Raw genomic sequence first — 56,284 nt, 5'->3', positions numbered from 1 at the left:
TGCGGCACCAGCTGATCCAACACGTACCGGCTACACCTTCACCGGCTGGGATACAGCCTTCTCGACTGTGACAGCGAGTACTGTGGTGACTGCTGAATATGAGATTAATCAATACACAATCAGCTTCGATAGCAACGCTGGAAGCGCAGTAGCCGATGTTCAAGTGGATTACGGAACGAAGATCGCTGCTCCGACAGCGCCAACTCGAGTAGGTTACACATTCGATGGCTGGTACAAGGAAGCTGGCTTCACGAATGTATGGAACTTCAATATGGATACCGTGCCTGCAGCAGCAAGTACCCTATATGCGAAGTGGTCGATCCAGACGCATACAGTAACGTTTAAAGACTGGAACGGAGATACGTTGAAAACGGACATTGTTGATTACGGAAGTGGTGCTGCAGCACCTGTTGATCCAACACGTACCGGCTACACCTTCACCGGCTGGGATATAGCTTTCACGAATGTGACAGCGAGTACAGTGGTTACTGCTGAGTATGCGATTAATCAATACACAATCAGCTTCGATAGCAACGATGGAAGCGCAGTAGCCGAAGTTCAAGCTGACTACGGAACGAAAATCGCCGCTCCGACAGCGCCAACTCGAGTAGGTCACACATTCGATGACTGGTACAAGGAAGCTGGCCTCACGAATGTATGGAACTTCAGTGTGGACACGGTGCCAGTAGACGGTATTACACTGCATGCGAAGTGGACGATTAACACTAATATGGTGGTGTTTGAGGACTGGAATGGAGATTTACTGAAGCAGCAGACAGTTGATTACGGAAGCGATGCAGTGGCTCCAACTAATCCGACACGAAACGGTTATACGTTTACAGGCTGGGATACAGTATTTACGAATGTCACTGGCAATGTGACGGTAACAGCTGAGTATGAAGTGAACAAATATGAAGTAAGCTTCATTAGCAATGGAGGAAGCACGGTTAGTGCGGTTCAAGTGGACTTCGGAACGCAGGTCAGTGAACCAGCAACGCCGACACGACTCGGTTATACATTTGACGACTGGTACAAGGAATCCGGTCTCACGAATGTATGGAACTTCCATGTGGACACGGTGCCAGTAGACGGTATTACGCTGCATGCGAAATGGGTGATTAACACCAATGCTGTTGTGTTCAAGGACTGGAATGGAGATGTGTTGAATTCGCAGACGGTTGATTACGGAAGCGATGCAGTGGCTCCAACTAATCCGACACGAAACGGCTACACGTTTACAGGCTGGGATACAGCGTTTACGAATGTCACTGGCAATGTGACGCTAACAGCTGAGTATGAAGTGAACAAATATGAAGTAAGTTTCATTAGCAACGGAGGCAGTTCGGTAAGTACAGTTCAAGCGGACTTCGGTACGAAAATTACCGAAACAGCAGCACCAATGCGTGCAGGATATGCGTTCAAAGGCTGGTACACAGAAGCGGAACTTACGAATGCGTGGAATTTTGCTGTCAACACAGTGCCGGTTGATGGAATTACGCTGCATGCGAAGTGGGCTGCCACTTATACAATCACGTATAATGGCAACGGCAATGCTGAGGGTAGTGTTCCGAATGACAATATAGCTTACGAACAAGGTCAAACAGCTGTCGTATTGGGGAATTCAGGTTCGTTGACAAGGGCTGGCTACACGTTTGCAGGCTGGAATACAGAAGAGGACGGTAAAGGCACAGCATATGCGGCTGGAGCTGCTCTCGCGATTAACAAAACGAATGTGACCCTATACACACAATGGACGCTCACACCAACGTCGACGCCAACGCGACCAGCGTCTACTGGTTTCGAGGTGTACGTTAACGGCAAGGCAGAGAGTGCTGGAACCGTTACAACGGCTACAACTAACGGTCAAAAGGTGACTACGGTTGTGTTGGATGAAGTCCAGCTTACACAGCGCCTGAACAGTGAAGGTGACCGTCCTATCATAACGATTAAGCTGGGTGCTGGATCTGATGTAGTAGTCAGTGAGCTGAATGGCCGTATGGTGAAAAATATGGAATCTAAGCAAGCGATGATTGAAGTTCAAACGGATAAAGCGATATACACGCTTCTAATGAAGGAAATCAACATCGACGCGATCTCCGCCGAGCTTGGCACCAGCGTGAATCTAGCAGATATCAAGCTGCGTATTGAAATCGGATCTCCATTAGGAGAAACGATTCGTGTCGTCGACAATTCAGCATCGAACGGCGGCTTCACACTTGTTGTGGCGCCTTTGAATTTCACTATACATGCGGTATTTGGTGATAAAAAAGTTGCCATTGCGAAATTTAACACTTATGTGGAGCGTGCCTTCGCCATTCCAACTGGTGTTGACCCGAACAAGATTACAACAGGGCTTGTTGTGGAGCCTAATGGATCCGTTCGCCATGTACCAACAAAGGTTGTTAAGAACGAAAACAATTATTTTGCTAAAGTAAACAGCCTTACCAATAGTACTTACGCAATTGTGTGGCATCCGCTGGAATTCACCGATATGATGAACCATTGGGCTCGAAATGCGGTCAATAACATGGGATCACGTATGGTCATCGATGGTACAGGAAACGGAGCGTTCAGCCCCGATCGAGATATTACACGAGCTGAATTCGCAGCTATTCTCGTTCGCGGATTGGGACTTAAGCCGGAAGAAGGAGCTGCGCCATTCTCGGATGTAAAGGCCGCAGCTTGGTACAACAGTGCAATTCAAACGGCCTATGCGTATAATTTAATTAATGGATTCGAAGATGGAACCTTCCATCCTAATGACAAGATCACGCGTGAACAAGCGATGGTTATCATCTCCAAGGCGATGACGATTACGGGCTTGAAAGAAACGATCTCAAATCAATCAATTGAAGTGACGCTTCGTCCTTATTTGGATGCGGTACAAGCATCGACTTGGGCACAAGCTGGCATTGCAGACAGCGTCTTATCAGGTGTTGTATCCGGAAGAACGAGTAGTGAACTAGCTCCTAAAAAGTTCATCACTAGAGCTGAGGTCGCGGTAATCGTTGAGCGATTGCTGCAAAAGTCTGACCTTATTTAATAAGTTCAGTGAACCAAATGTAATAGCAAAGTATAGTGTAGAGGAGTTTACTTCCTTCAAAAAGACAAAAATGGCGGTACAGGATTGTTTTCTCCTGTACCGCCATTTTTAATTAATGCACCTGATCGACTTTCCCACTTAGCTTGCGCCCAATCCATTGCTCATAGGCTTGGCCCACGCTGGACATGTCGAGCGTGCCAAGTCCGAGCGCATCTCCCACTTGAAAGAGGCTTTTAGTGGCTTCAAGCAGCGGCGTAGGTACGTTAAGACTGTCTGATAGCGTAGAGGACAGCCTTAGATCCTTCAGCATAAGCTCCAGCGAGAACTGAACATCATAATCGGCTGCAAGTAGCTTAGGTCCCTTCATCTCGGCAGCTTTGCTGGCTGCGCCGCCCGATTGAACGAGCTCCAGGAAGGAATGTCCATCAATACCGCCGCTTGCAGCGATGGCCATCCCTTCTGCTAAGGCGGCTACGTTGATGCCGACGATTGTGTTATGCGCGAGCTTCGCAGTTGAGCCGCTGCCGCTTGGACCCATAGGGATAATCTTCCGTCCCATCGCCAGCAATATGTCTTCGACTTCAGTTAGCTTGTCTGCGCTTCCCCCGACCATAAACACCAGCGTTCCGCCTTCTGCAGCAGGCTTGCTGCCAGTGACGGGGGCATCTAGGAACGCAGCGCCGCGCGTTTCAGCTTCTGAAGCAAGCTCCTTGGCAAGAGTAGGAGAAATCGTGCTGCTATCGATTATGATAAGTCCGCTGCGCGCACTTGCGAGAATCCCGTTGACTCCGAAATAAACTTCACGTATGGCGGCATCATTGCTGATCATGGTAATCACGACATCGGATGCTTCCGCAACAGCCGCAGGCGTCACCAACTGCTTGGCACCAAGCGCGAGCAAGGCTTCTGCTTTGCCTGAGGTGCGGTTATAGACCGCTACTTCAAAACCCTTGCGCAATAAATTCGATGCCATTGCAACGCCCATAACGCCTAATCCGATAAATCCGACCTTTTTCATAAATAAATCCTCCGCTCCAGCATGTTTTTTATTTAATTATACAGATTCTTCATCAAGAATTCATGCTTTGTTGCTTGTTTTTATAAGGTAAATCCGATATTGTAGATGCTAAGTTGAAAAGCATGATCAAGGCTCTGTTTCACAACATTTTAGGAGGTTTACACTCACATGAGCAAAACAGTTCAATTTGACTACAGCAAAGCGCTGACTTTTATCGGCCAACACGAAATCGATTATTTGGCGGAATCCGTTCGCCTTGCACATGAGCAGCTACATAATGGGACAGGCACTGGTTCGGATTACTTGGGCTGGATCGACCTTCCGACTAACTATGATAAAGAAGAATTTGCACGCATTCAACAAGCTGCAGAGAAGATCAAGTCGGATTCAGAGGTACTGATCGTAATCGGTATCGGCGGTTCTTATCTAGGTGCACGCGCAGCGATTGAAGCGCTGTCTCACTCTTTCTATAATATTTTGCCGAAAGAACAACGCAAAACGCCGCAAGTTTTGTTCGCAGGTAACAATATCAGCTCCACATACGTGACACATCTTCTTCAGCTTGTTGAAGGACGTGACTGGTCGATCAACGTTATTTCCAAATCGGGAACAACGACAGAGCCGGCTATTGCATTCCGCGTATTCCGTGCCGCACTTGAGAAGCAATATGGCAAAGAAGAAGCACGCAAACGTATTTACGCAACAACGGACAGCGAGAAGGGCGCACTCAAGAAGCTTTCTTCGGAAGAAGGCTACGAATCGTTCATCATTCCGGACGATGTAGGAGGACGTTATTCCGTGCTTACAGCTGTAGGCTTGCTGCCAATCGCTGCTGCTGGTATTAACATTGAGCAAATCATGCAAGGCGCTGCCGATGCATCCAAAGAATACAGCAATCCTAACCTCGCAGAGAACGAAGCTTATCAATATGCTGCTGCCCGCAATGCGCTTTACCGCAAAGGCAAAGCGACTGAAATCCTCGTTAACTACGAGCCATCCCTGCACTTCGTATCGGAGTGGTGGAAGCAGCTCTTCGGCGAAAGCGAAGGCAAGGATTACAAAGGTATTTTCCCAGCAGCGGTAGATTTCTCGACAGACTTGCATTCGATGGGTCAGTTCATCCAAGAGGGTAACCGGAACATATTCGAAACGGTCATTCAAGTAAGAGAAGTATCCGAGCATATCTCGATCGAGCATGATGAGGCTGATCTGGACGGCTTGAACTTCCTTACAGGTAAAACGATGGACTTTGTTAACAAAAAAGCGTTCGAAGGCACACTTCTTGCCCATACAGATGGTCAAGTTCCGAACTTTATCGTGAACATTGCCGATATGACGCCTTATACTTTCGGATACCTTGTCTATTTCTTCGAGAAAGCATGCGGAATCAGCGGTTACCTGCTAGGTGTCAACCCGTTCGATCAACCAGGCGTAGAAGCTTACAAAAAGAACATGTTCGCGTTGCTTGGCAAACCGGGCTTCGAGAAAGAAAAAGCCGAATTGGAAGCAAGGCTTTAATAAGCCTCTTCAATCGGCATGCGGGAGTCATCGCCAATGCTGGAGAAATATAAGACGGTTAGGCAGCAAGCTAATGCCGAGATCGTCATTAAGAAATCACGATTCATCGGGCACGCTAAGCCGGTACAAACGGAAGAAGAAGCCGTGGCATTCATCAATGAGATCAAGCAGCAGCATAAGCAGGCGACGCATAACTGCTCGGCGTATATGGTGGGTGAACGTGATCAGTTCCAGAAGGCCTCTGATGATGGGGAGCCAAGCGGAACGGCGGGCAAGCCAATCCTTGAGGTCCTTAAGCACAAGGGGCTCAAAAATGTCGCCGTCGTTGTGACGCGTTATTTCGGCGGAATTATGCTGGGTGCTGGTGGGCTCGTCCGAGCCTATACGGACGGTGCTGTTGCCGGTATTGAGGCGGCGGATGAGATTGTGAACGTGCTTCACCGCGAGGTGTTCGTCGATGTGGACTATACGTGGTATGGGAAGCTGGAGAATGAACTGCATGGGAAGGGAACGCGCGTGGGCGGGACGGACTTCACAGACCGGGTTATCGTGCGCTGCCTGCCTGAAGTACCTGATGCCGAAGCGTTTATCACTTGGATAACGGATCTGACTCAGGGTCAAGCAGTCATTACACTTGGCGAAGATATGTATTATATTGAAGGTGAATAACAGGAAGAGGAGCATCAGCATAGGCTGATCTCCTCTTTTTTGGTATGTAGGTAAGCTCGATATGGAAATGCTATAAAGAAATACAATGAAAGCGATAAGCATTTCTAAATTTTTGATTGACTTAATCCCAGTTTGGATGCTACATTAATAATACCTAGTAACTTAATAGGAATTATGTTTTTATTTGTTTTGCTACACCTACGGCACGAGCCGATGGTCTGGAGGTTAAGTCACAGTGAATGCAATGTTCCGCGGGAAAGGGTGGAGCTTCGGCTTTCGGAGCGCCATTATGCTTTACTTTATTATTCTCATTGTTTTACCTATCGTCGGCATTTATACGCAATCCTTTTCGCTTGGATGGACGCCTTTCTGGGAAAGTGTTTCTGATCCGCTCGCGTGGAAAGCCGTGCTGCTGACAGTGAGGCTAGCTGTAATTGCTACGCTGCTAAACGTATTTCTGGGAACGATGATCGGCTGGGTTCTTATTCGCTACCGTTTCCCTGGACGACGCTTTCTGAACAGCTTGGTTGATTTGCCCTTTGCATTGCCGACTGCTGTTGGCGGGCTTATGATTCTGCTGCTGCTCGGTCCTAATAGCTTTGTTGGGGGCTTAGCGGAGAAGATCGGCATCGAGATCGTATTCCATGAGCCAGCCATTATCGTAGCGATGCTGTTTGTTACGTTTCCGTTCGTCATACGAGCCATTCAGCCTTTGCTGGAGGAAATGGACAAATCAGAGGAGGAAGCCGCGTATACGCTTGGCGCTAGCCGTGTCAAAACGTTTTTCAGCGTCATATTCCCTACGATGCTACCAGGTATTCTAAGTGGAGCCATGTTAGCTTTCTCACGCGGTATCGCGGAGTTTGGTGCAGTTGTGCTCGTTGCAGGCAATATACCAGGCAAGACGCTGATTGCATCGGTGTACATTTTCGGAGAAATTGAAAGCAGTAATCCGCAAGGAGCCGCCGCGGTTTCGGTCATGCTGCTAACGCTATCCTTCCTCATCCTTTGGACGGTTAACCTCATTCAAGGCAGGAGGGGCGGCCAATGATGAGACGACTATGGATTACGCTAACTTATATCGTATTTGGTTTATTGTTAATTGTACCGCTGATCAAAATTTTCACAGGCTCATGGGCAGATGGCTGGAGCGGTTTTATTGAAGGCATTACGAGACCACAGTCGCTGCACGCGTTGATGATGACAGGCATTATCGTCGTTGTCGTAACCGCTTTGAATACGATATTCGGCATTATGCTGGCTATGTATCTGGTCAGAGCCGAGTGGATTGGGAAGAGGATTAAGCGACTGCTGAACAGCTTGGTCGATTTGCCGTTCGCAGTTTCACCTGTTATCGGAGGCTTGATGATCGTTCTTATACTCGGTCCGAATACGATTATCGGCACCATGTTCGAGGACGCTGGTTTCAAAATTGTCTATGCGCTTCCGGGTATGATTCTGGCTACCTTGTTCGTAACGTTTCCTCTGATGGTACGTGAGGTTATGCCTGTGCTTCAGGAAATCGGTGCGCAGCAGGAGGAAGCTGCATCTACACTTGGTGCGTACTCCTGGTATACGTTCTGGAAGGTAACATGGCCGTCGATTAGATGGGGTGTCATCTACGGGGTTGTATTAACCGTAGCGCGCTCGCTAGGCGAATTCGGTGCTGTGCTCGTCGTATCGGGCAACATTATGAACAAAACGCAAACGGCTACAACGCTTGTTTATCAAGATGTCGAGAATTTCAATGTAGTTGCCGCCAATGGCGTGGCACTCGTGCTCGCGGCCTTTTCCGTAGGATTGCTGCTGTTAATGGAATGGGCGAAAAAACGAAAGGAAGTGCATTAAGCCATGCATATTGAAGTTCGGAATCTGAACAAAAACTTCGGTGATTTCCATGCAGTTAAGGACGTTAGTTTTGAGATCGAGAAAGGCCATCTGATTGGCTTGCTCGGACCGAGCGGCGGCGGCAAAACGTCGATCCTTCGTATGCTGGCGGGGCTTGAGTCCCCTTCCTCAGGCGATATTATTTTTCATGGCAAACGGGTAAACGATCTTCCGCCACAGGAGCGGGGAATCGGCTTCGTATTCCAGAACTATGCGCTGTTCAAGCATATGACCGTCTACGACAACATCGCTTTCGGTCTGAAGGTGAAGAAGCAGTCGAAGGAACAAATCCGTGAGCGCGTTATGTATTTAGTTGAACTGACGGGACTCAAAGGCTTCGAGCACCGCTATGCGCATCAGCTATCCGGAGGGCAACGCCAGCGGGTAGCCTTCGCTAGAGCACTGGCGCCTGAGCCGCAGCTGCTGCTGCTTGATGAGCCATTCGCGGCAATTGACGCTAAGATCCGAACGGAGCTTCGCACATGGTTGAAGGAAATGATCGAGCGCGTGGGCATCACTTCAATTTTTGTTACGCATGACCAAGAGGAAGCCATCGAGGTTGCGGATGAGATTATGATTATAAGCAAGGGCAAGCTTGAGCAGAAGGGCAGCCCATGGGATATTTACAAAAATCCGGAGACACCATTTGTTGCGAGCTTTATTGGTGAATCGACCATTGTCGACGATATTTCACAGCTTATAGGCTTCGAGGATGGAGCGAGTCGCCCAGGTACCAAAGCGCTTATTCGTCCTGAATATATCGAGATCGGCAAGCCTGGAGAAATTAAGCTGGCTTCTGCTACGCTTCCAGGCAAAGTGAAGCATCTGCACTTCCGCGGAAGCGAGTGGATGGTCGAACTGCTTGTCGGTGACACGAAGCTGATTACGTACCGTTCGCTTGAGAAGGATGTACTGCATCCTGGCGATGAAGTAAGCGTGCTTGTGCATCGTGCTTATTTGTTCAATGACAACGACAGCTGGATTGCGGAGAACACGTTGAAAGTCGATCCGATGCCAATTCATATTTAACCAATATGCGATGTAGAAAGAGTTGTATGCAGATATGAAAATCAACCTGGTAACAAGTCGGCGCATATTCGTGCTGCTGCTTGTCTCGGCCATGCTGCTTCTTGCAGCAGGCTGCGGCAAAGCGGAGCAAACGGATGACCATGTAGCCGAGTCTACCGTACAAGACGGCGATGTAACACTTGTAATCGGTGCTTATTCTGTAGTGAAAGATGCTTTTGCCGATCTGCTTCCTGCATTTGCTGCCTATTGGCTGAATGAAACGGGGCAGAAGGTCAGTTTCCAAGAATCGTATGAGGCTTCCGGAACACAGGCACGAGCCATTGCTGGAGGCTTTGAAGCAGATGTAGCTATTCTAGCTATGGAAGGCGATTTGAACAAAATTGCAGATGCCGGCTTTATTACGCATGATTGGAAAGCCTCACAGAGTGGCGGCATGATTACCAATTCCATCGTTGTACTCGGAACCCGAAGCGGCAATCCGCTTGGTATTAAGGATTGGGATGATCTGACGCGGAAGGGCGTTAAGGTGCTGTATCCGAATCCGAAAACCTCAGGTGGAGCACAGTGGGACATCAACGCTATATATGGCGCGGGTCTGAAGCAATCGGAGCAGAAGAGCGGCACGAAGGATGAGGCTTATGCCAAAAGCTTTCTAAAGGCTGTTCATGCCAATGTCGAGTCGCTCGATAAGAGCGGGCGCGCATCGATGGCTGCCTTTGAATATGGGGTTGGCGATGTCATTGTTACGTATGAGAACGAGCTGCTTGCCCGAATAAAGAAGGGCATTGATTACGACATTGTCGTGCCTGAGAGCACGATTCTTATCGAGAACCCGGCAGCAATCGTCGATAAGAATGCGGATAAGCATGGGTCTCGGAAGGTAGCAGAAGCTTTTATTGCTTATTTGCACACCGAGGAAGCCCAGCGGGTATTCGTTGAGCATGGCTTCCGTGCTGTAGATGAGAAGGTAGCCGCAGAAACGAAGGACCGTTATGTCGTTCCTGAAGGGCTGTTCGATATTACCTATTTGGGCGGTTGGTCCGAGGTTAGACAGAACCTCTATTCCAAAAAAGGCATTTGGTATCAAGTGCTGGCTGATTTGTAATATGCGCAAGTTTATACAGAAGCACCTCGGGCATCGACCTGGGGTGCTTTCTTCGTGATTAATGGCCTACTTCCTTATCATGTTGTAAGGATATATTCCGGTTCATGGGATGCTCATGCTAAAATAAGAAATGCTATCTACTTAGTAGAAGGAGTATGGAGCGAAAATGAATAACATAAACAAGCAGAAGCTGTTGAAGGCGTTTGCAGTATTTCAAGGACAAGAGGTTTATTTGCATAGTGAAGCGACATCGTTTATTTTTGTGAGAAATTTCAAAGTGTGGCTGGAAGAGGCCATGATTGCAGGAGAGGGTCCTTTCCGCGTTGCCCTGCGTTTCGATCAAGTGGGCTGGCTTAGGACGGAAGGACTGACCCATTATGAAGCAACTGCTGACGGGAAGCTTCTGCTGGCTGGTTATGATGATCGAGGACGAATGAATGTAGCATTGCAGCTAGGAAAGGAGCCGTTCCCGGAATGAGTGGAGATAGGATGAAATCGAAGCGTAAAATACTTGCCGTATTCGCGCATCCTGATGATGAATCATTTATTTGTGGAGGTACGCTTGCGAAGTATGCAGAGCTGGGTGCTGAGATTACGCTCATAAGTGCCACGCGCGGTGAAATGGGGCGGCGTATGGGGAATCCACCTTACGTGAATAGGGAGACGATGCCTAGTATTCGTGAGAATGAGCTTAGGAAGGCTTGTGATGCGCTAGGTATTCAGAAGCTGATCTTTTTCGATATTCGGGATAAAATGGTCGAGTTTTATGACTCGGAGCGTTTGATTGAACGGATTGGTGAGCTTATGGAGGAGCTGCGGCCAGATGTCGTGTTGACCTTTCATGAAATATGGGGAGGGCATCCTGATCACTGTGCGATAGGGAAAGCGGCATCCGAGGCGTTCCGACGCAAACGTCTTGAGGGAGCTCTCTATTACATCAGCTTCGGAAGCGCGATGGAAGCACCGGAGCGATTCGGCTATACGAAGCGTGATGTTGTCAAAGTTGATGTCCGCAAGCATTTGCCAGCGAAGCTTGCCGCTTTCCGAGCGCATCGTTGTCAGACCGAGATCGATGAATGGGTATGGCTGCCTGATAAAGAAGCGCTGGAAAGATTCGGCGGATACGAATATTTCTTAGCGCAGGATCGGGAACGCTTGCCTCTCGTGCTTAATGGTTTTTTCGATACTTGAATGGTTTTGCATAATCATTAACGTTATTCGTTTAGCGCGCTAGCCGCAAGTATCTGCAGTACCGTATTGTCCATCGGCGGATTGTGCAGGCCAGCCCTCACATCTCGGTAGTAGCGCTCAAGCGGCAAGCTTCTGGCTAAACTAGAGCCCCCTACAATGCGCATCGCGATATCCACTACTTTGATTGCGTTATTGGTAGCGACATATTTGGCCAAACCAAGCTCAGGTTTAAGCATGAAGCGATTATCTACGTCACGGTCCCAGCGTTCGGCTGCCTCATAGAGCACGGAGCGGGCTGTTCGTAGCTCGACTTCCATTTGTCCGAGTGACTGCTGTACGATTGGAAGCTCAGCAATCGGACCTTGTAGATGATTCGGACGATGGGATTGCGCGAAAGAGATTGCAAAATCGCGAGCAGCAAGTGCAATGCCGATGTAGCAGGCGGGAATATGCAACAGCCAGCCGCCTCCATCATCCGTGCCTTTGCCTATGAGGCGGTGTTCATCCGCTGCGAAGGCTGCGTCCATGATAACATCATGGCTGCCTGTTCCTCTCATGCCGATTGTATCCCATGTCTCATGAATCGTGGTGTTTTCGGTCTTGAATAGAAGAAACTCCGCTGTCGTTTCTTCTTCGGGGATAAAGGCGGTTACGACAAATCGATCGAGTATCGGTGACAGTGTGCTGAACGTTTTGCGTCCGGAGATGAGCCAGCCGCCTTCTGTTCGAATGGCTGTCGTTTCCGGTCTGCCGCCGCGGCTCGGACTGCCTGAGCCAACTTCGCTGGCAAAGGTATTAATCATGGCACCCTTCGAGACGACATCATGGCAGAGCTGTTCAAATAGCGCTTCCGGCCATTTCCGGCTTGTACGAAGATGGAGCATTTGGCCAAGATGCCAGCCCACGGCAAGCGCCGTTGATCCGTCACCGTAGGCGAGACGCTCCTGCAGTGAAACGAGCTCATATAGGGAAATCTCATCTCCACCGAATCGTGCAGGAACCGTGAGTTTCAAATAGCCAGCTTCCTGTAAATCAGCGAAATTTTGATGGGGGAAGCTGCCTGCCCGGTCATGAAATTCTGCTCTTTCGGCAAAGCGTGCTGCCAGCTTAGTCGTCCTATCAGTACGTTGTTGTTCTTCTGCACTGCGTATGTATTGGTCGATTAATCGTCCCATCTATATGCACTCCTTTATTTTACAATAAATGTTGATTTCTATTAGAATTAGACCAGAGCATGCGTATAGAAATAATTTTACCATAGCTATGGATATTGAAGGTAATTGACGTTGTGAGGTTCCCGGTAAGCTAGTTAAATATAGGGGAGAAACACCATGAAAAGCTTAGCAAGCTATTATTTTTTACTTTATTTAGGGATGTCGGTTGTGATGCCGTATACGAGTCTTTTCTTCAGCGAAAAAGGATTCAGTAACACGGTTGTTGGACTGATCTTATCATTATGGGCATTGATTAGCGTGGTATCGCAGCCAATCATGGGCATGCTGAACGACCGGCTCAGCAGCCCACGGCAAATTCTACTTGTGTCAGCGATAGCGGCACCGCTCATCGGATTAAGCTTTATGTACTTCGACAGACTCGGTGCGATTATCGTTATTTCTGTTTTTTTCGTGTGGTTCCAATCTGCTCTTGGGCCGCTTAGTGATTCCATAGCTGTAGATATCGGGAATAGAGAAGGCTTTTCATTCGGCAGTGTGCGGCTTTGGGGCGCATTAAGCTATGCAATCGGCGCGTTTGTAACGGGGTTTTTATATGAAAAATACGGCTACGAGCATATTTTCTGGTATTATTTGGCTGTGAATGCCGTTCTGATGCTATTCATATTCCTGCTTCCGAAAGCGAAGCCTGTATTCAAAAAGGCGACGATCCGCGAGCAGATTAAAGAGGTGAGTCGCAATAAGCCGTTCCTCATCTTTGTCGGAATCAGCATGCTGGCGTTCATGTCGGTTTCGATCAATTTTTCTTTTCTTCCGATTTATTTCAAAGAGCTTGGCTTCGATAAAAGCTTGCTCGGCAGTGCTTATGCAGTAGCAGCGATTATTGAGGTTCCGATGTTCTGGGTGTCGGCAAGGCTCAGCAGAAAAATCGGGCATTACCAGGTACTCTGTATGGCCGCAGCCATTTATTCGCTTAAATACCTTCTGTTGTTTACATTCGCTGATGTTTATTTAACGCTCGTCTTGCAGCTTTTGGACGGTATCGCATTTGCCTTCGTGGCGGGCACGGCTGTCGAAGTGGTAGAGAGCTATTCCGGTGAGCGTACACGGGCAACGCTGCAAACGGTATTTGCGGCGATTACATGGGGGCTAGGCGGTATTGTCGGCAATGCAGCAGGCGGGATTGTAGTGGATTATTTGGGCGTTCAGTCCCTATATCTTATTCTGGGTATTTTCTGCGCGACAGCTTCTATTCTTTATGCGGCAACCCGGAAGTTTGCACTAGGAATGAAGATGGGTACATGACGTAAAAGCCGTTCAAACAAAGGAGGATCGCTCCGCAGCATATTATATAGCTGCAGGGCGATCCTCCTTTGTTTTGCTTTTAGAACATCGGGAATACGTAACGAACAAGGAAGTATAATGCTCCGAAAAATATAATGATGTATGCTGCGTATTTAATGAATGTAGTTGCTACAAGGCTCGAATCGAATTTCCTCTCCACATGACGCTCCTCAATTTCCACATTACGATGTCCGTTTGCCATTTGAACCACTCCTTTAGTGATTTGGATAGTCTCCATTACCCGTGGAAGGGGATTATGAATCAGCAGGTTCTGTCATATGTCGATCATTTCTTGGGAAATAATCGTAATAAATATGTAGTAATAAGTGATGTTAGAGAGAAATTACGAAAAAATGGAACTATGGACTACGCACTCCGACGGATAGCGACAACATTCGACATTACTTGTCTGTTATTATCGGATTAGCCAATAATAGGGAGGATCTTTCCAAATAATACTCGATAAGATGTCCCATAAAAAAAAAGGGGAATAATTAGTATGCGAAAATGGTTTTTTTCAATATTAAGTGTTGTTATGCTTGTGTGTCTGACATTGCCATTCGTTCAGGCAGCAGAAGGAGAGACATTAGCTAGCGGATTTAAAGATGTGGAGAGTAAGCACTGGGCTAAGGCAGGAATCGATCAAGCGGTAAAGGCTGGATATGTCGGCGGTTATGAGGATGGCAATTTCAGGCCAAACCAACAGGTCACCTATGCTGAGTTTATGCGAATGATCGTATCCGCTGTTGGTTTAGAGGTAAGACCGAATAACGAGGGCAAATGGTATTTACCCTATTTTGCAGCAGCGAAAGAAGCCGGGATTTTCCGAAATGACTTTAAAGAAGCGGTATATAACAAACCGATTTCGCGTATTGAGATGTCAAGAATTGCGGTGCGTGCGGTACGTGAGAATTTGAAAACGGTGGAAACAAAGTATGTGCCGAATCGATTTTTATTCGAAGCTGCTCGGCAAGGCATTGTGAATGGATATGGGAAAGGTGAGATTCGACCAGAAGGAATGACGACTCGTGCCGAGAGTGTAGTCGTTATTGATCGGATATTGAAAATCCGTAGTGGAGCAAAGCTGAAAATGGACAAGTATGCTACGAATGCAGCTGAGGTTCTATGGCATCGAACCAATGCATTGACAATGCTCCCTAGGTACCTAGGGACTCCGGCTGTATTGAATTATCCGCATTACAAAGATTATTTCGATGCTAGTCAGTTGGAATTTATTGGTGATAACGGAAATCTTATTAATCGAACAGAGAAGCTGCTTGTCATTGATATGGACGATAAGAACGATCCGAACTATAAGCTGGTGCCAACGGATTTGATGTGGGATGTCCCACTGAGCGACGAACCTCTCCCAATTCCGCAGAAAGGTATCTACTTAGTGTTGGATTTTCAATATTTTGAAGTGAAAAAGGAATATAAAACCCATTACCAAACGTTTGGAACTACTATTGCTGGAATTGATCCAGGCTATAACCCCGTGAAAGGAAGTACGAAGTTAGAGACAATTGTTAATATTTTTTCTCCAAGTAATACGTTTAATAAATTTTTCCGAGATCCAGTAACCTATAAATATGATTATGATAGGTATAAGAAGCAGCGGTTTATAACGGGATATGCCTTCCCTAAAGGAAACCATAAAATACGTAACGATAATACGGCGTCTATTAAGTTCAAAGGGCCAACCAATTTTGGCGCAAAAGAACTTACCATTCTGTATGAATCATGGCTGGATGAGAGTATTACAAATTAGTAAGTGGTAAAAGCAGGCTGAAACTGAGTTTTACGGTTTCGGCCTATTTTCGATGATATGGTTCTTATCCTTGCCATTTTGCATATAGTAGTCAACGAAGCCCTATTGCTGCAGAACTTCACGTAGCTTTGCAAAAACATAGGATAGGGCAGCAGGAGGCCAATACGTTGATTGAGGAATGGAAACAGCTCAGCAGCAACAATGCGAAAAGTCATGGGAACGGTGAACTATGGTATGAGATTGAGCAGACGATTGAGGAGTTGGAGACCTATCTGGAAGCGAATTCGGAGGATGAAATTGCGTGGGTGCAGTACAAGCAGTTTCTGAATAAGCGGGAAAATATGAATCGGCTGCTGGCGGAGGCTTATGAGGGGTCTTCTCATCTGTTGCTGCAGGCGTAATCCAATAGATCAAAGCTGACGATAGGAAGGTTAGACAGTGCTGCTTCATGCTTCTTCGTGAATGAATGTGGAAGCAAGCTGTTTATTATTACTTGAATCAGTCTAAAAAATGCTAGGGAGCAGGCTGCTGCGCTCTGGCATTTTTTGTGTGTATTAATTGCTTGCAGAAATTGGAGTAGAAGCTCATGTGCTGAAAATATGTGCAGCCTGCGAATAGTGTGAATAGTAGATTCGTTACAGCTTGGAGGAAGCAGCATGAACAAAAAAAAGGAATTGTCGAAAAGAAGAAAAACGATAAAAATGTTATTCATATTGGCTCTGGCACTTATGCTCGTAATGATACTGGGCGGATGGACCACAGTCCGGCTCATGATTGATGCGCAGGACATTGAGAGGCTCGATGTGCCGCTGTCCGCAGCAACTGTCGTATATGACGAGAATGGTCAAGAAGCGAGCCGCATTGCATTCAATAAGATTGAAGAAATTGAGTATTCTGCTATTCCAAAACATATGATTGATGCTGTTGTTGCGGTGGAGGATAAGCGTTTTTTCGAGCATGACGGAATGGATGTACGCGCGATAAGCCGTGCTTTTGTGACTAACCTTACCTCAGGTGGAACCGTTCAAGGTGGGAGCACGATTACCCAGCAGCTAGCCAAAAACGTATTCCTGTCGCAGGAGCGGACGTGGTCGAGGAAATGGAGCGAGTTGCTGCTAGCGCAAAAGATTGAGGAGCATTACAGTAAACAGCAAATTATGGGGATGTATCTAAATCAAATTTATTATGGGGAAGGCGCATGGGGACTTGATCGGGCTTCGAATATTTATTTTGGCAAGAAGGCTGAGCAGTTGACCGTAGCGGAAGCTGCATTGCTGGCCGGATTAATCAAAGCGCCGTCAGCACTTACTCCTTACAAGCATAAGGAGAAAGCGTTGGAAAGACGAAATGTTGTGCTTCAGCTCATGAAGGAGCAAGGATGGATTAGCGATGACTCCTATAAGGATGCGATTAATGAGCCAATTACGTTGTTAAGCGCCAAGCCTAATCGGGTAGATGACATTCAATATCCTTATTATGTGGATCAAATCATTCGCGAAGCGATGGCGGAGTATGGGCTATCGGAGAACGAGGTACTGCAGGGCGGATTACGGATTTATACCGAATTGAATACGGATATGCAGAAAGCGGCCGAGCAGGTGTATGCGAAGGATGCATTGTTTCCTGAGAGTGCACATGATCAGCTTATTCAGAGCGGTGCTATTCTTGTAGATCCGCGTGATGGCGGGATTCGCGCACTTGTTGGTGGAAGAGGCGAGCAGCCTTTCCGCGGCTTTAACAGAGCTACGCAGCTAAAACGTCAGCCAGGCTCCACGATCAAGCCGGCAGTCGTTTATACGCCCGCATTGGAGCTTGGCCATATGCCAGTGGACGAGCTGGTGGACGAGCCTGTGAACCTTAATGGCTATGATCCACAGAACGCAGACGGTATTTTTCACGGAAAGGTATCCTTATATGAAGCGCTGATTCACTCCTACAATGTTCCTGCTGTGAAGTTATTGAATGAAATGGGTGTTCAAACGGGAATCGATGCGGCAGAGAGGTTCGGCATACCTTTGACAGACGAAGACAACACGCTCGGTCTCGCACTTGGCGGTCTGCACGAAGGCGTTGCACCGATTCATATGGCTGAGGCGTTCGGTGTTTTTGCGAATGACGGCGTACGGATGGATGCGCATGCGATAACACGGATCGAATCCGCTGAAGGTGAAGTGCTGACTTTATTCGAGCAAGATAAGGGCAGTACGAAGGTGACGGAGCCATCGATTGCCCGCATGATGACGGCGATGCTGCAGGGGGTTATTCAAGAGGGAACAGGAACTTCCGCAGCGTTAGAAGGCCGCCCGCTTGCAGGCAAATCCGGAACGACTCAAATGCCAGGTACGAAGGGCTATAGTGCCAAAGATAACTGGTTTGTAGGCTATACGCCTCAGCTTGTTGGAGCGGTGTGGCTAGGCTACGATAAAACCGACAGCACCCATTACTTGTCGACGAGTTCCAAAGCCGCGGCAATCGTATTCCAAGCCTTGTTCACAGCGGCTTTGAAGGATGAACCGATTCTGTCCTTCCCGCAGTCCCCTGAGCTTATGTTGAAAAAAAACAACGGTAATAATATAGACAAAGCTAAGGATGAAGAAAAGAACGACAAGGATAATGAGAAGAAGAACAAGGAAGATCGTGCAAAAGAAAAGCGCAATAATAAATCTGAAAAAAAACGTGAAAAGGAACGTGAAAAGGAACGTGAAAAGGAACGTGAAAAGGAACGTGAAAAAGAACAGAAGAAGGATCGCAAAAACAGAGAGAGTAAGGAGAGGGACTAGCGTAGCGGCCGTGAAAATGAGGAGTAGGATAACACTTCCAAAAAGCTTTATATATGCGTGGAAAAGAACGGATGAACCCGGTTGAGCTAGTCTCCCCCTCCTACTTGATTCCAATGATTTTGTTTCCATGTTGTCTAGGTATACATGTACTATCCCGAACGAACTTGGACAGTACATATGTTATGACTTCTGATAGCTGCGGCGGAAGGCTCCGGGTGTGAGCTGTTCCAACTTCTTGAAGATTGCTCCATAATAGCTGGCAGATTCGAAGCCGACTTGATGAGCAATATCCTGCATCCCGTGCTGCACATTGTCGAGCAGCAATTCCTTGCTCTTGTTGATCCTTACCTGATTGACATAGCTGATTGGACGAATGCCTGTCGTCTTCTTGAACAAATGGCAGAAGTATTCCGGTGTGACACACATCAGTCCAGCGAGCGTCTGCAAAGATATGTCTTCGGAATAATGCTGGTCAATATAGTCCAGGACAGGCTTTAACCGCTCATACTGCTGCCCGACGGTATCGCTGCCCTCGACAGAAACTCGCTGGATAATTTCCGTCAATAAAGTATAGAGGATAGCAGAGCAGCTGTAATTGCTTAGCGTTTGCTCATGCGGTGTAAGGGCGGCATGCAGCAGTTCCCGCATTCGGGATAGAAGGTATTCGGGTGATGCCAGCGCGAATACACAGGTGTCTACAATGCCGACTGTTTCAAATAAGCTCGCTGACCCGCTGCCGTCGAAGATGATCCAGTCAACTTCCCAGCTTCCCGATAAAGCATAATATTCGTGCTTCTGGCCGGGGAACAGCAGCATGCCCATGCCTGGATTGACGATATACTCGGTATCACTTAACTTGAGCTTGCCCTTGCCACTGCGGCATTGAATCCACTGATAATCCTGAATGCCTGGGTCTCGGCGTATATGCTCCTGTTCATGATGAAGACCAATGCCAATTAAATAAAAAGGGAGCAGCTTGTCTCGGGCGGATAGTACCGGGAATGCGCGATTGGGATGAGGCATGCGAACAACTCTCCTATTAACTTAATATTGTTATATCATATTAATTATTTAAGATATTCACTCTAATTAATATACCATATAATCGTAATATATTGATGAATAAAGGAGATCACAGGATGACAATTAAGATCGGAATTGATTACTATCCAGAGCAATGGGCTCCCGAGCTATGGGAGAAGGATGCAGTGCTTATGCAAGAGACTGGTGTTTCTGTTGTGCGAATGGCGGAGTTCGCCTGGAGCCGAATGGAACCGAACGAGGGTGATTATCGGTTTGAATGGTTGGATGCGGCTATAGAAGTATTCGCCGCACGCGGCATGGAGATCGTGTTATGTACACCCACTAATACCCCGCCGAACTGGATGACAACCCGTTATCCGGATGTGCTGCCAATGAATGAACAACGTCAAATCATTCGGCCGGGTGTGCGTGGACATCGCTGCAACAACAGCTACTCCTTGAGAATGCTGGGCTCCAAATTTGTGGAAGCGATATCACAGCGCTATGCGAAGCATCCTGCCGTCATTGGCTGGCAAATCGATAACGAGATGCACTACCAGGAATGCCATTGCGATACGTGCAATCGTGCATTTGTCGCTTGGCTCCAGAAGCGTTATTCGACTCTGGAAGAGTTGAATCGGGAGTGGGGTACGGTCGTCTGGAGCGGGGAGTACAGCAGTTGGGCCGAGGTAACGACGCCGCTCGGTGGCAGCAAGCCGATGAATCCTTCTTATCTTCTGGAATACAAGCGATTCTGCTCGGACAGCGTAGGCTATCTGCTGGGATGGCAGCTTGAAATTCTACGGAGAAACTGTCCAGGCCAATTCGCAACGCATAACATGTGGCAATTTCCGAATACCCTGGACTATTATGATCTTCACAAAGAACTAGACTTCGTTTCTGTCGATTATTATCCGAATGAGCTGTATCGGGATTATGGCGATCGGTTTCCGAGAAACGGAGCGCTGTCGCTTGACTTGGTTCGCGGCATCAAGCGCCGTAATTTCTGGGTAATGGAGCAGCTCAGCGGACCGCAAGGCGCTTGGATGCCGATTCAACGCACCCCTTATCCTGGACTGATCCGAGCTCGTTCCTGGCAGACAATCGCCCGCGGCGCGGATATGGTCGTCCATTTCCGCTGGCGGAGTGCTGCCGTCGGAGCCGAACAGTTCTGGCACGGGCTTATTGATCATAGCAATGTTCCTGGACGCAGGTTCAAGGAGTTTGCGGAGCTTACTCGCGAGGTGAACCAGCTAGGAGAACGGCTTGCTGGCTCAACAATCGTTACCCAGGTTGCGATTCTGCATTCGCATGACCAGCATACGGCGCTTTCCCTTCAGCCACAGGCAGAGGGAGGAATGCACTATATAGACAATTTGTCCTCTATGCACAATGCATTTCTAAAAATGGGCGTCGGTACGGACGTTATCAACTGGACCGAGGAGCTTGATGGCTACAAGCTGGTCATTGTCCCTTCCCTCTTCCTGTTAAGTGAAGAAGTAGCCCAGCGGCTGGAGCGGTTTGCGGCCGGAGGCGGCACGGTCGTCCTCACCAATCGGACAGGCGTGAAGAACATGAGGAATGTATGTGAGATGCTGCCTCTGCCGGGGCTGCTGGCGGAAGCGGCGGGTGTAGTCGTTAGTGAATATGATGCAATCGGCAACAGCGAGCATCGAATTCGGAACGCGGAGGGCCAGACATTCGATGCAAAGCAATGGTGTGATCTGCTTGAATTGCGAGGAGCAGAACCGATTGCCTGGTATGACAACGATTTTTTCGAGGGTGTGCCGGCGGTTACTGTCAATAAGCTTGGTGAAGGTGAAGTGTATTATGTCGGCACTTGGCCGGAGCCATCGTATTTCTATCAGCTGTTCGAAGGTATATTGAAGGAAAAGGGTTTGGCGCCCAAGCTCCAGCTGCCGGAAGGTGTAGAACTGTCGATTCGAACGAAGGGCGAGGAAAGCTTCCTGTTCCTGATCAATTTGACGAATGAGCAACGAGAGGTTACTCTTGACGTTCCCTATCGCAGCTTGTTGACGAGCGAGAGATCGGAACGGAAGATGACGCTACCAGCACTGGGAGTAGATATTCTAACTTTATAAGATCAGTGGCTTGCATCTTTGCGAAGGGCTGTCTCACAAGGCTGAATACCTTGTGAGACAGCTCTTTATTTCTGTTCGACAGAAGTGTCGATGGACGCGTGTGCAACAGAAGAAGATTGCTTATTTCCCCTTCGCAACAAAAAAGCCGATGAAAATAATAGCAAGCCCTATCCACGTTCGCCACGAGGGTGATTCCTTCATAAAGATATAGCCCATAAGAAGAGATACAAACAGCTCGAGCCCCTTAGAGGCAAGCAGTACGTAGCCTAAGCTTCCGAGTGCTTTGTATCCGAACTTAACACCATAGCCAATACAGAGATTGGCAAGCAGGAACAGCGGTAATACCAGCAGCTGGAACTTAAAGGTTGTCCAAAAATGCGGGTCAATGTGCTTGCTCTGGTAGGAGTAAACAGCATTTACGATAAGCAATCCGGATAATAGCAGCGAAGAGCTGTAGATATATAGCAAGATTGACCTCCACTTGGTTTTTGTCCTGTTCAAATAATGTTTCCATGCAGCAACTTTTTTATGATTATAGGAGGTCATTGAAAGAGTACGGCTGAAAGTCGAGGGATTCGGAGTCTGTATCATACATTGTTACTGACGATCCGATTAACCGCGGCTGGCCAGCTGGATTTATATAACTAATGAAAGCTACTTATGAGGGCTTGCTTCTTTGCGGAGCGCAACGGACAGCATGTGGCAATTTGGAAGTAATTCGTATATGCTAGATTCATATAGAGGAGCTGATACGATGGTGCTGGAAGTTGCAATGCTGCAGATCAAGGAAGGCATGACAGAGGCATTCGAGCGTGATTTCAAGCTCGCTTCGGCTATCATCTCGAGCATGAAGGGCTATTGCGGACATGAGTTGCAGAAATGCCTGGAAGCGAGCCACAAATATATTTTGCTCGTGAGATGGGAAACGCTTGAGGATCATACGAAAGGTTTTCGCGGTTCCGAGGAATACTTGCAGTGGAAGCAGTATCTGCATCACTATTACGATCCATTCCCGATCGTAGAGCACTTTACGAGCGTGGCTATCAGCTAAGACTGCTGTATTGAAGCTTCACTGAAAATAGATATAGAGGGTGAGCCGCATTCAAGATTTTATACCGTTGCATCTTAGCTTCGACGGGGCAGGCCAAGAGGTTGAAGTATTAGATGTCATTCAACTGGATAAGGACATTTATCGCATAGAAGAGAATCCCGTGTTCACGGAAAACGTGGCCTTCGGAGATGTGATCCGCGTGAAAACATTGCAGGATGTTTCCATTTACATTGAAACAATCGAGAAATCAACATTTACGCGCCATAACTGGCTGCTTAGCAAGGAGGTTATTTACTCTCTTGAGCTGAAGCTGCTTAAAAACAAAATTCGCGATTGGCAAGGCAAATCGCAGCAGGTGTTCGGCGGTATCTTTATTGTGAATTTACCAGCCCATACGGAAGTAGATATAAATGAAGAGGTTCAGAGGGTAATCCGAACGGTGCAGAAATAATGAGCTGCATCGCAGCAGAGGAGGATAACATATGGAGCTAGGGCTTAAAGGTAAGGTTGCAGTCGTGACAGGCGGGAGCAAAGGCATCGGATTTGCTACTGCGCTGCTGCTTGCATCAGAGGGCGCGGAGGTCACGATTGTTGCACGGGAAGAAGAGTCTCTTCGCAGCGCAGCAGCGCGTATTGAAGAGCAGACAGGCAAAGCAGTGCTTGCAATCAGCGCAGATGTCTCGAAGCGGGAAGAGGCTGCCCGTGTAATCGGAGAGACGGTCGGAAAATTCGGCAGCGTACATATTCTTGTGAACAATGCGGGAACCTCAGCAGCAAGTCGGTTCGACCAAGTGCCAGATGAAGCTTGGACGGCAGATTTGGATCTGAAGCTGCTTGGTGCTGTTCAATTCTCCCGCGAAGCATTGCCTCATATGCGTAAGGCAGGAGGAGGCGCTATCGTTAATGTCACGGCGATTGGCGGAAAAACGCCGGGAGCATCCTCGCTGCCGACCTCTGTGAGCCGTGCGGCTGGACTTGCGCTTACGAAAGCGATGAGCAAGGATTTAGCAGCAGAAGGCATCCGTGTCAACGCTGTATGTATCGGTCTTATTCGCAGTGCGCAGATTGAACGTATGTGGCAAGCTAAGGCGCCTGAGCTAAGCTGGGAGGAATTTGCAGCTGATCCACGTCACGGCATACCGCTTGGACGTATTGGGAATGCCCAGGAGGCGGCCAACGTCATCGGCTTCCTCGTATCAGATGCAGCGTCGTTTGTTACAGGTACTGCGGTTAACATCGACGGTGGTATATCTGCCGTATTATAATCATCTATTTCATACAAAGAAGCTCTTAACAGCCGAGAAATTACGACTTGGCTGTTAAGAGCTTTATTTGAAATATAACAAAGGATATGAGTTTACTCATACGTTCTCTATGCGTTTCGCTGAAACGATGGTGTTTATAACATGGACACCGTCAGGCGTTTCTTCTTCCTTTATTTCTTTTGTTGGATGCGTTGGTTAAAGCGATCAACTCGTCCGCCTTTATCTGTGTTGCGCTGCTTGCCTGTATAGAAGGGATGCGATGCAGAGCTTGTATCTACACGAATAACCGGATAGCTGTTGCCGTCTTCCCATTCCATCTTTTCATTCGATGATTTTGTGGAGCCTGTCAGTATTTTAAAGCCGCTGCTTACGTCAAAAAACAATACTTGCTGGTAAGTGGGATGTATACCTGGCTTCATTTTATTCACCTGTCCTTTATTAGTAATATTTACGATCAAATGTAGTTGTATCATAGACGATAACGGTTCACTATGTCAAGGCGGGCACTTTGATACCTTATAAAAATATGGTATTTGCTAATTTCGTAAAAGTATACTACCATTAAATTATAATGATTCTAAAAGTAAGCCTTTTCATGAATGAGCTGTCTCTATTTTATGAGGCTTCTGAATAGAAGGAGGTATCTCTGCATGTTAAATATCAACGCAGAAATGGACCGAATAAATCGGCATTTGATCGACAATGGATATAAGCTTACGACACAGCGTGAAATTATATTGCGAGTACTGCTCGAGAATGAAATGGATCACTTGAGCGCAGAAGGCGTCTTCATGCTCGTTAAGCAAAAATATTCTGAGATCGGCTTAGCTACCGTTTATCGTACGCTTGAGCTGCTCGCCGAGCTTCATGTTGTAGAAAAAATGAATTTCGGTGACGGTGTGGCGCGTTATGATTTGCGCGAGGAAGGCCATGAGCATATGCATCATCATCTGATCTGCAACGAATGCGGTTCGCTTACAGAAATTAAAGAGGATTGGCTCATCGAGATTGAGCAGCGCATTGAGCGTGAATTTGGCTTCAAGGTTATCGATCATCGACTGGATTTCACAGGAACGTATAAGAACTGCAGCAAAGGTGAATGCAAGCGAGGTCGGAAAGCCGTATCTTAAGCCCTGAAGAAGACAAGAACGATCGAATTGACGGTTAGACTAAAGCCCCTAAAGGAAACATTGTGAAACCCGTATGGGAGGTCGATGTTGCTTTAGGGGCTTTTGCGTGGAAAATAGTCGTTACTTGAATTAGGTTTTCAAATCGTAATCATTCTGATATACTTACAACGTAATGATTACGTATAAATATATTCTGAGCTAAAGGAGCCTTATGAGCAATGAGTAAAAATAATAATAATCGCCTTCCTAGAGCGAAAGGCTCGGAGATGGCATCCTATTATACAGCGAAGGATTGTGCGCGCAAGGTTAAACGAATGGTTTTTCAACCAGACAATCGGACGATTATAGAGGAGTTTCTCACCATTCTGGCAATGAAGGAAAAATTCGAAGAGCATGATGTGCCGATTCCAAATAAAATTGTCATGTACGGACCGCCGGGGACGGGGAAGACGTTGACGGCATTCTATATGGCGCAGCAGCTTGATGTTCCGCTAGTACTGGTACGCTTGGATACGATCATTCACAGTCATCTTGGTGAAACGGCCAGCAACGTCCGCAAAATATTCGAGTATGCCAAAGCTACGCCCTGCGTATTGTTTCTTGACGAATTTGATGCGATTGCGAGAACAAGGGAAAACAACGACGAGGTAAAGGAAATGGCAAGGGTAGTCAATACACTCCTTCAATGCTTGGATGAATTCGAGTGCGGCAGCGTATTTATGGCGGCTACGAACTTGCAGGAGGAGCTGGATCATGCTGTTTGGCGCAGGTTCGACACAAAGATGACTTACGGAATGCCGGATGACGCAACCAGGAATGAGTATATTCGTCTGTTGATTGGAGAATTTAGTCAAGAGCCTCGAACGCTAGAGCATGCAGCTGCTTCGCTCAAAGGCTGCAGCTTCGCGGACATGGAGCAAATTGTGCTGAAGGCGAAGAGAAAAGCAATTATCGAAAGTTCCACACTGACTGTTAGCCATGTGCAGCATGCTTTGGAGGAGTATAAACCGCATTTGAACACGTAGTTTGGGTATATCTAATAATTCCGAGTTTTTCTTAAGCGACAGGAGGTGTACATATTGGGAAAACTAGCTCTGGAAAACAGTATTGAACAAGTAGTCAGCCTTCAGAAGGAAGCTTTGTGGGGACGCAGGTCACTGGAGCTTGAGAAATGGGCAGAACGTGAAAAAGTGAAAAAGAGGGATAAGCTGACCATGGTACTGGAGTCGTTCGCAGTCGACGCCCAGCTATATCCTGCCCTTGCTTTGATGAGAAGGCTGCAAATCCCAACACAATTTTCCTGTGCAGGGGTAAGCTTGAAAGACGATCCTCTTGATCATTCGCTCTATGCGTACGTGACCATCCTTGAGAGTGAACAGACGGAACAGTTTGTACGTTTTGCATCGCAGTATATGAAGCATCGCGTGTTGATCACATATGAGCCTGAACGCAGCCGCTACGATTTATCTTCGTTTTTTATCGGACATAATCGCTCCTTTTGCCTGCTTCTTCATCGCTGTACGAAAGCTTATGAAGAGCATGCCAACGTCCAAGGCTGAAGTCTAACTTTTTTTATAATCGTAATAATTACAATTAAACTAAAATGAAATAAGGGGAAATTATAACATGAACATAAAAAATCAGCTTGTCATCTGTATGCTACTTGCATTGGTACTATTGACAGCGGCATGTGGAAACACAACGGTCAATGAAAATGCAAATAAAGAAGCGATTGGATCAGCACAGACGGAGGAAGCGGCTGCTCCTCTTGAAACGGAGGCTCCAAGCGATGCATTTGTTCCGCAGACGGTTGTAGACGCATCGGGAACGGAGCTTGAATTTACGGAACCGATAACCAAAATTGCTTGCGTTGTTTCGCTTTGTATCGATGTATTGGTCGAGCTTGGTCTTGAGCCTGTTGCGATTGCAGAAAGCGGTGTGCGCACGATTGCAACGGAGCCGGAGTTCTACGGAGATAACGGGAAGAAATTCGCATCAATCGGCGGAAGTTTTTTCGAACCGAATCTAGAAGACATCGTAACAGCAAAGCCTGACCTCGTTATTGGACTGATGGGGGTGCATGATGCGCTCCGAGAAGGGTTGAATGGCGCTGCTCCGGTCTATTTAGCACAGCCGAAGACATATTCAGATTCTATTGCCGTCCTCGAAACGATAGGGAAGCTGACAGGCAAAACGGTGGAGGCAAAAACAGCGGGAGATCACTTCCTTGCCAAGCTTGAATCAGCGAAGCAGAAAGCGCCAAAGGATAAAAAGGCTTTGATTATGTATGGCACGGATGTGAACTTTGCTATTGTAACGGACAGCGGGTTAGGCGGTTCCGTTCTGAAAGAAGTTAGTCATTATCCCTTCCAAGTAAAGGACCCATCCGAGGACCCATACGGAGAGGGCAGCATACCGTATTCGCTTGAGAAGCTGCTGGAAGAGGACCCGGACGCAATCTTTATTGAAAGCTATTCCTACAGTCCCGGTACGAAGCCGCTTTCCGAGCAAATGGCAGAGCTGCCGCTTTGGAGCAAGCTGAAGGCTGTTAAGGAAAACAAAGTAATTGAGGTTCGTTCGCCTATCTGGGGCGATGGCCGCGGTACCCGCTCCCTGGGCATTCTGCTGGATGAGTCGCTTCAATTCCTGTATCCGGATCTGTTCTAGGAGGCAGAGACATTCATGCAGGCGAAAAAAAAACTACATGCGCTCGGAAGAAGAATTGTTCTTCTTCCGATTTTTTTATTTGGCGTATTGCTCAGCGCAGCAGCGATAAACGTAAGCTCTGGATCTCCGTCAATGACTTGGGCTGAACTGCTGGGCGTTATATTCTCCAATGTTGGAAGCGAGCTTCAGCGAACAGTCATATGGGAGATGAGAATACCAAGAATCGTTCTTGGTCTAATGGTTGGCATGCTGCTAGGTGCTGTAGGTACGCTTATGCAGGGGGCGATGAACAATAAGCTGGCTGGTCCTGAGCTGCTTGGCGTCTCCTCTGGTGCGTCACTTGTTATGGCTGCGATTACCGTGCTGCATTTGCCTATATCCGTGATGCTGCACCCCTTTCTTGCCTTGCTAGGGGGACTTGCAGGCGGATTATGCGTTGTGCTGGCCGCGAGGGGGAGCCGTGGTACGGTCGGTATGCTGCTTATCGGCATGTCCGTATCAGCTATTCTAAACGGATTGCTTATTGCTCTAATCGCCCTAGCGACAAGCAACGATGTCAATCTGCTGTATACGTACTTATTAGGTTCGCTGGCAAACCGCAGCTGGGAGCATGTGCTTCATACGCTTCCTTGGGCGATTATTACGCTGCCTATAGCTTTCTTTTTCACCCGTACTCTAAATATGCTGCAGCTTGGCGATGAGGCAGCAGCCGGGCTTGGGGTCAAGGTGCTTCGCGCACGAATTGCCATTCTGGCACTCTGCACAGGATTAATCGCTATCACAGTTGCGCAGTGCGGTCCGATTGGCTATATCGCATTAATCGCGCCGCATTTGGTACGTGCTTTGCTTGGCACCTTAGATGCAAGATTCATTCTACCCTTATCGGCATTGTGTGGTGGTATTCTTCTCGTTGCAGCGGACACAGTTGCCCGACTTCTACTTTATCCAATGGAAATTCCAGTAGGTGTATGGACGACATTGCTCGGCGGTAGTTTTTTCTTGCTCCAATTTCTCAGAAAGCGGCAAGGAGGCGGCGTGGATGTCTGAAAAAAAGCGCATATCGTATATCTATATCCGAGTGAGGCGGCTTTCGCTCACTGCTGCGGTGCTGTTAGCCGGTATTACAGTGCTGCTGGTGCTTCATATTGGGCTTGGAAAAACGTTGCTTACCTCAGATGAGGTGCTTCTGGCATTGTTTAATCGTGGAGGAGAAGAAGGTTATCGGCATATCGTCTGGAACCTGCGTCTACCCCGTGCCTTAATCGCGATTGCGACGGGTATGATGCTGGGAACAGCAGGTGCGATCTTGCAAGCTATTATGCGAAATCCGCTCGTTGAGCCAGGACTGGTTGGAGCTTCATCTGGAGCAGTGCTGTTCGCTGTGCTATGGACGAGTTTTTCATCTGCCGTATGGATGACAGCAGTACCGCTGCCCTTTATTGCGCTGGCAGGTGGGCTTGGCGCAGTCTTACTTGTTTTTGCATTGAACGTTCGGCAGCAGAGCAATGCAGCCCGTCTAGCGCTGATTGGAATGATTGTGACGGCTATATTGCAATCGGTAACATCATTATTTCTTCTCCATGGGCAGCAGGGGTTGTCGACTATTTTTCTTTGGACCTTCGGATCGTTAAATGGCAGAGGCTGGAGCAGCTTTGCAGCACTTTGGCCATGGGCAGTGACTGGCTTGCTATTAGCGATGCTATATGCACGAAGAGCAGAATTGCTGCAATTGGGAGATTCGACAGCGACCGGACTTGGCGTGGCTGCGAGCAGGTCCCGATTCATCCTACTCCTTATTGCATCAGGCTTAACGGCAGCGTCCGTTTCGGTAGTAGGAGCAATTGGCTTTATAGGACTTATTGGACCGCATATTGCAGCGTTGCTCGTAGGGAGAAGACCTGTTCTATGGTTTCCGATCAGTGCATTATTCTCAGCATTCCTGCTGCTTGCTTCAGATTGGATAGGTCAAAGCCTAACCCTCAGGGTTCCATTCCCAGGCATGGAGAATCATTTGACGAGCCTGCCAGTCGGCGCAGTCACTACGCTGCTGGGGGCACCTTTCTTTCTGTTTCTGCTTCGTAAATCATTAATGAGAAAATAAGAAGAGCTATCTGCTTGCTTGATTGAAATAGAAAAGTTTGCAAAAGGAGCTGCCTGGCGGTCTAGACCTGCCTGGAAGCTCCTTTTTATGTAGGGCTCGTAGATTGTTGCCTACTAGCGAACTGGCTATAACTATTCTATTTTTAATTAAATATTTAGATTTGCATATTGTATAATAGAGAGATGCTCTTACATAATATTATTTTACACAGGATCGAGGGGATAACATGGAGCATATTCACGGATCGTACAATCAATTATTAGTATTTTTCTCGTATATGATAGCAGTGATGGCCTCTTATACTGCTCTTGATTTAGCGGGACGGGTAAGTGTCTCCGAAGGAACGATGCGGTTGAGATGGCTGGTGTTTGGAGCTGTTTCAATGGGAATGGGAATATGGTCGATGCACTTTGTCGGCATGCTCGCATTCAGGCTTCCGATTGCCATTGAGTATGACCTGGTTATCGTACTGCTTTCGGTTCTTGCAGCGATTGGGGCAGCGTTTGTTGCCTTGTTTGTCGTGGGAAGAAGCGAGTTGACGAGCGGACAGTTGATCATTGGATCGGTGCTGCTTGCAACTGGAATATCCATTATGCATTACGTCGGAATGGCTGCGATGCTTGTTCCGATAACCTATAGTCCGATTATATTTATTGTCTCTATTGTGATTGCGTTCGGCGCATCTATTGCTGCGCTTTGGCTGTCGTTCTATTTTCGGAGGGGTGATCGAAAAGGTGGTTTTTGGAAGAAGATTGGAAGCGGTGCGATAATGGGCATGGCAATCGCCGGCATGCATTATACAGGAATGATGGCTGCGAATTTTCATAACAACAGTAAACCTGCTCTATTCTACGGTGTAACACTGAACCAGAATTGGCTAGCCTATTTTATCGCGGGGGGCATCTTTTTTACGTTGGGGCTGTCTTTATTCGGTATCTACATCGCTAAGAGGCTTGCGCGCAAGGATTCGGAACTGGAGCAGAATGAGAAATGGTACAAGTCGCTGTATGAGAACAGCCAGGATGGCATTGTCTCTGTCGATTTGGACCTCAAAGTGATCAGCCATAACCCGAAAGCTCTCCGAATAACAGGCTTCAGCAGCAAAGAGGTCATCAACCAATCTATTACTGAGCTGAATGACATTATCGTTTTTGAAGATAGGGAACGCGTGAAGCAGATGTTCCAACGCTCCTTCAAGGGCGAGACATTGAATCATGATACCTCCATTATTAGGTTGGATGGAAAAAGGCTGGAGCTCAACGTTTCGAATGTTCCAGTCGTTGTGGATGGGAGAGTTGTAGGCAGTTATATTATTTTTAAGGATATAACCGAAGAGAAGCAAGCCAAGCAGAGGATTAACCATCTAGCCTTCCATGACGAGTTGACAGGTTTGCCTAATCGTCGGATGTTTAATCAAGCGATATCAGAAGCGGTGTCCACGAGCAACAGTACACAGAAGCCATTTGCGGTGATGGTTCTCGATATTGATCGATTCAAAATGATTAATGATTCGCTTGGCCATATGGTAGGTGACCAATTTCTGCAAGAGGTCAGCAAGCGTATACAGCACGCAGCCGTGCCGCGCAATGCGATGCTTGCTCGCGTAGGTGGAGACGAGTTTACGCTTTTGTGCAGAGATTACGATGATCTGGAGGAAGTGAAGCTGCTGGCTAAGGAGATTATTAGCGGAATTCAAGCTCCATATCGATTGAAAGATAGTGATTTCTATGTCTCAGCGAGTATTGGCATCTCTTTATTCCCGATCCATGGACAAGATGCTGTTCTGCTGTTGAAAAATGCGGATACTGCTATGTACGAGGTGAAGAGAAAAGGTAAAAACGACTATCGGTTGTTCTCGAACGATCTGGATCAGCAGTTGCTCGAGAAGATGGAATTAGAGAGTGATCTTAGAAGATCAATCGAGCGAGGCGAACTGCTGCTGCATTACCAGCCGCAGATTCGAACGGAAGATCATGCGATGATCGGCATAGAGGCGCTCGTACGTTGGGAGCATTCCTCCAAAGGGCTATTGTCTCCAGGCCTCTTTATTCCAATTGCAGAAGAGACGGGCTTTATTTATGAACTGGGCACGTGGGTGCTCCGGGAAGCCTGTCAGCAAATGAAGAGATGGCATGATGAAGGCGGCCCTCTCATCCCGATTGCTGTCAACCTGTCTTCTCAGCAATTTCATCAGCCCAAGCTAGCGGAATATATCATGCACATATTAGAGGAAACGGGCCTGAAGCCGGAGTTCCTTGAGCTTGAAATAACAGAGAGCATGATGATGGATGCATCGATCTCCAGCAGCATTCTGAATCAGTTGAATGAAAACGGAATTCGAATTAGTCTCGACGACTTCGGAACAGGCTACAGCTCCCTCAGCTACCTGAAGATGTTCCCTATCCACAAGGTGAAGATTGACCGTTCTTTCATTCAGGACATTAAGGACAACAATAATGATAAAGCAATTGTCTCAACGATCATTGCAATGGCTCAGCATTTGAATATGGAGGTTATCGCAGAGGGCATTGAAACGAAGGATCAGCTGGATATTTTGACGGATCAATCCTGCCCCAAAATCCAAGGCTACTACTTCAGCAAGCCTTTATCCGCGAGCGCTGTGGAGCAGCGGTTTTTCGCTCCGCTCAGGCTCGCCAAATAAGTAAAAGGCTGTTCGCGGCATTCTACCACGAACAGCCTTTATTCATTGTCGCGATACCATTGATCTACACATTTTTGGCAAATACAAGCTTTATGTTTGAGCTCGGCAGGCACGCTGTCCAGCAAGGCGTTTGGAAAAACACGCTGAACGCACCAGCAGCTCCCCGCTTCTCGCCCTGCCTCTACTGCGCAATCTGGAACTTCGTTGCAAAGCGGGCATTGCATGAAGCTGTCACCTCTTTGCACTATTCGTTAGCAGCTTGCAGCACAAACTTCTCAATAACATGACGAACGCCTTCTTCATTATTGGACAGCGTAACATAGTCGGCGATATCCTTGAGCGATTGAATGGCGTTGCCCATCGCTACGCCAAGGCCGGCTGCAAGTATCATCTCATTGTCATTCCAGGCATCTCCAAGAGCGATCGTCTGCTCCATCGTGCAGCCCAGATGCTCAGCCATAAAGGTGAGGGCATGTCCTTTCGTGCCTTCCTTATGCATGAATTCCAAATAATGAGCCTTTGATTTGGTAATATGCACGCGGTCGCCAACCAGCAGCTTCAGTTCCTCAGCGATCTGATCAAGACGAGCGGGGTCGTCGATCATGAGCATTTTGTTCATCGGAAAATCGAGAAGCTTATTGAAGTCAGGTTCTATTTTGTACGGAATGTTCGAGAGCTTGGAATAGGCTTTGATTTTGTCGTTATCCTCTGTTCCATATAGCTCATCGGCAACGTAAAGCTGCAAATGAAGGCCGTGCTTCTCGGCGTATGCATGAATCTGCTTGGCTGCATCGATGGGGACGTTGCGCTCATACAGTACTTGTCCGTCTAACAGCGTTTTGACGAGTGCTCCCTGATAGGTAATAATAGGAACATTGAGCTCGATTTGTTTAGCGATCTTTTGAGCGGAAGCAAACATGCGGCCAGTTGCCAGCGTAACCGTCACGCCTTGCGCAATTGCAGCCTCCATAGCGCGCTTCGTTCCCTCGGTCACGGTTAGGTCATCCGTTAATAACGTGTCGTCAACATCAATTGCGATAAGTTTATACATACTAGCGGTAAAGCTCCTCTCCAGCTCTTTATATAAGAATAGGTTGATTGTAGCTAAAATAGTCCATACATACAAGACGGAGCTTATGCATTCGAAGTAAGTTTTGCTTCACAAAACTAGGTCTATGCTTACGAAGTAAGTTTTACTTCGTAAAACTAAGCGTATGCTTTCGAAGTAAGTTTTGCTTCACAAAACTAGGTCTATGCTTACGAAGTAAGTTTTACTTCGTAAAACTTTTCAAGGAGATGAACAGATGAACGATTTCACATCAGCGGCAGCAAAACAACGATTTCTATCCTTTTGCGTACTTGGAGCTGTTTTATTCACGGCTATTGGCTTTTCTTTAGGCTTATTCTGGATGGGCCATCGCTATCCGATGATCAAGGAGCCTGCCTTCAAGCCATTCACGGTGACCTATAACAAAATTTTAAACGATTATTTGAACGGTGCAGAACCGAAAGCACTTATTAACGGGGCGGCTGTCGGTATGGTCAGCTCACTTGAAGACCCCTATTCACGTTATCTGGTAGAAGAGAAAGGCGATGCTTATACGCAATCGTATCAAGGTGAAATTTTTGGAATCGGTGTGGAGCTGCGTGAAGAGGAAGGCGAGTTCGTCATTTCGGTTCTCACGAAAGGGGCGCCTGCCGAACGCGGCGGTTTGCTCCCGGGAGATATTATTGTTTCCGTAGATAACCAGAAGCTGAGCGGTAAAACCTTCGATGAGCTGTTAGGCTTGGTTCGGGGAGATGAAGGAACAGAGGTTTCCCTTCAAATTCAGCGAGCGAACCAAACAGAGCTTATTGCCCTTACGCTGAAGCGGGAAGCGATACCTGTGCATACCGTAACGTCTGAACTGCTGGAGGGGGGCATTGGGCATGTTACGATAAGCAGGTTCGCTGAGAAGACGGCTGATGAGTTCGAAGCCGCTATTAAGGAGCTTCAGGAGAAGGCACCACTAAAAGGACTGCTGCTCGATATGCGCTCCAATCCGGGTGGTCTGCTTCAGCCTACCATTAAGATTGCAAGCATGCTGATTCCTAAGGATAAGATTATACTGAACGTGGTTTACAAAGATGAACGGAAAACGATCGCCTACAAATCGAAGCAAGAGAAGGAATGGACCGTTCCGATTGCCGTATTGGTGAATGGACAATCTGCGAGCGCGAGCGAGGTGCTCACCGCTGCATTGAAGGAGTCTGCAGGTGTAGCGGTAATTGGACAGAAAACCTATGGCAAAGGCGTGGTGCAAGCTTTTAACCAATTTAAGGATGGATCTGTTCTGAGCTTAACCGAAGCACAATGGAAGACGCCTGGAGGCACTTGGATTAACAAAACAGGAGTATCGCCTGATTACGCAGTGGAGCTTCCGGCATACACGCAGCTGCGCCCGCTTGCCATCGGTACCGAAATGAAGCTGGGCAGCTACGGAGAAGATGTCAAAACGCTTCAGCAAATGCTGAAGGAACTGGGCTATTCACCAATCGGACAAGAAGGATTGTTCGATCAGGACACGGCAGAGGCGCTTCGCAAATTCCAAATTGCAGAGAAGCTTGAAGCAACGAGCAGCTTTAATGACAAGACAGGCTACAAGCTGCTGGAGAGACTTAGAGAGAAGCTTGCCAAAGAAGACAGCCAGCTGTTAAAAGGGCTGGAGGTTCTAAAAAATCGCAGTTGACAACGCGGATGATAATCATTATCATCAAGTAGTAAGCAAATCCTTCGTTGCGCTGCGGGGTGAATCGGTTGAAGAAGATCAAGTATTGCAAACGGAATTTAAAGAACGGTTCAGAGCCGATTTTTAAGGCGATGAAGAGCCGATATCCAGACATTAAGCAAAAGAAAAGCGATTGTCTTGGCGATTGCAAAACATGCAAGCTGGAATGCTTTGTCGTCATTAAGTCGAAGACGGTAAGCGCGCCGTCGGCAGAGAAGCTATACAAACGATTGAAGAAAATGATTGGATAAACGTTATAGTTGGATACATTTACAAGAACGGCATTTGCCGTTCTTTATTTTTATGTTAGAATAAGTACAATCTAGGAAAGTTGAGGTGCATGAGCATGAATGATGGACTAACAGAAGCATTAAACGAACAGATGAATTTTGAGTTTTATTCAGCGCATGTGTATCTTGCAATGGCAGCATACTGTTCTGGCGAAAGTCTTGACGGATTTGCAAACTTCTTTATCGTTCAAGCTGAGGAAGAACGTTTTCACGCAATGAAAATATACAAGTTTCTGAATGACCGCGGCCGTCGTGCCACGATTTCGGCGCTTGGTGAGCCAAATAACGACTATGCGTCCATTCTGGACACATTCGAGCAAGGCTATGGCCATGAACAGCAGAATACGAAACGTTTTTACAATTTGTCTGATCTTGCGATCAGCGATCGTGAGCATGCGACAATCAACTTCCTCAAATGGTTTATTGATGAGCAGGTTGAAGAAGAAGCGCTCTTTGATAACATTATCCATAAGTTGAAACGTATTGATAAAGACAGCAACGCGTTCTATATGCTCGATGCCGAGTTTGCGGGACGTTCTTTCACTGCTCCTGCCCTATAAGGCTATTATCAACTTCGTAGCACCCAAAAGTCGTTCATTCAGTAGCTAGTTTAGCGGAGTGAACGGCTTTTTTTATTGGATGCGTAGGTATAGCATACATATAAAAAGCGCCAGCCCCGGCATAATTCCATGCGGAGGGCTGACGCTTCTTTTACTTATTCAATATCATTATGGATGAGTGCAAGGAATGAATCGACCAGCTCCGGGTCGAATTGGATGCCGCGCTGCTCGCTGATATAGGCAATAGCGCGCTGCTCGGTCCATTTTTCTTTGTAAGGACGAATACTGGTAAGTGCATCGAATACATCCACAACGCTGACGATTCTGGCCTCTATCGGTATATCCACGCCTGACAGCTGATGCGGATAGCCGCTGCCATCCCATCTTTCATGATGATAGAGAATGATGTTTTTGCCCATCTCCAGTTCCTGGTGGAAAAGATCATCATTCAGCTCAGTATAGATTTTATCAATGATATCGACACCGATTTGGGTGTGCATCTCCACGATCTGCCGCTCGTAATGAGCCAAGGGACCGGGTTTGTATAGAATGCCCTCGGGTATGCCCGATTTGCCGATATCATGAAGTATGCTTGCACTCGTTATTCGATGGATGAACTCCGTTGTCCAGTACAATTGAAGTCGTTCATTGTGGAAGTTGGTCAGCCGTTCCGTAAGCTCTCGAACGCGCACGAGGTGCTGCTCGATACCCGGATCTCGTATTTCGCATGATATGGCAAGCACTTTAAGCATGGAGCTCTGAATGGAACCGATGCGCTCCTCGGGCAAATAAAAGCCGCTCTTTAGCTGCTCAAGTTCACGGAATAGGCCGATATAATAAATATTCTCATCAACTTCCAACACGGTTATTGTAATGGATGAATGATAAATACTGCCGTCTTTGCGACAATTCGTAAACACGCCAGACCATGATAAGCCAAGGCCGAGCGTACTCTTCATTTGCTCATGCGTTTCTTTTGGTGTGTAGGAGGTTCGCAGAATACTTGCTTTCTTCCCGACAATCTCGGAAGAGGCAAAGCCTGTAATTTTCTCGTAAGGAGTATTCACGGCAATAATGATATGTTTGCTATCGGTAATGATGACTGCATCCGCCAGTTTGAGATAGGGGAGTAGTTGCTTGTTTATTGTACTCATGCTGCGATCGCCTCTCCTTATTTCTTTTTCTTCGGTATAATCTTCGTTCCTTGCTCCATGGGCGCTTCGCAGAGCGGGCATGAACGCGACTCAGCCTGCGAATCCTCATAGGTGATGATGCGCTGCCATACCTGGCAAGTGGAGCTTGAGCAAAGCCATGATAGCACGGACTCGGAATCACTGTCATGATCCTCGCCTTTCATGAAAGCAGAACGGATGAATCGTGATAATTCTGCAGGTTTTCCTCTATAAAGTGCAGGAGAGCTTATGTAGAGCTCCTCCTCCGCACGAGTGACAGCAACGTATGCAAGTCGTCGTTCCTCCTCCAGCGCCTCGACTAAAGCATCCTCGCCAGTCTGGATGGAGCTTCGATCACTATGTTTATCGGCGGCCAGCGCGGAGCTATGCGGAAGGATGCCCTCCGAGGCACCGATCACGAACACGACAGGAAATTCGAGCCCCTTCGATTTGTGGATCGACATTAGCGAAATCGCACTTCGGTTATGCTCGTGCTTCTGGAGCTTCTGCACGGCAGCATGCTTATCCGTTATATCATCAATGTAGGCCAGAAATTGTTCGATGGTGTCGTATGTACCGGCGGCAGCTTCGAATTCATCGAGCACTTCCTTCAAACCTTCTTTGTGCTCAGTCATTTCATGTTTTTTGCTTGTTTCAAGAAATTGGTCATAAAAGGCTTGGCGAAGCTGCATAATAGCCGCAGTAGGCTTGATGTCGGACAATGATTTGATCAGCTTGATCCGCTCTTTGATCTTGTCCTTCTGGAATTCCTTCAGTTGCGGGAATTCAAGTAAGTGAATAAGAGGCCATTTCTTTGCCCTTTGCTTGTCCTGGTTCCATATAAACGCCATCGCCTGCTCGCGGTTGACGTACAGCGTGGGAAGCAGCGTCTCCATGGCATCGAAGTTACGTCGGTCTTGCGCGAGTCTCAAGTGTGCAAGCAGCGGTTTAATCGCCCATTGGTCATAGAAGAGCTGCCCATCTCCGTAATCGATGAACGGAAGCTCCTTTGTCAGAAGCAGCTCAATAAGCGCGCGGCTGCTGCTCGCCGTACGGAATAGAACGGCAAAGTCGCCAAAAGAGCGCTTGCCCGCGTTCACCTGCTCCGAAATGGTATCCGCGATGAGAATGGCTTCGTCCTGCGTGGACTTAAGGCGGGCATAGGCAGGGTTAACTCCCTTAGGCTTTACCGCCAGCAGCGTCTTCTCTTTACGCAGCTTGTTATATTGAATAATCGCGTTGCCAAGCCCGACAATCGTGCTTGTGGAACGGTAATTGATATCTAAGATATAGGTGACAGCTCCGCTGTATTGATGCTCGAAGTTCAATATGTAATCATTTTTAGCGCCATTGAAGGAATAGATCGTCTGGTCGTCATCGCCAACAACCATAAGGTTGCGGTGCTTGTCCGCAAGCATCTGAACGAGTACGTATTGCACTTGATTCGTGTCTTGGAATTCATCGATCATGACATAGTGGAAGCGGCTCTGCAGCATGGCGAGCAGTGGCTTGTCTTCCTTGAGCAGCTTGTAAGCCTCTAGAAGCAGATCGTCATAGTCAAGCTTATCCATATCCTTCTTCCACTGCTCATAGCGCGTGAACAGCAGCTTAAGCTCGCGTTCCTCTGTCGTTGAAGAGGGCAGGTCGCTGACATTAACCATTTGCAGTTTGATAGCCGATAGCTGGGCAAGCAGCGTCTCGGGCTCGTATTCGTTCTGCAGCAGCAGCTCGCGCATTAGCCTTTTGAAGAAAATATGCTTTTGCCCGGTTTCGCCCAGTATGCCCTGCTTATAGCCGCGGCCTCTTAGAAGCTGCAGGCAGAATGAGTGGAAGGTGCGCGCTTCAACGCCGCTTGCCGCTTGCGGGCTAAGCCCAGGCAGCGAGCGTATGCGGCTGCGCATTTCGTCTGCTGCTTTTTTGGAGAAGGTCATCAATAAAATATGCTGCGGCTGTACTCGCCTCACGGAAAGCAGATACGCAGTCCGGCATACGAGTACGGAAGTTTTGCCCGATCCAGCCCCTGCAAGGGTAAGCGCTGGACCTTGGTTATGCCGGACGGCAGCAAGCTGCGGTCTATTGAGCGAAATGCCGAATTGCTCCAATGAGCGAAAAAAGCTAGAATCCTGTTCGTCGCCCGTTACAAGCTGTCGGCTCGTCTCTGTCTCGGCGGTGAGGGCAAAAGGAACCTCGCTGTTCTTGACCCCGATAGGAAATGTATAATAGTTATTGCCCATTGCTTCATCACCTTCAGTAATTATATTCATTTTATTATAACAGAACCTAAATCAGAATGAGGGATGTCACATGATAGAATCTGCCCATAAGGAAGACGTAGAAGAGGTTATGCCTTTACTGCTCGCTGCAATCGGCCATATCGCCTATACGCTGGCAGGCACGGATGATTGGACAGAGGCTGCACGCATCCTGTCAGGCTTTTATGTGCGTGAAGACAATCGGATTAGCTATAAGCATGTGATCGTAGACAGGCGGCATGATGGAGTTGCAGGCATGCTGCTCAGCTATGCGGGTGATGGGGCTATGGCGCTGGATCTGCCCTTTACGCCGCGCGCAGGTGAGACCATTGTCGTTGAAGCGAGAGCAGGAGATTATTATTTGGATTCAATCGCAGTTGATGAGCGTTATCAAGGACAGGGGATAGCGAAAGCGTTGATTGCTGCTTACGAGGAGAAAGGATTGGAGCAAGGCTGGGAGAGGCTCTCACTCATTGTTGAGCCGAACAATGATCGAGCTCAGGCTCTATACAAAAAGCTGGATTTCATAGAAGATGGTTTTATAGAAGTAAGCGGCTGCCGCTATATCCGGATGATAAAACCGCTGAAATAGGGTTGAAAGTTATTAATGGAATAAAAAGGGTTTATACGGTAAGATGAGAGAGTTATTGGTGTTATTAAATAATAGACTTTCATCGTATCCGGGGGCGTGTTGTGAATGGCAAGTACAAGTTTCAAATCGAAATTGGGTTACAGCTCGGGCAATTTATCGGTAAACCTAATCGCACAGGCTTTCGCCTCCTACATCGTCTTCTATTATGTCGATGTGCTTGGTGTGAAGCCAACACTCATAAGCGCGGCTATGGTCATTCACGGCATCGTGAATGCAGTATTGAATCCGTTGTTTGGTCATCTTTCTGATCGGACGAGCAGCCGTTTCGGAAGACGTATTCCTTACATGCTGTTCGGCATGGTACCGCTCGCTGCTCTGTTTACAGCTATATGGTTTCCCGTTGGAACAGGCATGGCACTATTTTGGTATTTCCTCACGATCATTCTGCTTTATGATATTTTGTTCGTCATGGTTGTACTCAATTATTCCTCATTGTTTCCAGAAATGTTCACGACGATGAAGGAGCGAGCTTCCGTTTCCTCTTGGCGCCAAATGTTCGGGATCGTTGGAATGATTATCGGCGTGGCACTGCCTCCGCTCGTGTACGGCAATCTGGGCTGGGGGCCAATGGGCGCCATATTCGCAGGCATTGCCCTTATTTTTTTCATTATTATGGTATTAGCGAGCAAAGAGAAGCTGGTCGTTAAGCGAGAAGAAATCAGATTTCTACAATCTTTGAAATTAACGTTTTCTAATAAGGCATTTGTATTATTCGTAATCGGCAGCTTTTTCGTCCAATTCACCTTCGCCATGCTGCCGGCTGCAATTCCCTTCTTTACGAAATACGTGCTTGGCGCTCAAGATGAGAGCAATACGATATTGCTAGGCGCAATCTTTATTGCTGCGATTCCTTGTGTTTACTTATGGGGCAGATTGGTACAGAAGTGGGGTGCGCGCCAAACGGTCATTACGGCGGTTAGCGTTTATGCACTCGCTATGATTCCGTTTCTATTCGTACAAAGTGTAGCGGCAGCAGCAGCAGCAGCAGCGGCAATCGGTATCGGACTAGCGGGGCTGCTTGTGCTGCTTGACGTCCTCTTATCCGAAATCATTGATGAGGATGAGCGGCGGACTGGCGTTCGAAGAGAAGGCATGTATTTCGGGATGAACGGTTTTATCGTCAAATGGGGCGTTTCGCTTCAGGCCGTAGTGTTGGGCGTTATTCTGGAGAGTACAGGCTATGTGAAGGATGCTGTGCAAATAGACGCAGCCGTCTGGGGAATACGATCCATGCTGAGCGTCATTCCATTTATCGCTCTGTTTATTGCCCTTGTATTCTTTTTCTTATATCCGATTAAGCAAGCTGACATTATATTGAGAAACGGTGATCGAGAATAATGGTTCGTCTTATAGAATGGATTAAATCCAATAAGCTTCTGATTCTGTTATTTGCCATTGGGACTGTCGTCAGAGCTGTTTATGCAGGTGCTATACCCGGTGGACTCAATCAGGATGAGGCATCGATTGGCTATGAGGCCTATTCGATTCTCCACTACGGGATGGATCGTAACGGCGTGACGCTGCCCATCCACTTGGTTGCTTGGGGAAGCGGGCAAAATGCTCTGTATGCGTACTTGTCGATTCCGTTTATTTATTTGTTTGGACTTAACCCGCTGAGCGTTCGAATGGTGAGTTTGTTATTCGGACTGCTCGGCATGGTACTGTTCTACCTTATAGCGAAGCGTATATTCAGCAGCAGACAGGTCGTGCTTGCAGCTACTTTCCTTATCGTCATTTGTCCTTGGCAAATGATGATATCCAGATGGGCGCTGGAGTCGAACATCTTCCCTACGCTTGTGCTGCTGGCTGTCTATTTTCTGTTCAAGTCGTTCCAGCAGCCGAGATGGCTGCTGGGCTTCACAGTTGCGCTAGCCGCTTCGCTGTATGCTTATGGCACAGCTTATTTTTTTGTACCGGTTTTTGGTCTGTCCGTATTGGTACTGCTAGCTGTGAAACAAACGATCAAACGAAGCTGGCTGGCGTGGAATAGCGTTCTCCTTCTGCTGCTGGCAGTACCGATAGGTTTGTTTCTATTTATTAACCGCTTCGATCTGTCTGCCATAAAGCTTGGCATCTCCATTCCGAGACTTACGGAGCCACGAGTTGAGACGATTTCGACGGCTTTCAATGATCAGCCCTTTGCTATGCTCGCCAGCCATTTCAAGTCGTTTCTGAATATGTACTTGTCCCAAGCGGACGGCTTACTATGGAATGCGATGCCGAAGTTCGGTTATATGTATCCGCTGGCTTTGCCGTTTATCGGGATTGGTATTCTTTACGGCTCCTATAAACTCCTTAAGAGCTTCAGCTTGGAGACAGTGATTATCGGATTATGGTTCGGTACGGCGCTTCTTATGACGCTGATTACGGATGTTAACATTAACCGGATCAATATTATTTTTTATCCGACGGTATTTTTGGCAGCGGCAGGCTTAGCTTGGCTGCATAAGCACATCAAATATGCACTGGCTGTTGCGAATATCGCCTTCACGGTCTATTTCGGATTGTTTTGCGGGCAATACTTCTCTACCTATGCGAAACAGATCAGCCCAATGTTCTACGAGTCCTTTGGGGAGGCGATTCAGTATGCATCGGATGCAACCGCAGGAACCGTTTATGTGACGGATGATGTGATGATGCCGTATATCTACGTACTGTTCTATGAGCAAATCTCGCCGCAGCAGTTTATGGATACGGTGGAGTATATAAATCCAGGTGGAGCTTTTCAGTTTGTCCGCTCCTTTGGTCGTTATCGTTTCGGACAGCCTACGTTTCAATCGGATGCGGAAGCCGCCTATATTGTTTCGAACACCGCTCCGCTCCCAGACGAACAATCCGGCTATCACATCAAGAAGTTCAAAAATTACACGGTTGTGAGCGGAGAAGGCAAGCAGGAGGAAACGACCGTTCACGAATCATTCCAGAATGGCGGATTTGAGGAAGGACAGCAATATTGGAGGTTTACAGTAGGCGCAGGAGTTGCCGAGAACCGGCCAGTCAGCGGTACGAAGTTGATGTACTTGGATCCAGGCATAGATCAGCGTGTTTCACAGACCTTTGTTAACCGAGCAGCAGGTGAATACTCGCTTTCGGCTATGGCAAGCACGAATGCGGAAGGCGGAGTAATAGGCGTGTTGGTTAATGGAGTAAAGGTACAGGAACAGGCAATTGGTGTCTCAGAACCATATGCGGAAATTCACTTGTCCGCCGTTTCGATTGCAGAACAGGATTTGGTTACGGTATATGTTCAGGGCGGCTACGGTTGGGTGAACATTGATGAGGTTGATTGGACGGCTCATTAAGCTTAGCTATGATGGGGACGCAGTGCCGGGTTTTCCGGCATTTATCTGTTGAAACAAGACCTTCCATTAAAGTCTGCTGGGGTACTAACAGGTTCATGTGAAACATAGGAGAAATCCATTTGTGAAATGAAGAAAATAGGGTAACCAATCTTCCATAACTAATAACCTAAGAATGGTATCCGTTTTGACCGTTTTGTTGAAGCTTGGTACAATAACATAAACTATGCGTTAATACTATACTTAGATAAGGTGGGTCAACATTGAACAATAATAATGACGCCTTGAATATATGGTTCTCCTTGTCAAATAGTTTTCATTTAATTCATGATAAATTGGAGAAAATGCTTGAAGAGCAGTATGATTTGTCGTTGAAAGAGTTTTACGTTTTATATTTTATTTCGAATACGGACGATAAAGAGCTAAGATTACAGCAGATCCAAGAAATGGTTGGTTTAAGTCAAAGTGCCACATCTCGACTGATTGTGAGAATGGAAGAAAAAGACTGTGGTGCTTTGGAGAGACATGTATGCGAAGATGATAAAAGAGGAATTTATACAAGAATTACGGAATTGGGAGAAAATAAATTCCAGCGTGCGTTAAAGGCTTTTAATGAATTGCTGCAAAAGGAATTTGAGCAGGGTGAGATGACGAAGCTGCAAACGATATTTAATAAAATGTAATGTTTGATTTCATAATTGTTTTTTAATTGTAAGTTAAAAGTGTTCACTGATAGTAGTGAGCCTTTTTGTTGTTAATATATTGAATGATAGCCAGTAGACATATAATGAACTAAAAGTTCATGAGTGGGCTATACAAAGAGAGTGGAAAATCCAACTTGACAACAGCGGTTCAATTCGTTAAATTATATGCATGCGCATGCTTTTATATTTATTTACATGCATTATTTAGTTTTTGTGCCGTTGAAGAGAGGGGAAAGTTATTCTATACCAAACAAAGTCATTATTCTCAATGCGAGAATTGAAGGATCGCAGAGTGCTTCATTGAATGGATTAAAAAAGGTGGATTTACAGCATATTATAAAGTAATTGACGTAATTAAGTCTTGTTTGCGATTAGGGACTTTTTAAAACGCAACAACTCAATCCGAAAGGAATGATAAAATGAAAGTCTTTGTAGTGGGATCAAATGGACAAATTGGACAGCTGCTTATTCGATTTTTAAAAGAAAGTAATGAGCATACCGTTCGGGCAATGGTTCGGAAAAGAGATCAAGCAGATGCATATGAAGAACAGGGCATCGAGACAGTACTTGCTGATTTGGAAGGGACAGTCGATTCCATTGCGGCTGCTGCTAAGGGCTGTGATGCCATTGTGTTTGCGGCAGGCTCTGGTGGCAAAACGGGTGATGATAAAACGTTATTAATTGATTTAGACGGAGCAGGAAAAACGATTGAAGCTGCCGAAAAAGCAGGGATTAAAAGATTTATCATGGTCAGTGCCATTCAGGCGAATAACAGAGATAATTGGCACGATCATATTCTTCCGTATTACGCAGCGAAGCATTATGCTGACAAAGTGCTGGAAAGTAGCCGTTTAGATTATACGATTATTAGACCAGGAATTCTCTTAAATGAACCTGGTACGGGCATGATACTTGCTGCTGACAATATTAAAAAGGGCAGTATTCCACGTGAAGATGTAGCCAGAGTCATTATAACTGTTTTAAAGGAGAAGAACACTTTTAGAAAAGCATTTGATTTGATCGCTGGTGACTCTTCAATTGCGGATGCATTGCAAATAATTTGATGGTAGGGAAAAATGCTGAAATAGAAAGAGTTATTTGAATCCTACGTTATATATTCTTCTCAAGGTTGGATACCAAATACCGAATAATACGGATACTGTATTTTTGGAGTTAAGGAGTTTTAGAATGTTTTGGTTAATGTGTACTTTTGTGTTTTTAGTTATGTTTGTGTCCATACGTCAGCTTTGGCCCTTGTCTAATATCAAATATATTAATGAACAAGATTTTAAGAGATTACAAGTAAAGTTTCGTGTATACAAAGTGGTGGATTTACGGGATGCATCTGAATTTTATTCAAATCCCAGAAGTGGGACGATTAACATTTCTTTGGGCCGCCTTCCATATGTATGGAAAAAGCATCTTGATCCCGAGGAACATGTTTTCATATTGTCACAAGGGCTTTTCAAAACGAAGAAAGCTGCGCGTATTTTGCGCAAACAAGGTTTTAGCTGTTTATATGTGGTTGAAATGATAAAATGAAAAATTACAAAATAGATCTGATAGCACTTAAATGCTTGCGCATGCATTATTAATCAGGAAATGAGAGGAGTTTTTCTTATGAAAGATTTATTTAGTCCCTATACATTAAAAGGTATGGAATTGAAGAACAGGATTGTGATGTCTCCAATGTGTCAATACTCGGTTGTTAATAAAGATGGGATTGCCACCGATTGGCATTATATGCATTACGTAAGTCGAGCAGTCGGAGGTACGGGTTTTATCGTGATTGAAATGACAGATGTAGAACCGGATGGCCGAATTTCAGATTTCGATTTGGGTTTATGGTCTGATGAACAAATTCCAGCATTGAAGCGAATCGTCGACGCTTGTCATAGCTATGGTGCCAAAGTGGGAATTCAAATTGCTCATGCTGGTCGAAAAGCAGAGGATGCTGAAGTGCCTGTAGCACCATCCGCGATTGCATTTGATGAGAATTCCAAAACGCCTCGAGCTCTTACTACAGATGAGGTGAAAGGTCTGGTTCAGAAGTTCCGTAGTGCGGTCGCTCGTGCAGTGAAGGCTGGATTCGATACGATTGAAATTCATGGTGCACACGGATATTTGATTCATCAATTCCATTCTCCGCTTACAAACCAACGTGATGATGAGTATGGCAAAGACCTGACCTTGTTTGGCCGAGAAATTATTAAGGCAGCGAAGGATGAAATGCCGGAAGATATGCCGCTGTTGATGCGGATTTCGGCTAAAGAATATGTTGATGGTGGATATGGGCTTCAGGAAAGCACCGTATTTGCCAAAGAATATCAGGCAGCTGGAGTAGATATGTTTGATATTTCTTCCGGCGGAGAAGGACCAATCGCTGCATGGGGTAGACCAGGAACGCATGCTGCCTATCAGGTTCCTCTGGCTAAAGGGATCAAAGAAGCCCTCGATGTTCCAGTGATAGCTGTAGGTAGACTAGATGATCCTGTTTTGGCAAATGCTGTTATTGGCAATGAAGAAAGTGATCTAATAGCCGTAGGTAGAGGGTTACTAAGAAACCCTTACTGGGCATTGGAAGCTGCATCAAAATTAAGTAAAGAAACACAAGTTCCTAAACAGTACACTACAGGTTTCTAACTAAAAGCTGAGGGGTTTTACAACATACTCATTACTTGAAATTCTGGGTTGCAGGTCCGGTTTTAAGAGTAATCTAAATTGGCTAGTAATCCGAACGAATTAGAACAATAACTTAAACCTTGGCTTGAAGCTGGAGTTGATATTTTTCATTGCTCCACCCGCCGTTTCTGGGAGTCTGAATTCGACAGATCTGAATTAAATCTTGCGAGTTGGGTTAAACAAATTACTGGAAAACCAACGATCACGGTTGGGTCGATTGGTTTGGATACTGATTTTATGACACTATTCACAGAAGGTAAAGGTGCAACTAACGCAGGGATAGAAGGTCTGGTTCAGAAATTCGAAAATAATGAGTTTGATTTGGTGGCTATTGGCAGAGCTTTGTTAGTAGATCCTGAGTGGGCGACTAAGATCTGAGAAGGACGTTTGGTTGAAGGGGTACTATTTACACCTGAAGCACTCAAGAAGCTTTATTAATTTACAATAATGAATTATGGGCTGGTTCTCGTCAGCCCTTTTTTATGAAATATATTGGAACCGATCGTCATTTGTTTGCGGTGGATTTGGCTTGATTATTAAGGAAACTAAGCGATGCGTCGCAAGTCTAGAACATTATTTTCTTGTGACTTCTACAGGTTCACCGTTAATATAATAGCTGTCCTCGCGGTATGCGTGGAAAACAATCTCGACCTCATGAATGCCGAGCAGCATGAGGTGGCGGGTGACGGCTTGAGCGAAGCGGGTGCGGACTTGCGGACCGCGATCGAACCAGCCTGCTTCGACGAGTGCGTAAGCGGGCTCGTCAGCTGTGCTGTCCAACACATTTGTCGTATGCAAGCATGCCATTGTGAAATTATCGGTGCCGCACTCGCATATGACCGCGAGTTCTTCAACAAACTGTTTGGTCACGGTTCGCAGCTGCTCAGCAGCAACGCCTCGGAATAGTAAATGGGGCATAAAGGGATTCCTCCTACGTATTATTTAATAATGGTGATTAGGCATCAGCCGCTTGCAGCAAGCGGCTGATGTTTTTTATTTATTCGCGGCCTCCGTCACATTGAACGGTCTTAGAAACAGCTTCGGGATCTCGGTCTCGAAGCGAACTAGCTTGCCGGTAACGGGATGTGTGAAGGCGAGCACTCTTGCATGCAGGCCGAGCCGACCGATGGTTCGCGATTTCGCACCGTATTTCTTGTCCCCGACAACCGGATGTCCGATATCCTCCATATGCACACGGATTTGGTTTTTGCGGCCGGTCTCAAGCTGAACCTCAAGCAAGGAGAAGCTTTTGTTCGAGCGAAGCACCTTATAATGGGTAACAGCGTGCAGCCCATCATTGGCATGCGAGCTGGAATACATCTTAAGCGTCTTGCTTTCCTTGAGCCATGAGGAGATCGTGTCTTTCTCTTTCTTGACAGCTCCTTCAACTAGGGCGACATAAATCCGCTCTTGCACCGTATCCTGCCAGCTGTTCTGCAATTGCTGTTGAATGGCCTCGCTTTTGGCGAACATCATGACGCCTGATGTGTCTCGGTCGAGCCGATGCACGACAAAGATACGGTTTTTCGTGTTTTCCATCCGAACATGAGCTGTAAGCTGCCGGTATGCCGTTATTTCATTCTCTGGTGCAGCATCTGACGAAATAGAGAGCAGGCCGGACTCTTTTTTAATAACGATAATATGTTCGTCTTCGAACAGAATCGCAAGACCTTCCAGAGCAAGCTTCTCCTGAGGACGATCTTTACCTACAACAACAGTCTGCCCGGGCTGTAGCGGGTAATTGTAAGCCGTGGTGGATTTGCCGCTAACTGAAACCTGTCCATGCGCAAGTATTGATTTGACAACATTGCGGCCAGCACCCGTTATATTTTGTAAGAGAAAAGGCAGCAGCTCCATCGGTTCATTAACCGGATAGGATTTGCTCTTATCTGCTTGTTTTTGTGGGACCCCTCGCTTTTTTCCTCTTTGCATGTAAAACCCTCCTAGATTCAATGCTCCTACTATACCATGAGTAAGCGTAACTGTTCTAATCTTCTAAAGTGCCTTAGGGGCATTCTATGAAACTTGGTTTAATAGACAAAGCATCATATGGAATGGTAGGATGATTGATAGATAGATCACATGGTCAAAATGGAAATGGTTGGAGGAAACTTTCGCGTGAAAACTAAACTTATTCAGTCTTTATTAAGTCCTATATTGGTAGCTGGCTTATTGCTTGCGCCGCTTCCCGGGCTAAGCAGCAGTACAGCTGCAGCCGCAAGTGTCTCGACGCAAGCAGCACAGCAAGTGCAAGTTATCGTAGACGGGAAGAAGCTTTCGCTGTCAGCTGCTGCGTATGCGGAGGCTGGCGTTACTTACGTGCCGATGCGCGATATATTCACAGCATTGGGAGCTTCGGTTACTTGGGAGAGCAAGACACAGACCATTATCGGTCGCAAAGGGAGCTTGTCCATATCTCTTCAGGTCGGCAAAAAAACAGCAGTTATCAACGGTAAGACGGTCAAGCTGGATGCACCTGCAGTTGTCCGCAAGGGTGCGACCTTCGTGCCTGCCCGCTTTATAGCAGAATCGCTTAACGCGACGGTGAAATGGGATAAGGCGTCGAGCGCTGTGCGTATCACTTCTCAAGAGGCCGCTGAGAATGCAGACTATGAGGAATGGCTTGAGGAACAGAAGAATCTGCCTACACTAACAAGCAAAGAAATTGTAGATAAATTCGATGAGAGCGTCGTATTGATTTCGACGAATCGGGCACAGGGAAGCGGCGTTGTAATTGGCAAAAATCTCATCCTGACGAACCATCATGTCATCGTTGATGCAACATCTGCTACAGCTATGACGATTGATGGAGAGCAGCTTGCGATCACCGGCGTTGTTAGCTATGACGAGGATGCCGACCTTGCGATTGTGAAAACATCTAAATCGATGGACATCGACCCGGTCACACTCGGCTATGGTTTGAATTCATACAAAGGCGGCAAGGTTGTTGCGATCGGAAGCCCGCTTGGTTTGCAGAATACGGTATCTGACGGCTTGATCAGTAATATAACGTATCAAAATGGAATCAGGTACATTCAGACAAGCGCGCCAATCGACCACGGAAGCTCCGGCGGAGCGTTGTTCAATGAATTCGGCGATTTAGTTGGTATTACCACATTGGGCTATTCAGGCACGAGCGCTGATCTGAACTTCGCTGTTTCAGTTATTCATGCCGCTTCCCTCTTCAGCGATATAACGGACAAGGCTATTGCGGATGCAGAGTTTCTACCGCCCAGCTTACCTGCCACTTTGGTCGGCGCTCCATTGACCGATATTGAGAAGCTTCTGAAAGAACAGTACGGGGCGCTTTCAACGACGGAGGGTGAGGCATCTTTCACGAAATGGACGGCGAATCGCGATTCTTCCGGTTGGCTCGTGCTCACGGCTCAGATTGATCCATTGTTCTACATGTACTATGGAGCGGCTTCCGCGCAGGAGCTTCGCCTATGGGCAATCAATCTAGGCTATGCTTTCCACGAAATGCTGCCTGATGAGAAGATACAAGTATTGATTAACTATGAGCGGGATTACGGCTTTGAGCCTAGAGGCTTTGCCTCGAGCGAAGTTACTGCTCTTGGCGGGGACAAATGGCGGGTACGTTTTCCGGTGATCGATATGCAGTTGAAAAATGAGTTGTTTATTAAAGTCCGCGTGTGATGAGCGGAGGTATCTGGCGGCGCGATAAGCGCCTTCTCGAAATTTAGGAAAGGATATGATTTCGTAATCCTTTCTCTATCTTTCTCGGAATGAAACGTTCTGCGCCGCCTGAGGTCGGCGACAGCCGTTCCACCTTGATGCCTCTTCTTTTTTTTGCTTTTTTTCGGTACAATAGAAGGCATCTTGCTTCATGCGGAAGTAGAGAATGGGCTACTGCATAGAAGGCAATGCTTAAGTTAGAGAGGTTATGCCAATGAAAGTGGTACTGTCCACCTTAAATGCTAAGTTTATTCACACATCGCTTGCCCTGCGCTGCTTGAAGGCGTTCAGCGGCGATCGATTCGATATCGATATCGCGGAGTATACCATCAAGGATCCAGTGATGAACATCGTCTCGGATATTTATTCCCGCAAGCCGGATGTGGTCGGCTTCTCTTGTTACATTTGGAACATTGAGGAAACGATAACGGTCATTAACATGCTGCGCAAGATCATGCCAGAAATTAAAATTATTCTTGGCGGACCGGAAGTCAGCTACGATATGGACTACTGGATGGAGCGTGTACAGGAGGTCGACTTTATCGTGGTTGGGGAAGGTGAAGAGACCTTCCATCATTTGCTGACGGAAATCGAAGGGGACGGGAAATACCATATGGTATTCGGCGTGACCTATCGCAAGCAGCGCGAGGATCGGGTCGAGGTACTCATTAACCCGCCACGACCTAAGCTGAATTTGAACGAGCTTCCGTCGCCGCATCGCTTCGAGGAAGATATCCCGCATCTCGGAAGCCGCGTCGTTTATTTCGAGACAAGCCGTGGATGCCCGTTCAGCTGTCAGTTCTGTTTGTCGAGTATTGAAGTTGGCGTACGCTATTACGATATGGAGCGGACGAAGGAAGACATTTTGTATTTGATTGAGAAAGGCGCTAAGCTCATCAAATTTGTTGACCGAACCTTTAATATTAAAAGAGATTACGCGCTTGAAATTTTTGAGTTTTTGATCAAAAACCATCAGGGCTGCGTCTTTCAATTTGAGATTACAGCTGATATTATGCGGCCGGAAGTACTCGATTATTTGGCAGAGCATGCGCCTGCGGGTATATTTCGCTTCGAAATCGGTGTGCAATCGACCAATGATCCAACGAATGAAGCTGTGCAGCGCCGTCAGAACTGGATGAAGCTTGTACGTACCGTTATGAAGGTGAAAAACTCGCATAAAATCGATCAGCATCTCGACTTGATCGCCGGGCTGCCGCTTGAGAACTATGATACGTTCCGAGGAACGTTCAATGACGTGTTCGAGCTTCGCCCGGAGGAGCTCCAGCTTGGCTTTCTCAAAATGCTTCGCGGTACAGGCCTAAGACGTGAAGCGGACAAATGGGGCTATATTTATATGGATCGCTCCCCATATGAAATGCTTGGGAATGATCTCATGCCTTTTGGCGATATTGTTCGCATTAAACGGGTAGAGGATGTGCTAGAGAAATATTGGAACGCGCATCGGATGGATCATACACTGCTTTATTTGGTCGATCATGTTTTTCCGTCGCCGTTTGACTTCTTCCAAGCCTTCGGCGATTTCTGGGAGCGCAGCGGCTGGCAGAAGATTGGGCATCAGCTGGAGGATCTATATTCGCGCCTGTGGGCGTTTCTTGAATCCTTGCCGCGTTCAGGCAAATTCGCGATAGGGTCCTTGCCGACTCCGCAGGATGAAGGCGAGAAAACGTCGTTTACCTTCGATGAAGTGCTTGCGATTGGCGGCTCGCGTTTGGATTCTGATGTTGTAATGGGTCTGATGAAATATGATTATTTCCTTAACCATAACTACAAGCCCCGCAAAAATTGGTGGGAATTCAAGATGGAAAAAGCGGTTTGGAGCGGGTGGATGCGCCGCTTGGCGGAGCGTCCGGAGGATGTCTCACCAGAGTTCGCAGCCTTGAAGCTCGGGGAGAAGGAGCTTCACAAGCATGCGGTATTCGAGAAGCTGCCGTTTGATCTGGCGACATTTTTAGCAACTGGCGAGGTTTCACGCGACAGACATACGCTGCTTGTTGTACTATACGCGCTTGAAGCGGGAAGCAGCAAGCCTAAGCCGAGGCCGTTTACGCTATCTGTTGAAGTAGGACAAGAGGCGCTGCAAAGCTAATCTGATTATAGAAAAAGAACCGCCGCCCTAGTCATATTATAGGGTTAGCGGTTCTTTTCGTATTATTGATGCTAGATTACAGCTGCTGGTACGATGCTTCTAAGCACGGTCATACTGCCTGCCAGCTCGTAGCTGCCAAGATTAGCAGGCAGAAGGAAGCATTCGCCTGCTTTCACAGCTTGCTCGCCTTCCGTCCACTTCAAGCTGCCTTCGCCTTCTGCAATAACGAGAATAACGAAGCTCTCTAACGAAGTAGTCAATGACCAAGGAGCAGCGACTATGCCCTTCTCTACGACAAAGTAAGGAGATGAAGCGATTGTCAGCCATTCACCTGCTACGGCGTGGTCGGTCTTCATACGTGCGGCCCCTGCGCCTTCATAAGCGATTACGTTCAGGGAGTCCTCGATATGAAGCTCACGCAATTGTCCGTCAAGCCCTAGACGGTTGTAGTCGAACAAACGGTAGGTCGTGTCGGAATTCTGTTGAATTTCGGCTACGAGTACGCCGGAGCAGAGCGCATGTACTGTACCAGCAGGAATATAGAATGCATCCCCGGCTTTAACGGAAACCTCCTGAAGCGTGTCCATGATGCGTCCTTCTGTAATGGCGGCTTCCATGGAGGCGCGGTCTACCCCGTCTTTCAAGCCATAGATGATCTTGGCGTCTGGTTTGGCATCAAGGATGTACCACATCTCTGTTTTACCAAGCTCGCCTGCCGGAAGACCTTCATATACATCGGTTGGATGCACTTGGATCGAGAGGTCATCGTTACAGTCGAGAAGTTTGATGAGGAGCGGGAAACGTCCGTTTTTCTCGGAGAAGCCCTGCGTTCCGAACCAAATCGGTCCATACTGCTCACGGATTTGATCAAGGCCAGTGCCTGCCAGTTCGCCGTTCATCACTTTCGTAGTACCGTTCGGGTGGTCGCCAATCATCCAACCCTCGCCGATGGAGCCTTCAGGAAGTTCGAGTCCGAAGCCCTCCAAGGCACGTCCGCCCCAAATGCGTTCTTTCATTTCCGGTTTAAATTGTAATGGATATGGTTGTACTGTCATCTCTCATCTCTCCTATGTTTGTAATCTGCAGGTGTTGTTCATCTCTCACATTCGATATTAACGCCCTTTTGCTTCGTAATCTAGTAACCAATTACCTAACCGCAGCCGCACGCTTTTCTATCGCTATGAGATAGGGGGCGGAGGATCGCTGCAGTTGGCGGTAGATCACGGTTTGTGCAGTCTGCTGCGGCAGCTCAGTGGCCCATTCCTCAACACTAGCTGCCTCTTCTGCGCCGCCGGGGTGCCCAGGATATAAGACACATGTAAGGATACCGCCGGAACGCAGCAGGTTTAGGGCAGCATCAAGCGCGGGAAGCGTTGAAACAGGCGAGGTAATGATCGTAAGGTCGCTGCTTCCCGGCAAATAACCAAGATTGAACATGACTGCCGATACTTGTCCTACAGCCGAACCATGAACAGCGACAGCCATCTCGGCATGACTCTCCAGCTTTAGCATCATAGTAGGAAGTCTATTAGCGCTTGCAAGCGGTGCTAGACGTTCTTTCGTACGATCGAGTGCTTCCTGCTGAATATCGAAAGCGTATACGGTGCCACTCGGCCCAACAAGCTCAGCCAGCATTAGCGTGTCTACACCACCGCCTGCTGTAGCGTCAATGGCGATATCGCCGAGCGAGGTTCGCTCGGCGATCCATTTGTGGGCCATGCTTAATACAGATAGAAAGCCCATTATGCACCTCCTATAGCTGCAATTAGAGTCGTCGTGTTAGAAAGATGCATCATTCGATTTCGACCTCCGGCTGCCATAGCCTGCCTTGCCAAGTGTTGCGGCGCTTCAGCTCATCGTCGAAGGCATTCAGCACGGCCCACTTATTAAGGCTCCACATCGGTCCAATCAGCAAGTCGCGCGGCGCATCACCGGTAAGCCGATGAACGATCATATCAGGCGGCAGGAATTCTAGGGTATCGACAATTAGTTTCACATATTCATCCTGCTCCAAAAATTGCAGCAAGCCTGCTTCGTACTGACGCACCATCGGTGTCTTGCGCATGAGATGGAGCAAATGAATCTTGATGCCCTGCACATCCATCTGGGCTACAGCACGTCCTGTACCAATCATCATTTCATGTGTTTCCTGCGGAAGCCCGTATATGATGTGTGCACAGACACGAATGCCGCGAGCGCGAAGCCGTTTGACAGCATCTACATAGCACGCAGTGTCATGTGCCCGGTTAATGAGCTCGGAGGTTGAATCATGTACCGTCTGAAGGCCCATTTCTACCCAAAGATAGGTACGTTCATTCAGTTCCGCCAAATAGTCAACGACATCGTCAGGCAAGCAGTCGGGGCGGGTGGCAATAGATAAACCGACAACGCCAGGCTGCTGCAAAATAACTTCGTAATATTCACGAAGCTCCTCAACCGGCGCGTAGGTGTTGGTATAGGCTTGGAAGTAGCCGATATATTGGGCGTCCTGCCATTTCAGATGCTGGCGGTCGCGAATCTGATTGAATTGGGTGACCAAATCATCTCGGCGGCTTCCTGCGAAATCACCTGAGCCGCGAGCACTGCAGAACGTGCAGCCGCCTTTGGCAATCGAGCCATCGCGGTTCGGACAGGTGAAGCCGGCATCAAGTGTAACCTTGAATACTTTCCCGCCAAATTGCTCCCGCATTTCATAATTCCATGTATGAAATCGTTTATCGCCCCAGAGAACGGGCTGCGATGTGTGTAAAGCAATCATCGTTTTCCCCTACTTTCAAGACATACACCCTATATTTTAACGAAAAATGAGTGGAAAAGCCATCGTTGTTATGAAGCACAGCCTTGAATGTTCGGAAACCGCTTTAATTGGAAATTATTTTTAGAATGGTTCAAATTGGGCTTGCGTAACCTTACATGAAGTGTTATATTAAAAGTGCGACATAACAACAAATAAACCTAACATAACCCATTTGAACTTGTATTCATGAAACGTCGATTAAATGGAAATACTCTTACAATAAATCGATGAGGTGATTAGAGATGAACACTGTATCCAAAGTTTTGCGCGGCGATGATACTGTAACGGTTGAACTAACGGTAAAAGAATTGATGGCACTTACTGGTGTGCGTTTTCATAATAACCATGGTGTAGAAATTTCGGCACGGAAGAAGCTTAATGAAGTGCTTGTCGATACTTACGAGCGCGAGCAGCAAGAGAATGGACCGATTCCTTACCAACTGCTGCTGTAAGAGGGTTAGAGCGTTTATTAATGGGAAGCCGAACGTCCAGTGATGGACTTCGGCTTTTTTCTATGGAAATATAAGAAAGAATATGATTTCGCCATCCTTTGTCTATATTTCTCGGAATGAAACGCGCCTCGCCGCCAAAGCGGCAACAGCCGTTTCACATTGACAGCTGACTCTTTCGCTAATCCTCTTTACATTGCTCAATTTGTTCGGCACAATAAGGAATAGTCTATTCGTTGCATCGTCTACGATAAATGGAGGAATCACTGCATATGCGTTTAAGAGGAAGAAAAGGAATTCGTGAAAGTCTTGAAGGACAGCCAGAACTGGT

The 56,284-nt window shown here is 47.1% G+C and carries 52 protein-coding genes and 2 pseudogenes (1 of these 54 only partly in view); 39 read left to right on the top strand and 15 right to left on the bottom strand.

The features are described from left to right. Window positions 1-3,043: InlB B-repeat-containing protein (locus FGT79_RS11210; protein WP_138752731.1), on the top strand; the 3,043-nt coding region annotated here is incomplete at its 5' end. 112 nt (window positions 3,044-3,155) lie between these two features. On the opposite strand, the pseudogene FGT79_RS11205 reads toward FGT79_RS11210, so the two are convergent. Continuing rightward, window positions 3,156-4,076 (bottom strand): annotated as a pseudogene (locus tag FGT79_RS11205) (NAD(P)-dependent oxidoreductase); the annotation flags it as partial. A gap of 153 nt (window positions 4,077-4,229) precedes the next feature. On the opposite strand from FGT79_RS11205, the gene FGT79_RS11200 reads away from it, so the two are divergent. From FGT79_RS11200 to FGT79_RS11165, 8 genes are all read left to right on the top strand, one after another. Then, entirely contained in the window at window positions 4,230-5,579 is a 1,350-nt protein-coding gene (locus FGT79_RS11200) for a glucose-6-phosphate isomerase (RefSeq protein WP_138752729.1), read from the top strand. A 36-nt stretch (window positions 5,580-5,615) separates the two neighbouring features. Continuing rightward, the gene (locus FGT79_RS11195) at window positions 5,616-6,248 is read left to right on the top strand and encodes a YigZ family protein (RefSeq protein WP_138752728.1); all 633 of its coding nucleotides are present in this window, start codon (window positions 5,616-5,618) and stop codon (window positions 6,246-6,248) included. Window positions 6,249-6,492: 244 nt separating this feature from the next. Next, window positions 6,493-7,299 (top strand): sulfate ABC transporter permease subunit CysT, encoded by an 807-nt coding sequence (cysT, locus tag FGT79_RS11190; RefSeq protein WP_138753047.1) that lies wholly within the window; start codon window positions 6,493-6,495, stop codon window positions 7,297-7,299. Next, window positions 7,299-8,096: a sulfate ABC transporter permease gene (locus FGT79_RS11185; RefSeq protein ID WP_138753046.1), complete on the top strand. Its 798-nt coding sequence runs from the start codon at window positions 7,299-7,301 to the stop codon at window positions 8,094-8,096. The genes cysT and FGT79_RS11185 overlap by 1 nt, the downstream gene beginning before the upstream one ends. Window positions 8,097-8,099: 3 nt before the next feature. After that, window positions 8,100-9,164: a sulfate/molybdate ABC transporter ATP-binding protein gene (locus tag FGT79_RS11180; protein ID WP_138752727.1), complete on the top strand. Its 1,065-nt coding sequence runs from the start codon at window positions 8,100-8,102 to the stop codon at window positions 9,162-9,164. A 34-nt stretch (window positions 9,165-9,198) separates the two neighbouring features. Beyond that, on the top strand, window positions 9,199-10,269 hold the full coding sequence (locus FGT79_RS11175) for a sulfate ABC transporter substrate-binding protein (RefSeq protein WP_138752726.1): 1,071 nt from the start codon (window positions 9,199-9,201) through the stop codon (window positions 10,267-10,269). A gap of 166 nt (window positions 10,270-10,435) precedes the next feature. Next, on the top strand, window positions 10,436-10,747 hold the full coding sequence (locus FGT79_RS11170) for a DUF1806 family protein (protein WP_138752725.1): 312 nt from the start codon (window positions 10,436-10,438) through the stop codon (window positions 10,745-10,747). Then, on the top strand, window positions 10,744-11,460 hold the full coding sequence (locus FGT79_RS11165; RefSeq protein WP_138752724.1) for a PIG-L family deacetylase: 717 nt from the start codon (window positions 10,744-10,746) through the stop codon (window positions 11,458-11,460). Before FGT79_RS11170 ends, FGT79_RS11165 begins: the two co-directional genes overlap by 4 nt. A 23-nt stretch (window positions 11,461-11,483) precedes the next feature. Here the strand turns inward: FGT79_RS11165 and FGT79_RS11160 are convergent, their stop codons facing one another. Then, window positions 11,484-12,635 (bottom strand): acyl-CoA dehydrogenase family protein, encoded by a 1,152-nt coding sequence (locus tag FGT79_RS11160; RefSeq protein ID WP_138752723.1) that lies wholly within the window; start codon window positions 12,633-12,635, stop codon window positions 11,484-11,486. Window positions 12,636-12,791: 156 nt separating this feature from the next. On the opposite strand from FGT79_RS11160, the gene FGT79_RS11155 reads away from it, so the two are divergent. Then, window positions 12,792-13,937: an MFS transporter gene (locus tag FGT79_RS11155; protein ID WP_138752722.1), complete on the top strand. Its 1,146-nt coding sequence runs from the start codon at window positions 12,792-12,794 to the stop codon at window positions 13,935-13,937. Window positions 13,938-14,016: 79 nt separating this feature from the next. On the opposite strand, the gene FGT79_RS31075 is transcribed toward FGT79_RS11155, so the two are convergent. Further along, window positions 14,017-14,178 carry a hypothetical protein gene (locus tag FGT79_RS31075; RefSeq protein ID WP_171056169.1) on the bottom strand — a complete coding sequence of 54 codons (162 nt, stop codon included), beginning with the start codon at window positions 14,176-14,178 and terminating at the stop codon, window positions 14,017-14,019. Between the two features lie 297 nt (window positions 14,179-14,475). Here FGT79_RS31075 and FGT79_RS11150 point away from each other — a divergent pair, with 297 nt between their 5' ends. From FGT79_RS11150 to FGT79_RS11140, 3 genes are all read left to right on the top strand, one after another. Continuing rightward, window positions 14,476-15,744, top strand: coding sequence for an S-layer homology domain-containing protein (locus FGT79_RS11150; RefSeq protein ID WP_138752721.1), 1,269 nt, complete (start codon window positions 14,476-14,478; stop codon window positions 15,742-15,744). Between the two features lie 167 nt (window positions 15,745-15,911). Beyond that, window positions 15,912-16,145, top strand: coding sequence for a hypothetical protein (locus FGT79_RS11145; RefSeq protein WP_138752720.1), 234 nt, complete (start codon window positions 15,912-15,914; stop codon window positions 16,143-16,145). Between the two features lie 255 nt (window positions 16,146-16,400). Then, window positions 16,401-18,524: a transglycosylase domain-containing protein gene (locus FGT79_RS11140; protein ID WP_138752719.1), complete on the top strand. Its 2,124-nt coding sequence runs from the start codon at window positions 16,401-16,403 to the stop codon at window positions 18,522-18,524. 180 nt (window positions 18,525-18,704) lie between these two features. Here the strand turns inward: FGT79_RS11140 and FGT79_RS11135 are convergent, their stop codons facing one another. Next, window positions 18,705-19,547: a helix-turn-helix transcriptional regulator gene (locus FGT79_RS11135; RefSeq protein WP_138752718.1), complete on the bottom strand. Its 843-nt coding sequence runs from the start codon at window positions 19,545-19,547 to the stop codon at window positions 18,705-18,707. Window positions 19,548-19,663: 116 nt separating this feature from the next. On the opposite strand from FGT79_RS11135, the gene FGT79_RS11130 reads away from it, so the two are divergent. Further along, a complete protein-coding gene (locus tag FGT79_RS11130; protein ID WP_138752717.1) occupies window positions 19,664-21,649 on the top strand; it encodes a beta-galactosidase in 1,986 nt (661 codons plus the stop codon). 120 nt (window positions 21,650-21,769) lie between these two features. On the opposite strand, the gene FGT79_RS11125 is transcribed toward FGT79_RS11130, so the two are convergent. After that, a complete protein-coding gene (locus FGT79_RS11125; protein ID WP_138752716.1) occupies window positions 21,770-22,117 on the bottom strand; it encodes a hypothetical protein in 348 nt (115 codons plus the stop codon). A gap of 286 nt (window positions 22,118-22,403) precedes the next feature. On the opposite strand from FGT79_RS11125, the gene FGT79_RS11120 reads away from it, so the two are divergent. Genes FGT79_RS11120 through FGT79_RS11110 form a run of 3 tightly spaced genes read left to right on the top strand, consistent with a single transcriptional unit; the run spans window position 22,404 to window position 23,965 of the window. Then, the gene (locus FGT79_RS11120; protein ID WP_138752715.1) at window positions 22,404-22,700 is read left to right on the top strand and encodes an antibiotic biosynthesis monooxygenase family protein; all 297 of its coding nucleotides are present in this window, start codon (window positions 22,404-22,406) and stop codon (window positions 22,698-22,700) included. Window positions 22,701-22,740: 40 nt separating this feature from the next. After that, window positions 22,741-23,151 (top strand): DUF4265 domain-containing protein, encoded by a 411-nt coding sequence (locus FGT79_RS11115; RefSeq protein ID WP_138752714.1) that lies wholly within the window; start codon window positions 22,741-22,743, stop codon window positions 23,149-23,151. A gap of 31 nt (window positions 23,152-23,182) precedes the next feature. Continuing rightward, window positions 23,183-23,965 (top strand): SDR family NAD(P)-dependent oxidoreductase, encoded by a 783-nt coding sequence (locus FGT79_RS11110; RefSeq protein WP_138752713.1) that lies wholly within the window; start codon window positions 23,183-23,185, stop codon window positions 23,963-23,965. A gap of 170 nt (window positions 23,966-24,135) precedes the next feature. On the opposite strand, the gene FGT79_RS11105 is transcribed toward FGT79_RS11110, so the two are convergent. After that, window positions 24,136-24,384 carry a type B 50S ribosomal protein L31 gene (locus FGT79_RS11105; protein WP_138752712.1) on the bottom strand — a complete coding sequence of 83 codons (249 nt, stop codon included), beginning with the start codon at window positions 24,382-24,384 and terminating at the stop codon, window positions 24,136-24,138. Between the two features lie 231 nt (window positions 24,385-24,615). Here FGT79_RS11105 and fur point away from each other — a divergent pair, with 231 nt between their 5' ends. From fur to FGT79_RS11070, 7 genes are all read left to right on the top strand, one after another. Beyond that, entirely contained in the window at window positions 24,616-25,095 is a 480-nt protein-coding gene (fur, locus tag FGT79_RS11100) for a ferric iron uptake transcriptional regulator (protein WP_138752711.1), read from the top strand. Between the two features lie 218 nt (window positions 25,096-25,313). Then, the gene (locus tag FGT79_RS11095) at window positions 25,314-26,120 is read left to right on the top strand and encodes an AAA family ATPase (RefSeq protein WP_138752710.1); all 807 of its coding nucleotides are present in this window, start codon (window positions 25,314-25,316) and stop codon (window positions 26,118-26,120) included. Between the two features lie 54 nt (window positions 26,121-26,174). After that, window positions 26,175-26,654: a hypothetical protein gene (locus tag FGT79_RS11090; RefSeq protein WP_246096267.1), complete on the top strand. Its 480-nt coding sequence runs from the start codon at window positions 26,175-26,177 to the stop codon at window positions 26,652-26,654. 67 nt (window positions 26,655-26,721) lie between these two features. Continuing rightward, window positions 26,722-27,762 (top strand): ABC transporter substrate-binding protein, encoded by a 1,041-nt coding sequence (locus tag FGT79_RS11085; RefSeq protein ID WP_138752709.1) that lies wholly within the window; start codon window positions 26,722-26,724, stop codon window positions 27,760-27,762. Between the two features lie 15 nt (window positions 27,763-27,777). Next, a complete protein-coding gene (locus FGT79_RS11080) occupies window positions 27,778-28,809 on the top strand; it encodes a FecCD family ABC transporter permease (RefSeq protein WP_138752708.1) in 1,032 nt (343 codons plus the stop codon). Beyond that, window positions 28,802-29,863, top strand: coding sequence for a FecCD family ABC transporter permease (locus FGT79_RS11075; protein WP_138752707.1), 1,062 nt, complete (start codon window positions 28,802-28,804; stop codon window positions 29,861-29,863). The genes FGT79_RS11080 and FGT79_RS11075 overlap by 8 nt, the downstream gene beginning before the upstream one ends. A gap of 226 nt (window positions 29,864-30,089) precedes the next feature. Then, window positions 30,090-32,525, top strand: a complete 2,436-nt coding sequence (locus tag FGT79_RS11070; protein ID WP_138752706.1) for an EAL domain-containing protein — start codon at window positions 30,090-30,092, stop codon at window positions 32,523-32,525. A 38-nt stretch (window positions 32,526-32,563) separates the two neighbouring features. Here the strand turns inward: FGT79_RS11070 and FGT79_RS11065 are convergent, their stop codons facing one another. Together FGT79_RS11065 and FGT79_RS11060 are read right to left on the bottom strand one after the other, a co-directional pair. Then, the gene (locus FGT79_RS11065; protein ID WP_138752705.1) at window positions 32,564-32,749 is read right to left on the bottom strand and encodes a cysteine-rich CWC family protein; all 186 of its coding nucleotides are present in this window, start codon (window positions 32,747-32,749) and stop codon (window positions 32,564-32,566) included. Window positions 32,750-32,769: 20 nt separating this feature from the next. Then, window positions 32,770-33,576, bottom strand: a complete 807-nt coding sequence (locus tag FGT79_RS11060) for a Cof-type HAD-IIB family hydrolase (RefSeq protein WP_138752704.1) — start codon at window positions 33,574-33,576, stop codon at window positions 32,770-32,772. A 253-nt stretch (window positions 33,577-33,829) separates the two neighbouring features. On the opposite strand from FGT79_RS11060, the gene FGT79_RS11055 reads away from it, so the two are divergent. From FGT79_RS11055 to FGT79_RS11045, 3 genes are all read left to right on the top strand, one after another. Continuing rightward, window positions 33,830-35,254, top strand: a complete 1,425-nt coding sequence (locus tag FGT79_RS11055; protein WP_138752703.1) for a S41 family peptidase — start codon at window positions 33,830-33,832, stop codon at window positions 35,252-35,254. 68 nt (window positions 35,255-35,322) lie between these two features. Continuing rightward, window positions 35,323-35,544, top strand: coding sequence for a DUF1450 domain-containing protein (locus FGT79_RS11050; protein WP_138752702.1), 222 nt, complete (start codon window positions 35,323-35,325; stop codon window positions 35,542-35,544). Window positions 35,545-35,639: 95 nt separating this feature from the next. Then, window positions 35,640-36,143: a ferritin gene (locus FGT79_RS11045; RefSeq protein WP_138753044.1), complete on the top strand. Its 504-nt coding sequence runs from the start codon at window positions 35,640-35,642 to the stop codon at window positions 36,141-36,143. Between the two features lie 155 nt (window positions 36,144-36,298). On the opposite strand, the gene FGT79_RS11040 is transcribed toward FGT79_RS11045, so the two are convergent. Beyond that, window positions 36,299-37,297, bottom strand: a complete 999-nt coding sequence (locus FGT79_RS11040; RefSeq protein WP_138752701.1) for an HD domain-containing phosphohydrolase — start codon at window positions 37,295-37,297, stop codon at window positions 36,299-36,301. Window positions 37,298-37,314: 17 nt separating this feature from the next. Continuing rightward, window positions 37,315-39,549 (bottom strand): UvrD-helicase domain-containing protein, encoded by a 2,235-nt coding sequence (locus tag FGT79_RS11035; protein WP_138752700.1) that lies wholly within the window; start codon window positions 39,547-39,549, stop codon window positions 37,315-37,317. Window positions 39,550-39,619: 70 nt separating this feature from the next. Between FGT79_RS11035 and FGT79_RS11030 the strand changes: the two genes are divergently transcribed. From FGT79_RS11030 to FGT79_RS10995, 8 genes and pseudogenes are all read left to right on the top strand, one after another. After that, entirely contained in the window at window positions 39,620-40,159 is a 540-nt protein-coding gene (locus FGT79_RS11030; RefSeq protein WP_138752699.1) for a GNAT family N-acetyltransferase, read from the top strand. A 105-nt stretch (window positions 40,160-40,264) separates the two neighbouring features. Continuing rightward, the gene (locus FGT79_RS11025) at window positions 40,265-41,557 is read left to right on the top strand and encodes an MFS transporter (RefSeq protein WP_138752698.1); all 1,293 of its coding nucleotides are present in this window, start codon (window positions 40,265-40,267) and stop codon (window positions 41,555-41,557) included. Beyond that, entirely contained in the window at window positions 41,557-43,521 is a 1,965-nt protein-coding gene (locus FGT79_RS11020) for an ArnT family glycosyltransferase (protein ID WP_138752697.1), read from the top strand. The genes FGT79_RS11025 and FGT79_RS11020 overlap by 1 nt, the downstream gene beginning before the upstream one ends. A 260-nt stretch (window positions 43,522-43,781) precedes the next feature. Then, window positions 43,782-44,201 (top strand): MarR family winged helix-turn-helix transcriptional regulator, encoded by a 420-nt coding sequence (locus tag FGT79_RS11015; RefSeq protein ID WP_138752696.1) that lies wholly within the window; start codon window positions 43,782-43,784, stop codon window positions 44,199-44,201. A 440-nt stretch (window positions 44,202-44,641) separates the two neighbouring features. After that, on the top strand, window positions 44,642-45,286 hold the full coding sequence (locus FGT79_RS11010) for an SDR family oxidoreductase (protein WP_138752695.1): 645 nt from the start codon (window positions 44,642-44,644) through the stop codon (window positions 45,284-45,286). Between the two features lie 124 nt (window positions 45,287-45,410). Next, window positions 45,411-45,764, top strand: a complete 354-nt coding sequence (locus tag FGT79_RS11005) for a rhodanese-like domain-containing protein (protein WP_138752694.1) — start codon at window positions 45,411-45,413, stop codon at window positions 45,762-45,764. Window positions 45,765-45,842: 78 nt separating this feature from the next. Then, a complete protein-coding gene (locus FGT79_RS11000; protein WP_138752693.1) occupies window positions 45,843-46,865 on the top strand; it encodes an NADH:flavin oxidoreductase/NADH oxidase in 1,023 nt (340 codons plus the stop codon). Window positions 46,866-46,937: 72 nt separating this feature from the next. Then, window positions 46,938-47,282 (top strand): annotated as a pseudogene (locus FGT79_RS10995) (12-oxophytodienoate reductase); the annotation flags it as partial. 195 nt (window positions 47,283-47,477) lie between these two features. Here the strand turns inward: FGT79_RS10995 and FGT79_RS10990 are convergent. Together FGT79_RS10990 and FGT79_RS10985 are read right to left on the bottom strand one after the other, a co-directional pair. Next, window positions 47,478-47,822, bottom strand: a complete 345-nt coding sequence (locus FGT79_RS10990; protein WP_138752692.1) for a DUF1904 family protein — start codon at window positions 47,820-47,822, stop codon at window positions 47,478-47,480. Between the two features lie 75 nt (window positions 47,823-47,897). Further along, window positions 47,898-48,836, bottom strand: a complete 939-nt coding sequence (locus FGT79_RS10985; protein ID WP_138752691.1) for an RluA family pseudouridine synthase — start codon at window positions 48,834-48,836, stop codon at window positions 47,898-47,900. Between the two features lie 186 nt (window positions 48,837-49,022). On the opposite strand from FGT79_RS10985, the gene FGT79_RS10980 reads away from it, so the two are divergent. Next, on the top strand, window positions 49,023-50,561 hold the full coding sequence (locus FGT79_RS10980) for a stalk domain-containing protein (RefSeq protein ID WP_171056168.1): 1,539 nt from the start codon (window positions 49,023-49,025) through the stop codon (window positions 50,559-50,561). A 253-nt stretch (window positions 50,562-50,814) separates the two neighbouring features. Continuing rightward, window positions 50,815-52,707 carry a B12-binding domain-containing radical SAM protein gene (locus FGT79_RS10975; protein WP_138752689.1) on the top strand — a complete coding sequence of 631 codons (1,893 nt, stop codon included), beginning with the start codon at window positions 50,815-50,817 and terminating at the stop codon, window positions 52,705-52,707. 71 nt (window positions 52,708-52,778) lie between these two features. Here FGT79_RS10975 and FGT79_RS10970 read toward each other — a convergent pair whose 3' ends face one another. The 3 genes from FGT79_RS10970 to mnmL form a co-directional block, all read right to left on the bottom strand. Beyond that, window positions 52,779-53,762: a type I phosphomannose isomerase catalytic subunit gene (locus tag FGT79_RS10970; RefSeq protein WP_138752688.1), complete on the bottom strand. Its 984-nt coding sequence runs from the start codon at window positions 53,760-53,762 to the stop codon at window positions 52,779-52,781. 91 nt (window positions 53,763-53,853) lie between these two features. Then, window positions 53,854-54,450, bottom strand: a complete 597-nt coding sequence (mnmM, locus tag FGT79_RS10965; protein ID WP_138752687.1) for a tRNA 5-(aminomethyl)-2-thiouridylate-methyltransferase MnmM — start codon at window positions 54,448-54,450, stop codon at window positions 53,854-53,856. A 49-nt stretch (window positions 54,451-54,499) separates the two neighbouring features. Continuing rightward, a complete protein-coding gene (gene mnmL / locus FGT79_RS10960) occupies window positions 54,500-55,465 on the bottom strand; it encodes a tRNA modification radical SAM protein MnmL/YtqA (protein ID WP_138752686.1) in 966 nt (321 codons plus the stop codon). Window positions 55,466-55,746: 281 nt separating this feature from the next. Between mnmL and FGT79_RS10955 the strand changes: the two genes are divergently transcribed. Further along, window positions 55,747-55,956 carry a hypothetical protein gene (locus FGT79_RS10955; RefSeq protein ID WP_138752685.1) on the top strand — a complete coding sequence of 70 codons (210 nt, stop codon included), beginning with the start codon at window positions 55,747-55,749 and terminating at the stop codon, window positions 55,954-55,956. A 269-nt stretch (window positions 55,957-56,225) separates the two neighbouring features. Beyond that, window positions 56,226-56,284: the 5' end (the start) of a tRNA (guanosine(46)-N7)-methyltransferase TrmB gene (gene trmB / locus FGT79_RS10950; protein WP_138752684.1), read on the top strand. The gene runs 709 nt beyond the window's last position; the window shows 59 of its 768 coding nt (coding positions 1-59); it begins with the start codon at window positions 56,226-56,228; its stop codon lies beyond the right edge, outside the window.

Origin of the sequence: Paenibacillus sinopodophylli, assembly GCF_005930355.1 — a bacterium.
Classification (GTDB): Bacteria; Bacillota; Bacilli; order Paenibacillales; family Paenibacillaceae; genus Pristimantibacillus; species Pristimantibacillus sinopodophylli.
This window is presented reverse-complemented; position numbering and strand designations above follow the sequence as displayed.

What these genes read in the sequence shown, in the direction of transcription:
- FGT79_RS11200 (WP_138752729.1), top strand. Translation starts at nt 4,230, where the DNA reads ATGAGCAAAACAGTTCAATTTGACTACAGCAAAGCGCTGACTTTTATC.
- FGT79_RS11035 (WP_138752700.1), bottom strand. Translation starts at nt 39,549, where the DNA reads ATGGGCAATAACTATTATACATTTCCTATCGGGGTCAAGAACAGCGAG.
- FGT79_RS11080 (WP_138752708.1), top strand. Translation starts at nt 27,778, where the DNA reads ATGCAGGCGAAAAAAAAACTACATGCGCTCGGAAGAAGAATTGTTCTT.
- FGT79_RS10985 (WP_138752691.1), bottom strand. Translation starts at nt 48,836, where the DNA reads ATGCAAAGAGGAAAAAAGCGAGGGGTCCCACAAAAACAAGCAGATAAG.
- fur (WP_138752711.1), top strand. Translation starts at nt 24,616, where the DNA reads ATGTTAAATATCAACGCAGAAATGGACCGAATAAATCGGCATTTGATC.
- FGT79_RS11040 (WP_138752701.1), bottom strand. Translation starts at nt 37,297, where the DNA reads ATGAGTACAATAAACAAGCAACTACTCCCCTATCTCAAACTGGCGGAT.
- FGT79_RS11005 (WP_138752694.1), top strand. Translation starts at nt 45,411, where the DNA reads ATGTTTTGGTTAATGTGTACTTTTGTGTTTTTAGTTATGTTTGTGTCC.
- FGT79_RS10970 (WP_138752688.1), bottom strand. Translation starts at nt 53,762, where the DNA reads ATGACAGTACAACCATATCCATTACAATTTAAACCGGAAATGAAAGAA.
- FGT79_RS11130 (WP_138752717.1), top strand. Translation starts at nt 19,664, where the DNA reads ATGACAATTAAGATCGGAATTGATTACTATCCAGAGCAATGGGCTCCC.
- FGT79_RS11165 (WP_138752724.1), top strand. Translation starts at nt 10,744, where the DNA reads ATGAGTGGAGATAGGATGAAATCGAAGCGTAAAATACTTGCCGTATTC.
- FGT79_RS11075 (WP_138752707.1), top strand. Translation starts at nt 28,802, where the DNA reads ATGTCTGAAAAAAAGCGCATATCGTATATCTATATCCGAGTGAGGCGG.
- FGT79_RS10975 (WP_138752689.1), top strand. Translation starts at nt 50,815, where the DNA reads ATGAAAGTGGTACTGTCCACCTTAAATGCTAAGTTTATTCACACATCG.
- mnmM (WP_138752687.1), bottom strand. Translation starts at nt 54,450, where the DNA reads ATGGGCTTTCTATCTGTATTAAGCATGGCCCACAAATGGATCGCCGAG.
- FGT79_RS10955 (WP_138752685.1), top strand. Translation starts at nt 55,747, where the DNA reads ATGAACACTGTATCCAAAGTTTTGCGCGGCGATGATACTGTAACGGTT.
- FGT79_RS11030 (WP_138752699.1), top strand. Translation starts at nt 39,620, where the DNA reads ATGATAGAATCTGCCCATAAGGAAGACGTAGAAGAGGTTATGCCTTTA.
- FGT79_RS11000 (WP_138752693.1), top strand. Translation starts at nt 45,843, where the DNA reads ATGAAAGATTTATTTAGTCCCTATACATTAAAAGGTATGGAATTGAAG.
- FGT79_RS11180 (WP_138752727.1), top strand. Translation starts at nt 8,100, where the DNA reads ATGCATATTGAAGTTCGGAATCTGAACAAAAACTTCGGTGATTTCCAT.
- FGT79_RS11195 (WP_138752728.1), top strand. Translation starts at nt 5,616, where the DNA reads ATGCTGGAGAAATATAAGACGGTTAGGCAGCAAGCTAATGCCGAGATC.
- FGT79_RS11055 (WP_138752703.1), top strand. Translation starts at nt 33,830, where the DNA reads ATGAACGATTTCACATCAGCGGCAGCAAAACAACGATTTCTATCCTTT.
- FGT79_RS11150 (WP_138752721.1), top strand. Translation starts at nt 14,476, where the DNA reads ATGCGAAAATGGTTTTTTTCAATATTAAGTGTTGTTATGCTTGTGTGT.
- FGT79_RS10990 (WP_138752692.1), bottom strand. Translation starts at nt 47,822, where the DNA reads ATGCCCCATTTACTATTCCGAGGCGTTGCTGCTGAGCAGCTGCGAACC.
- FGT79_RS11020 (WP_138752697.1), top strand. Translation starts at nt 41,557, where the DNA reads ATGGTTCGTCTTATAGAATGGATTAAATCCAATAAGCTTCTGATTCTG.
- FGT79_RS11065 (WP_138752705.1), bottom strand. Translation starts at nt 32,749, where the DNA reads ATGCAATGCCCGCTTTGCAACGAAGTTCCAGATTGCGCAGTAGAGGCA.
- FGT79_RS11105 (WP_138752712.1), bottom strand. Translation starts at nt 24,384, where the DNA reads ATGAAGCCAGGTATACATCCCACTTACCAGCAAGTATTGTTTTTTGAC.
- FGT79_RS11025 (WP_138752698.1), top strand. Translation starts at nt 40,265, where the DNA reads ATGGCAAGTACAAGTTTCAAATCGAAATTGGGTTACAGCTCGGGCAAT.
- FGT79_RS11175 (WP_138752726.1), top strand. Translation starts at nt 9,199, where the DNA reads ATGAAAATCAACCTGGTAACAAGTCGGCGCATATTCGTGCTGCTGCTT.
- FGT79_RS11110 (WP_138752713.1), top strand. Translation starts at nt 23,183, where the DNA reads ATGGAGCTAGGGCTTAAAGGTAAGGTTGCAGTCGTGACAGGCGGGAGC.
- FGT79_RS11120 (WP_138752715.1), top strand. Translation starts at nt 22,404, where the DNA reads ATGGTGCTGGAAGTTGCAATGCTGCAGATCAAGGAAGGCATGACAGAG.
- FGT79_RS11155 (WP_138752722.1), top strand. Translation starts at nt 12,792, where the DNA reads ATGAAAAGCTTAGCAAGCTATTATTTTTTACTTTATTTAGGGATGTCG.
- FGT79_RS11010 (WP_138752695.1), top strand. Translation starts at nt 44,642, where the DNA reads ATGAAAGTCTTTGTAGTGGGATCAAATGGACAAATTGGACAGCTGCTT.
- FGT79_RS11185 (WP_138753046.1), top strand. Translation starts at nt 7,299, where the DNA reads ATGAGACGACTATGGATTACGCTAACTTATATCGTATTTGGTTTATTG.
- FGT79_RS11095 (WP_138752710.1), top strand. Translation starts at nt 25,314, where the DNA reads ATGAGTAAAAATAATAATAATCGCCTTCCTAGAGCGAAAGGCTCGGAG.
- cysT (WP_138753047.1), top strand. Translation starts at nt 6,493, where the DNA reads ATGTTCCGCGGGAAAGGGTGGAGCTTCGGCTTTCGGAGCGCCATTATG.
- FGT79_RS11060 (WP_138752704.1), bottom strand. Translation starts at nt 33,576, where the DNA reads ATGTATAAACTTATCGCAATTGATGTTGACGACACGTTATTAACGGAT.
- FGT79_RS11140 (WP_138752719.1), top strand. Translation starts at nt 16,401, where the DNA reads ATGAACAAAAAAAAGGAATTGTCGAAAAGAAGAAAAACGATAAAAATG.
- mnmL (WP_138752686.1), bottom strand. Translation starts at nt 55,465, where the DNA reads ATGATTGCTTTACACACATCGCAGCCCGTTCTCTGGGGCGATAAACGA.
- FGT79_RS11070 (WP_138752706.1), top strand. Translation starts at nt 30,090, where the DNA reads ATGGAGCATATTCACGGATCGTACAATCAATTATTAGTATTTTTCTCG.
- FGT79_RS31075 (WP_171056169.1), bottom strand. Translation starts at nt 14,178, where the DNA reads ATGGCAAACGGACATCGTAATGTGGAAATTGAGGAGCGTCATGTGGAG.
- FGT79_RS11085 (WP_138752709.1), top strand. Translation starts at nt 26,722, where the DNA reads ATGAACATAAAAAATCAGCTTGTCATCTGTATGCTACTTGCATTGGTA.
- FGT79_RS11160 (WP_138752723.1), bottom strand. Translation starts at nt 12,635, where the DNA reads ATGGGACGATTAATCGACCAATACATACGCAGTGCAGAAGAACAACAA.
- FGT79_RS11135 (WP_138752718.1), bottom strand. Translation starts at nt 19,547, where the DNA reads ATGCCTCATCCCAATCGCGCATTCCCGGTACTATCCGCCCGAGACAAG.
- FGT79_RS11045 (WP_138753044.1), top strand. Translation starts at nt 35,640, where the DNA reads ATGAATGATGGACTAACAGAAGCATTAAACGAACAGATGAATTTTGAG.
- FGT79_RS11170 (WP_138752725.1), top strand. Translation starts at nt 10,436, where the DNA reads ATGAATAACATAAACAAGCAGAAGCTGTTGAAGGCGTTTGCAGTATTT.